45 protein-coding genes and 3 pseudogenes (2 of these 48 running past the window's edge) are annotated in these 57,671 nt (G+C 66.2%); 21 read left to right on the top strand and 27 right to left on the bottom strand.

All coding sequences use genetic code 11. From position 1 onward, the window contains the following. Window positions 1-975, bottom strand: the 5' portion of a protein-coding gene (locus ACZYZ7_RS07715; RefSeq protein WP_450069670.1) for an acyl-CoA dehydrogenase. Its footprint begins 861 nt before the window's first position; only the first 975 of its 1,836 coding nucleotides appear in the window; its start codon is at window positions 973-975; its stop codon lies beyond the left edge, outside the window. Between the two features lie 235 nt (window positions 976-1,210). Between ACZYZ7_RS07715 and ACZYZ7_RS07720 the strand changes: the two genes are divergently transcribed. Next, window positions 1,211-2,290 carry an NAD(P)H-dependent amine dehydrogenase family protein gene (locus tag ACZYZ7_RS07720; RefSeq protein ID WP_450069669.1) on the top strand — a complete coding sequence of 360 codons (1,080 nt, stop codon included), beginning with the start codon at window positions 1,211-1,213 and terminating at the stop codon, window positions 2,288-2,290. 71 nt (window positions 2,291-2,361) lie between these two features. Here ACZYZ7_RS07720 and ACZYZ7_RS07725 read toward each other — a convergent pair whose 3' ends face one another. Continuing rightward, a complete protein-coding gene (locus ACZYZ7_RS07725) occupies window positions 2,362-13,479 on the bottom strand; it encodes a type I polyketide synthase (protein ID WP_463740584.1) in 11,118 nt (3,705 codons plus the stop codon). Between the two features lie 231 nt (window positions 13,480-13,710). Between ACZYZ7_RS07725 and ACZYZ7_RS07730 the strand changes: the two genes are divergently transcribed. From ACZYZ7_RS07730 to ACZYZ7_RS07750, 5 genes and pseudogenes are all read left to right on the top strand, one after another. Continuing rightward, a complete protein-coding gene (locus tag ACZYZ7_RS07730) occupies window positions 13,711-15,132 on the top strand; it encodes a condensation domain-containing protein (protein ID WP_450069667.1) in 1,422 nt (473 codons plus the stop codon). A 48-nt stretch (window positions 15,133-15,180) separates the two neighbouring features. Then, entirely contained in the window at window positions 15,181-18,159 is a 2,979-nt protein-coding gene (locus ACZYZ7_RS07735) for an MMPL/RND family transporter (RefSeq protein ID WP_463740585.1), read from the top strand. 96 nt (window positions 18,160-18,255) lie between these two features. Beyond that, window positions 18,256-19,395: an acyltransferase PE gene (gene pe / locus ACZYZ7_RS07740; protein ID WP_135451630.1), complete on the top strand. Its 1,140-nt coding sequence runs from the start codon at window positions 18,256-18,258 to the stop codon at window positions 19,393-19,395. A 47-nt stretch (window positions 19,396-19,442) separates the two neighbouring features. After that, complete coding sequence (locus ACZYZ7_RS07745) at window positions 19,443-21,197, top strand: AMP-binding protein (protein WP_463740586.1); 1,755 nt, start codon at window positions 19,443-19,445, stop codon at window positions 21,195-21,197. Between the two features lie 151 nt (window positions 21,198-21,348). Beyond that, window positions 21,349-21,585, top strand: a pseudogene (locus ACZYZ7_RS07750) (SRPBCC family protein); the annotation flags it as partial. 70 nt (window positions 21,586-21,655) lie between these two features. On the opposite strand, the gene ACZYZ7_RS07755 reads toward ACZYZ7_RS07750, so the two are convergent. Continuing rightward, a complete protein-coding gene (locus tag ACZYZ7_RS07755; protein ID WP_450069664.1) occupies window positions 21,656-22,123 on the bottom strand; it encodes a hypothetical protein in 468 nt (155 codons plus the stop codon). Between the two features lie 201 nt (window positions 22,124-22,324). Here ACZYZ7_RS07755 and ACZYZ7_RS07760 point away from each other — a divergent pair. Both ACZYZ7_RS07760 and ACZYZ7_RS07765 read left to right on the top strand, forming a co-directional pair. Continuing rightward, a pseudogene (locus ACZYZ7_RS07760) lies at window positions 22,325-22,447 on the top strand (isopenicillin N synthase family oxygenase); the annotation flags it as partial. A gap of 40 nt (window positions 22,448-22,487) precedes the next feature. Continuing rightward, window positions 22,488-22,973, top strand: a complete 486-nt coding sequence (locus ACZYZ7_RS07765) for a flavin reductase family protein (protein ID WP_044514767.1) — start codon at window positions 22,488-22,490, stop codon at window positions 22,971-22,973. 24 nt (window positions 22,974-22,997) lie between these two features. Here the strand turns inward: ACZYZ7_RS07765 and ACZYZ7_RS07770 are convergent, their stop codons facing one another. The 5 genes from ACZYZ7_RS07770 to ACZYZ7_RS07790 all read right to left on the bottom strand — a co-directional run bounded on the left by ACZYZ7_RS07770 (window position 22,998) and on the right by ACZYZ7_RS07790 (window position 27,174). After that, a complete protein-coding gene (locus ACZYZ7_RS07770) occupies window positions 22,998-23,159 on the bottom strand; it encodes a hypothetical protein (protein WP_135451634.1) in 162 nt (53 codons plus the stop codon). Between the two features lie 122 nt (window positions 23,160-23,281). Continuing rightward, window positions 23,282-24,031: a succinate dehydrogenase/fumarate reductase iron-sulfur subunit gene (locus tag ACZYZ7_RS07775; protein ID WP_463740587.1), complete on the bottom strand. Its 750-nt coding sequence runs from the start codon at window positions 24,029-24,031 to the stop codon at window positions 23,282-23,284. 2 nt (window positions 24,032-24,033) lie between these two features. After that, the gene (locus ACZYZ7_RS07780; protein ID WP_463740588.1) at window positions 24,034-25,941 is read right to left on the bottom strand and encodes a fumarate reductase/succinate dehydrogenase flavoprotein subunit; all 1,908 of its coding nucleotides are present in this window, start codon (window positions 25,939-25,941) and stop codon (window positions 24,034-24,036) included. 62 nt (window positions 25,942-26,003) lie between these two features. Then, the gene (locus tag ACZYZ7_RS07785) at window positions 26,004-26,825 is read right to left on the bottom strand and encodes a hypothetical protein (RefSeq protein ID WP_463740589.1); all 822 of its coding nucleotides are present in this window, start codon (window positions 26,823-26,825) and stop codon (window positions 26,004-26,006) included. Window positions 26,826-26,877: 52 nt separating this feature from the next. Further along, complete coding sequence (locus ACZYZ7_RS07790) at window positions 26,878-27,174, bottom strand: hypothetical protein (RefSeq protein ID WP_135451638.1); 297 nt, start codon at window positions 27,172-27,174, stop codon at window positions 26,878-26,880. Between the two features lie 211 nt (window positions 27,175-27,385). Between ACZYZ7_RS07790 and ACZYZ7_RS07795 the strand changes: the two genes are divergently transcribed. Together ACZYZ7_RS07795 and ACZYZ7_RS07800 are read left to right on the top strand one after the other, a co-directional pair. Then, window positions 27,386-28,144 carry an isocitrate lyase/PEP mutase family protein gene (locus tag ACZYZ7_RS07795; RefSeq protein WP_463740590.1) on the top strand — a complete coding sequence of 253 codons (759 nt, stop codon included), beginning with the start codon at window positions 27,386-27,388 and terminating at the stop codon, window positions 28,142-28,144. A gap of 92 nt (window positions 28,145-28,236) precedes the next feature. Then, the gene (locus ACZYZ7_RS07800) at window positions 28,237-28,725 is read left to right on the top strand and encodes a hypothetical protein (protein ID WP_450069661.1); all 489 of its coding nucleotides are present in this window, start codon (window positions 28,237-28,239) and stop codon (window positions 28,723-28,725) included. Between the two features lie 56 nt (window positions 28,726-28,781). On the opposite strand, the gene ACZYZ7_RS07805 is transcribed toward ACZYZ7_RS07800, so the two are convergent. Continuing rightward, window positions 28,782-29,690 carry a DMT family transporter gene (locus tag ACZYZ7_RS07805; RefSeq protein WP_463740591.1) on the bottom strand — a complete coding sequence of 303 codons (909 nt, stop codon included), beginning with the start codon at window positions 29,688-29,690 and terminating at the stop codon, window positions 28,782-28,784. On the opposite strand from ACZYZ7_RS07805, the pseudogene ACZYZ7_RS07810 reads away from it, so the two are divergent. The 3 genes and pseudogenes from ACZYZ7_RS07810 (at window position 29,689) to nirD (ending at window position 34,165) form a co-directional block, all read left to right on the top strand. Then, window positions 29,689-31,108, top strand: a pseudogene (locus ACZYZ7_RS07810) (aminotransferase-like domain-containing protein). The gene ACZYZ7_RS07805 and the pseudogene ACZYZ7_RS07810 sit on opposite strands and share 2 nt — an antisense overlap. Before the next feature lie 115 nt (window positions 31,109-31,223). After that, window positions 31,224-33,797, top strand: a complete 2,574-nt coding sequence (gene nirB / locus ACZYZ7_RS07815) for a nitrite reductase large subunit NirB (RefSeq protein WP_135451642.1) — start codon at window positions 31,224-31,226, stop codon at window positions 33,795-33,797. Continuing rightward, window positions 33,794-34,165 (top strand): nitrite reductase small subunit NirD, encoded by a 372-nt coding sequence (nirD, locus tag ACZYZ7_RS07820; RefSeq protein WP_463740592.1) that lies wholly within the window; start codon window positions 33,794-33,796, stop codon window positions 34,163-34,165. Before nirB ends, nirD begins: the two co-directional genes overlap by 4 nt. On the opposite strand, the gene ACZYZ7_RS07825 is transcribed toward nirD, so the two are convergent. The 10 genes from ACZYZ7_RS07825 to ACZYZ7_RS07870 all read right to left on the bottom strand — a co-directional run bounded on the left by ACZYZ7_RS07825 (window position 34,150) and on the right by ACZYZ7_RS07870 (window position 43,701). Further along, window positions 34,150-34,401, bottom strand: coding sequence for a transcriptional repressor (locus ACZYZ7_RS07825; protein ID WP_090433722.1), 252 nt, complete (start codon window positions 34,399-34,401; stop codon window positions 34,150-34,152). The two genes, nirD and ACZYZ7_RS07825, sit on opposite strands and share 16 nt — an antisense overlap. A 672-nt stretch (window positions 34,402-35,073) precedes the next feature. After that, a complete protein-coding gene (locus ACZYZ7_RS07830) occupies window positions 35,074-35,769 on the bottom strand; it encodes a sirohydrochlorin chelatase (RefSeq protein WP_463740593.1) in 696 nt (231 codons plus the stop codon). Further along, window positions 35,766-36,917, bottom strand: a complete 1,152-nt coding sequence (locus ACZYZ7_RS07835) for a uroporphyrinogen-III synthase (protein ID WP_450069656.1) — start codon at window positions 36,915-36,917, stop codon at window positions 35,766-35,768. Before ACZYZ7_RS07835 ends, ACZYZ7_RS07830 begins: the two co-directional genes overlap by 4 nt. 34 nt (window positions 36,918-36,951) lie before the next feature. Further along, a complete protein-coding gene (locus ACZYZ7_RS07840) occupies window positions 36,952-38,379 on the bottom strand; it encodes a nitrate/nitrite transporter (protein WP_450069655.1) in 1,428 nt (475 codons plus the stop codon). Window positions 38,380-38,489: 110 nt separating this feature from the next. Continuing rightward, window positions 38,490-39,080 carry an aminoglycoside N-acetyltransferase AAC(2')-Ib gene (gene aac(2')-Ib / locus ACZYZ7_RS07845; protein WP_135451647.1) on the bottom strand — a complete coding sequence of 197 codons (591 nt, stop codon included), beginning with the start codon at window positions 39,078-39,080 and terminating at the stop codon, window positions 38,490-38,492. 159 nt (window positions 39,081-39,239) lie between these two features. Then, window positions 39,240-40,124: a 5-oxoprolinase/urea amidolyase family protein gene (locus ACZYZ7_RS07850; RefSeq protein ID WP_135451648.1), complete on the bottom strand. Its 885-nt coding sequence runs from the start codon at window positions 40,122-40,124 to the stop codon at window positions 39,240-39,242. A gap of 16 nt (window positions 40,125-40,140) precedes the next feature. Next, window positions 40,141-40,809, bottom strand: a complete 669-nt coding sequence (locus tag ACZYZ7_RS07855) for a 5-oxoprolinase subunit B family protein (RefSeq protein ID WP_450069654.1) — start codon at window positions 40,807-40,809, stop codon at window positions 40,141-40,143. A 74-nt stretch (window positions 40,810-40,883) separates the two neighbouring features. Further along, window positions 40,884-41,588, bottom strand: coding sequence for a queuosine precursor transporter (locus tag ACZYZ7_RS07860; RefSeq protein ID WP_450069653.1), 705 nt, complete (start codon window positions 41,586-41,588; stop codon window positions 40,884-40,886). 12 nt (window positions 41,589-41,600) lie between these two features. After that, the gene (locus ACZYZ7_RS07865) at window positions 41,601-42,551 is read right to left on the bottom strand and encodes an ABC transporter substrate-binding protein (RefSeq protein WP_450069652.1); all 951 of its coding nucleotides are present in this window, start codon (window positions 42,549-42,551) and stop codon (window positions 41,601-41,603) included. A gap of 16 nt (window positions 42,552-42,567) precedes the next feature. Next, window positions 42,568-43,701, bottom strand: coding sequence for a YeiH family protein (locus ACZYZ7_RS07870; protein WP_450069651.1), 1,134 nt, complete (start codon window positions 43,699-43,701; stop codon window positions 42,568-42,570). Between the two features lie 257 nt (window positions 43,702-43,958). Between ACZYZ7_RS07870 and ACZYZ7_RS07875 the strand changes: the two genes are divergently transcribed. Then, window positions 43,959-44,258 carry a hypothetical protein gene (locus ACZYZ7_RS07875; protein ID WP_450069650.1) on the top strand — a complete coding sequence of 100 codons (300 nt, stop codon included), beginning with the start codon at window positions 43,959-43,961 and terminating at the stop codon, window positions 44,256-44,258. Between the two features lie 38 nt (window positions 44,259-44,296). Further along, on the top strand, window positions 44,297-44,611 hold the full coding sequence (locus ACZYZ7_RS07880) for a heme-binding protein (RefSeq protein WP_450069649.1): 315 nt from the start codon (window positions 44,297-44,299) through the stop codon (window positions 44,609-44,611). 27 nt (window positions 44,612-44,638) lie between these two features. Here the strand turns inward: ACZYZ7_RS07880 and ACZYZ7_RS07885 are convergent, their stop codons facing one another. Next, window positions 44,639-45,241, bottom strand: a complete 603-nt coding sequence (locus tag ACZYZ7_RS07885) for a TetR/AcrR family transcriptional regulator (RefSeq protein ID WP_450069648.1) — start codon at window positions 45,239-45,241, stop codon at window positions 44,639-44,641. A gap of 89 nt (window positions 45,242-45,330) precedes the next feature. Here ACZYZ7_RS07885 and ACZYZ7_RS07890 point away from each other — a divergent pair, with 89 nt between their 5' ends. The 3 genes from ACZYZ7_RS07890 to ACZYZ7_RS07900 are packed head-to-tail and all read left to right on the top strand — an operon-like array spanning window position 45,331 to window position 48,523. After that, window positions 45,331-45,516, top strand: coding sequence for a hypothetical protein (locus tag ACZYZ7_RS07890; protein WP_450069647.1), 186 nt, complete (start codon window positions 45,331-45,333; stop codon window positions 45,514-45,516). A 23-nt stretch (window positions 45,517-45,539) separates the two neighbouring features. Next, window positions 45,540-47,165: an amidohydrolase gene (locus tag ACZYZ7_RS07895; RefSeq protein ID WP_450069646.1), complete on the top strand. Its 1,626-nt coding sequence runs from the start codon at window positions 45,540-45,542 to the stop codon at window positions 47,163-47,165. Between the two features lie 14 nt (window positions 47,166-47,179). Continuing rightward, complete coding sequence (locus ACZYZ7_RS07900; protein ID WP_450069645.1) at window positions 47,180-48,523, top strand: APC family permease; 1,344 nt, start codon at window positions 47,180-47,182, stop codon at window positions 48,521-48,523. 89 nt (window positions 48,524-48,612) lie between these two features. Here the strand turns inward: ACZYZ7_RS07900 and ACZYZ7_RS07905 are convergent, their stop codons facing one another. Next, window positions 48,613-49,032, bottom strand: coding sequence for an organic hydroperoxide resistance protein (locus ACZYZ7_RS07905; protein ID WP_135451656.1), 420 nt, complete (start codon window positions 49,030-49,032; stop codon window positions 48,613-48,615). A gap of 113 nt (window positions 49,033-49,145) precedes the next feature. On the opposite strand from ACZYZ7_RS07905, the gene ACZYZ7_RS07910 reads away from it, so the two are divergent. Continuing rightward, the gene (locus tag ACZYZ7_RS07910) at window positions 49,146-49,589 is read left to right on the top strand and encodes a MarR family winged helix-turn-helix transcriptional regulator (RefSeq protein ID WP_450069644.1); all 444 of its coding nucleotides are present in this window, start codon (window positions 49,146-49,148) and stop codon (window positions 49,587-49,589) included. 169 nt (window positions 49,590-49,758) lie between these two features. Here the strand turns inward: ACZYZ7_RS07910 and ACZYZ7_RS07915 are convergent, their stop codons facing one another. The 4 genes from ACZYZ7_RS07915 to ACZYZ7_RS07930 all read right to left on the bottom strand — a co-directional run bounded on the left by ACZYZ7_RS07915 (window position 49,759) and on the right by ACZYZ7_RS07930 (window position 55,382). Then, a complete protein-coding gene (locus ACZYZ7_RS07915; RefSeq protein WP_450069758.1) occupies window positions 49,759-50,784 on the bottom strand; it encodes an alcohol dehydrogenase catalytic domain-containing protein in 1,026 nt (341 codons plus the stop codon). Window positions 50,785-50,786: 2 nt separating this feature from the next. Beyond that, on the bottom strand, window positions 50,787-52,703 hold the full coding sequence (locus tag ACZYZ7_RS07920; RefSeq protein WP_450069643.1) for a flavin-containing monooxygenase: 1,917 nt from the start codon (window positions 52,701-52,703) through the stop codon (window positions 50,787-50,789). A gap of 100 nt (window positions 52,704-52,803) precedes the next feature. Further along, window positions 52,804-53,490 (bottom strand): DUF3159 domain-containing protein, encoded by a 687-nt coding sequence (locus tag ACZYZ7_RS07925; RefSeq protein ID WP_450069642.1) that lies wholly within the window; start codon window positions 53,488-53,490, stop codon window positions 52,804-52,806. Further along, on the bottom strand, window positions 53,487-55,382 hold the full coding sequence (locus tag ACZYZ7_RS07930; protein ID WP_450069641.1) for an alpha/beta hydrolase family protein: 1,896 nt from the start codon (window positions 55,380-55,382) through the stop codon (window positions 53,487-53,489). Before ACZYZ7_RS07930 ends, ACZYZ7_RS07925 begins: the two co-directional genes overlap by 4 nt. A gap of 64 nt (window positions 55,383-55,446) precedes the next feature. On the opposite strand from ACZYZ7_RS07930, the gene ACZYZ7_RS07935 reads away from it, so the two are divergent. After that, a complete protein-coding gene (locus ACZYZ7_RS07935) occupies window positions 55,447-56,193 on the top strand; it encodes a helix-turn-helix domain-containing protein (RefSeq protein ID WP_450069640.1) in 747 nt (248 codons plus the stop codon). A gap of 85 nt (window positions 56,194-56,278) precedes the next feature. Further along, window positions 56,279-56,986, top strand: a complete 708-nt coding sequence (locus tag ACZYZ7_RS07940; protein ID WP_450069639.1) for a GNAT family N-acetyltransferase — start codon at window positions 56,279-56,281, stop codon at window positions 56,984-56,986. Window positions 56,987-57,048: 62 nt separating this feature from the next. Here the strand turns inward: ACZYZ7_RS07940 and ACZYZ7_RS07945 are convergent, their stop codons facing one another. Both ACZYZ7_RS07945 and ACZYZ7_RS07950 read right to left on the bottom strand, forming a co-directional pair. Beyond that, window positions 57,049-57,387 carry a WhiB family transcriptional regulator gene (locus ACZYZ7_RS07945; protein ID WP_450069638.1) on the bottom strand — a complete coding sequence of 113 codons (339 nt, stop codon included), beginning with the start codon at window positions 57,385-57,387 and terminating at the stop codon, window positions 57,049-57,051. 65 nt (window positions 57,388-57,452) lie between these two features. Next, window positions 57,453-57,671: the 3' end of an NADP-dependent oxidoreductase gene (locus ACZYZ7_RS07950; protein WP_450069637.1), read on the bottom strand. 867 nt of this gene lie beyond the right edge of the window; only the last 219 of its 1,086 coding nucleotides appear in the window; its start codon lies beyond the right edge, outside the window — the gene reads right to left on this strand; it ends in the stop codon at window positions 57,453-57,455.

The raw sequence follows: 57,671 nt of genomic DNA on the forward strand, positions 1-57,671 counted from the left end.
CTCCTTGGCGTACTCCAGAGCGTTCAGGTAGCCGGTCGACAGGGTCGCGATGGCCTTGGTGCCCACCATCATTCGAGCCTGCTCGATGACGTCGAACATCTGCGCGATGCCGTTGTGCACCTCGCCGACCAGCCAGCCCACGGCGGGCTTGTCGTGCTGGCCGAAGGTCAGCTCACAGGTGGCCGAAGCCTTCAGGCCCATCTTGTGCTCGACGTTGGTGACGTACACACCGTTGCGCTCGCCCAGTTCTCCGGTCTCGAAGTCGAAGAGGAACTTCGGCACGAAGAACAGCGACAGACCCTTGGTGCCCGGGCCTGCGCCCTCGGGGCGGGCCAGCACCAGGTGGAAGATGTTCTCGAACAGGTCATCGGAATCGGCGGAGGTGATGAACCGCTTCACGCCGTCGATGTGCCAGGAGCCGTCCTCCTGCTTGACGGCCTTGGTGCGGCCGGCGCCGACATCCGAACCGGCGTCCGGCTCGGTGAGCACCATGGTGGAGCCCCAGCCCCGCTCGGCGGCCAGCACGGCCCACTTCTTCTGTTCTTCGGTGGCGTTGTCGTAGAAGATCTGCGCGAAGGCGGCACCACCGGCGTACATCCACACGGCCGGGTTGGCGCCGAGGATGTGCTCGTTGAGCGCCCACAGCAGCGCCTTGGGCGCGGGCATTCCGCCGAGTTCCTCGTAGAGGCCGAACTTGTCCCAGCCGCCATCGATGACCGCGCGTACGGACTTCTTGAAGGGCTCGGGCAGCGTGACGCTGTGAGTGTCCGGATGGAACACCGGCGGGTTGCGGTCAGTCCCGGCGAATGATTCGGCGACAGGTCCCTCGGCCAGTCGAGCCATTTCGCTGAGCATCTCGCGGGCGGTGTCGGCGTCCAGATCGCTGTAGTCGCCAGTCCCCAGGGCCTTGTCCAGGCCGAAGACGTCGAACAGGTTAAAGACCTGGTCACGGACATTGCTCTTGTAGTGGCTCACTTTTCCTCCTTGTGGAATGCCACCTGAGGTTGGGTACTTTGGATAAGTTACCCACCAGTAACTGCGGCCAACTATACCGTTCGGTAACTTCAACGCAAAGAGACTCTGAGCAATTTCTGGGGGCTAACCAACCCAGCGGTTGATCGACCTCTGTACCTTCGTGTCGAAATGCCTTGGACCAGCAGTTTTGTTGGATTGTGACGATCCTCACGAATATCACCATTAGGGTGGGCGGATGCGTCGAGTAGCGGTGTGGGGCACGGGGAACATGGGTGCGACGGCCATCAGATCGGCCACGGCATTCCCGGGGCTGGAATTGGCGGCAGTCATCACGTCATCTGAGGACAAGGCTGGTCGTGACGCTGCGACGTTCGCCAAGCTCGACGGCCTCACCGGTGTCAGCGCCACTACCGACATAGATGCGGCGCTGGCCCAGTGCGACGCCGTCGCCTATATGTCTTCCGGCGACATCCGCCCCGAGGAGGCGCTCGCCGAGATCGAGCGGTGCCTGCGTGCTGGCAAACAAGTTGTGACGCCGTCGCTGTATTCGCTGTACGACCCGGCCTCGGCCCCCGCGGAGTGGGTCGACCGGCTCACCGACGCCGCGGTGGCCGGTAACTCCGCACTCCTGGTCAGCGGCGTCGACCCGGGCTGGGGCAATGACGCCCTGGCGGTGATCGCGGCGGGACTGTGTACCCGGATCCGCACCATCCGGTGTCAGGAGATCTTCGACTACTCCACCTACAACCAGCCGCACTCGGTGCGGGTGCTGTGCGGTTTCGGCGGGTCCATGGACGAGACGCCGATGATGTTGCTGCCGTCCATCCCCACCATGGTGTGGGGCGGCAACGTCCGGCTCATCGGCCGCGGGCTGGGCCTGGAGATCGACGACATCACCGAGACGGTCGAACGACTGCCGCTGACCGAGACCGTCGACAACGTCATGGGCCGGTTCGAAGCCGGTACGCAGGGCGCGTTCCGGCTCCAGGTGATCGGATGGGCCGACGGGGTCGAGCGGGTCATCATCGAGCACATCACCCGTATCGACCCGGCCTGTGCGCCGGAGTGGCCGCAGCCGGACGAAGGCGTCGGTGATCACCGGGTGATCGTCGACGGCGATCCCCAGCTGAGCATCGTGGTGCGCGCCGACGTGCCGGGCGGCACCCGGGCCGACGGCGGCAACACCACTGCGGCCAACCGACTGCTCGGCGCGATCGACTGGCTGGCCACCCAGAAGCCCGGCATCTACGACGGCCTCGACGTGCCGTTGCACCCACCGCTCCCAGCCGAGGTCGAAGCCACCCGCTGGGTCTGAGCTTTTTCTGCCGAGCAGACGCAAAACTGCCCCTTTTCGTGTGAAAAGGGGCAGTTTTGCGTCTTGTCGCGCTAGGTGGTCTCGGCCGCCTCATCCTGCGGCCCCGGGTCGTCCGGTGCTTCCGCAGTTGACTCCTCGTGAGTCTCCCGCTGCGGCGCGGCCGGCGATTCCGTCGGTGACTCCGGCGATTCCGCGTCGGGCAGCTGACCGACGAGGTACTCGGCGAGTCCGCCGATCGTCGGATAGTCGAACACCGCGGTCGCGTTGAGCGTGAACTTGCCGCCGAACTGACTGTGCAGCCGGTTGCGGAGTTCGATCGCCATCAGCGAGTCCGTGCCGAGATCCAGGAACCGGCTGGTCGCGGCCGGCGGCGATGCCAGCCGCAGGAAGTTCTGCACTTCCTTCTGCAGGAACTCGGTCACGAACCCGGCCCGCTGCGGTACCGGGATCTCGAGCAGCTGCTTGAGCACCTCGCTGTCACCGACGACCTCGCCGACGGCACTCGGCAACACCAGGTCGAGGATCGGCGGCCGCTGACTGCCCAGCACCTTCGCGGCCCGCTGCCAGTTCGCCTTGATGACGGTGGCCTGGCCGGTGCCGTTGGCGATGACCTCGGCCAGGGCACTCAGCGCCGCCGAGGGCTCCAGCGGAATCAGGCCCTGTGCACTGATGTTGGCGGTCGCGGCTTCCGACGAGGCCATGCCGCCCTGGGCCCACGGGCCGAAGTTGACGCCGGTGGCCGGCAGGCCTTGCGCCCTTCGCTGCGCCACCAGGCCGTCGAGCAGCGCATTGGCGGTGGCGTAGTTGGACTGACCGGGTGAACCGAACAAGCTGGACACCGAGGAGGACACGATGAAGAAGTCCAGATCGTCGTCCTTCGTCAACCTGTCCAGGTGGCCGGCGCCGAACGCCTTGGGCGCCAACGTGGTCCGGAACCGTTCCAGGCTCTGCTGGCCCAGCAGTGCGTCATCGAGCACACCCGCGAGATGTGCCACACCGGCGAGCGGGGGCAATTCGGCGCGGATCCGGTCGAGGAGCTTGGCCACCTCGGACTCGTCGCCGACATCGGCGGCGAAGACGTGGATACGGGTCTTGTACCGCTCGGTGATCTCCTCGATCAACCGTTGAGCGTCCGCATCGGGCGCCCGGCGGCTGGTCAACACGATGTCACCGGCACCCAGCTGCGCCAGGTACGCAGCGGTGTGCAGACCGATCGCACCGAGCCCACCGGTGATCAGGTAGGTCCGATCCGGCCGCGGTGCAAGCGGATTCGGCATCTGGCAGACAATCTTGCCGATATGCCGGGCCTGCTGCATGCGCCGGAACGCCGTCCTGGCCTCCGTCAGCGGGTAGATCTCGGCGGGCAGTGGCGTCCACTGTCCCTTGGCCAATCCGTCCGACACCTCGGTCAGCAAGTCGCGAATGCGTTCGGGCTCTTGGAACATCACGGTGTCCAACGCGACGATCTCGTAGGCGATGTCGGGTCGGGCCTCGGCCATCTGCTCCGCAGTCCAGATATCGCGCTTGGCGATCTCGGCGAACCGGCCGTTCTTGGCGGTGGCCCGCACGGTCGCCTCGACGAACCCTTCACTCGTCAGGCTGTTGAGCACCACGTCCACGCCGGCACCGTCGGTATCCGCCAGGATCTGGTCGGCGAAATCGGTTGTACGCGAGTCATACACGTACTTGACACCGAGCTTGCGCACCGTCGCCCGCTTGAAGGTGCTCGCCGTCGCATAGACCTCGGCACCGCACTGCTGCGCCATCTGGATGGCCGCCAATCCCACGCCGCCACTGGCAGCGTGGATGAGCACCTTGTCGCCCGGCTTCAGTTGCGCCCAGTCGAACGCGAGCCGGACCGTCAGCGCCGCGGCGGGAATCGTCGCGGCCTCGACCGCGCTGACCCCGTCGGGGATCGGTGCCAGGAACTGCGCCGGCGCGTTGAACCGGCTGGCGAAGGCGCCCTGCATGGAGCCGTAGACCCGCTGGCCCACCTCGACGCCGGTGACTCCCTCACCCAATTGCGTGACGACACCGGCGAAGTCGCCACCGATCGGGCCGGGGTCACCCGGGTACAGGCCCAGCACGTTGAGCACGTCACGGAAGTTGAGACCTGCGGCCTCTACCCGCACCTGCACGTAGCCCTCGTCCGGCGCCGGCACTTCCTTCTCTGTGATCCGCAGGTTGTCGATCGCCCCGCGTTCGGTGGGCAGCAGGGCGTAGTCGCTCCCGCGCGGCACCGTGAGATGCCCGCTGCGCGACCACGGCAGCAACCGGGAGGCCAGCAGCTTGCCCTGCCGTACAGCGATTTCGGGCTCCTCGACCGGTGTGGCCAACAGATTCGCCAGCGCCTGCACGGCCTCGGGTGATCCGTCGGTATCGACCAGCTTGGCGCGCAGCGCCGGTTCCTCGTTGATCGTGGTGCGTCCGAATCCCCACAGCGCGGCCTGTACGGGATCGACCGGCTCACCCGATTCGGTGGCGACCGCCCGCTCGGTGACGATCCAGAGTCCGCCGGGCAATTTGATCTCCCCGCCCTGCACGGTGTGCACCGCGCCGAGCAGGTTGGCGATCTCGGTCTCGAGTCGAGCCTGGCTGTCAGCGCTCGACTCTTCGGGGCTCGGTGCGCCTGCGCGCCAGACGACACCGGAGAACGGCAAGCCGCGCTCCTTGGCCTCGGTCAGCACCTCTCCCAACTGCTGACCGGTGTTCCGATCGAAGGGGATGCAGCCCGGCACCTTGGCGGCAAGGTCGTCGAATCCTGCGATCAGCCAGGTGCCGGTTGCCGCCGCCTCGACTGTCTCGTTGTCAGATGCCGGTACCGGGACCTCGGCCCAGCCGAGGGTGTACAGCAGCCGGGTGGCGTCACCGCCGAGGCCGCGGAGCAGCGCCTCGCGAGGTGCCCGCTTGACCGTGAACTCCCGAATTCCGCCCAGGTAGCGGCCATCCCGATCGAGGTAATCGAGATCGAAGACCTGGGTTTCGCTGTCCAGTGCGCTCTCGTGCCACTTCGCGCGGCAGTAGAACCGCCGGGGCATCTTCTCCTTCAACGTCACCTGCCCGTACCGCAGCGGCAGGAACAGGTCGTTCACGCCCTGCTCGGCGGCGAGAAGTGCCGGGAACGCCGGGAAGGCGACACCGGTGCACAGGTCCATCAGCACCGGGTGCATCGGCTCTGTTCCGAGTTGTTCGGCGAGTTCTGCACCGACGAGGATGTCGCCGATCGCCTCGCCCTCGCCGAGCCACAGCGACTTCAGCGAACCGGACCAGTTCGGGCCCCACGACAGTTCCAGGTCGGAGAAGGTCTCGAACAGTTCCTGCGGACGCATCCGGTTCATGCGCTCGATCGCTTCGTCGACCGGGTCGTCCTCGGGCACCGGCGTCTCGGCCACGTCCTCGAGACCGCTCACCACCGTGCCTTCGGCATTCAGCGACCAGTCAGCGACCCGGTCCCCGTAGGGACGGCTGTGCACCTGGAACTTCCACCCGCCACCGTCGTCCAGCGGGTGCAACATCAGCTGCACCTCGCGAGAGCTCTTCTCGGGCAGGATGATCGGCTCGTAGAAGAACACGTCCTTTGCCCGCGCCGGCGTACCGACCGCGGCCAGTGCCATGGCCGCGTACGTCGCCCCGGGAACGACGACGGTGCCGTAGATGACGTGGTCGGCAAGCCACGGTTGGGATTTGACCGACAACCTGCTGGTGTACACGGAATCGCCAGAGGCCAGGTCTTTCCCACTGCCCAGAATTCCGGATTCCATGGCACCGTCCATGCCAGAGCCGACGATGCCGCTTCCCTTGGGCCAGAAGCGCCGACGCTGGAACGGGTAGGTCGGCAATTCGAGTCGGCGACGGGGCCGGCGATGCAGCGCGGTGAAATCGGGCCGGTGACCGCCGACGTAGGCCGAGGCCAGCGCATCGGCGATCTGGCGCCGGTCGGCAACGCCCTTGCGCATCGAGACGATTGCGCGCGGCGCAGGCAGGTGCTCCGGCCAGACCTGGACCGCAGCCCCGGTCAGCACCGGCTGCGGACCGATCTCCATCAACACCGAGCAACCCAGTGCCGCCACGGTGCGCACGCTCTCGGCGAACTGCACCGGTTGGCGTGAGTGTCGGCGCCAGTACTTCGCATCGAGCGGGGTCTGGGCCGTGAGCACGCTGCCGGTGCGGTTGCAGACCAGCGGCAATGTCGGGGTGGCGAACTGCAACTGCGCTGCGTACGACTCGAACTCATCGAGTACGGGGTCGAGCAGTTCCGAGTGGAAGGCGTGGCTGGTCTGCAGCCAGGTGCAGCGGACCCCCTCGTCACCGAACTTCTCGACGATCTGCTCGAGATCCTCACCCGGACCCGACAGCACGGTATTGGGTCCGTTGTAGGCGCCGACCGACACCCGCGGGAACTCGCCGGCAATCTGCTCGACGTGCTTGGGGTCGGCGAACACCGCCACCATCCGTCCGCCTTCGGGGAGGCTGCCGAACAGCCGGCCGCGCTCGGCCATGAGCCGCGCACCGTCCTCGAGGCTGAATACTCCGGCCACGCATGCCGCTGCGTACTGGCCGACGCTGTGCCCGAGCACCACATCGGGCTCGATGCCCCACGACTGCCACAGCCGCGCCAGGCCCATCTCGACTGCGAAGATCGCCGGTTGGGCAAAGGACGTGTGCCGCAACGTCTCTCCGGCCTTGCCGCCCGTTTCGCGATCGGTGGCGAAAATGACCTCGAGCAGCGGGCTCGGCAGGATGTCCTTGACCGCGTCTGCGCAGCGTTTCACGGTTTCCGCGAAGACCGGTTCGGAGTCGAACAGTTCACGGGCCATTCCCGGGTACTGGCTGCCCTGGCCGGTGAACAACCACGCCGTCGTCGGGTGGTTCAAGTGCTCGCCGCGTACGACACCGGGCCGCGTGCGATTCTCGGCCAGATCCTCCAGGTATATGCGCGCATCGTCGATCGAATCCACCACCAGTGCGGCGCGGTGCTCGAAGTGTGAACGGCCCGTGCCTGCGGTGAGGCACACGTCGGCGAGGTCGGCCTCCGGATGGGCGGCCAACCAGGTTCCGTAACGCTGCGCCAGCGCGACCACCGCTTCCGGTGACCGCCCGGACAGCGCCAGCACATTCACCTGCTCGGTCTGAGCTTCCGGCGCGACGCCTTCGGCAAGATCCCCGTCGGCGAGGTCGTCGCCGGCCGGTGCCGGTGCCGCTTGCGCTGGCGCCTCCTCGACCAGCACATGGGCGTTCGTGCCGGTGAAGCCGAAGGAGCTCACGCCGGCGCGTCGCGGCCTGCCGTTGGTCAGCCACGGAATCGCCTTGTCCACGACCTGCACCGGCAGCGAGTCCCACGGGATGTGCGGGGACGGATTGTCGAAATGCAGGCTCTGCGGCAGTGTTTCGTGCTGCAGAGACAACACGACCTTGATCAGACCCGCTGCCCCCGATGCCGATTCGGTGTGGCCGATGTTGGTTTTCACCGACCCCATCAACAGTGGCCGGTCCGAGTCGCGTGATCCGCCGTAGGCGGCCGCGGCTGCCTGCACCTCGATCGGATCACCCAGCGGAGTGCCCGTTCCGTGCGCCTCCAGGTAGTCGACATCCCCGCCGGACAGCCCGGCGCGAGCCAGTACGGACCCGATGAGCCGTTGCTGCGCACCACCATTGGGCACGGTCAAACCGCTCGAAGCGCCGTCCTGGTTCACCCCGCTGCTCGGAATGATCGCGCAGATCCGATCGCCGTCGCGTTGCGCGTCGCTCAATCTCTTGAGGACGAGAATTCCGCAGCCTTCGCTGCGCACGTAGCCGTCCGCTGAGGCGTCGAACGTCTTGCACCGCCCCACCGGGGAAAGCATCCTGGCGCGGGATGCGGCGACGACGGTCACCGGAGAAAGCAGGACGTTCACGCCGCCGGCCAACGCCATGTCGCAATCACCCGAGTGCAGTGCCTGGCAGGCCTGATGGACGGCCACCAGCGCCGAGCTGCAGGCGGTGTCGATCGCCACCGCGGGTCCCTCGAGCCCCAGCGAGAAGGCGACGCGACCGGAAATGGCGTTGAGTGCGTTGCCGGTGATGAAGTGCGGCTCGATCTTGTCGATGGATTCCGACGACAGCAGGTGTGCGTACTCGTTGGCCGCCACACCCACGAAGATGCCGGTTCGGCTGCCGCGCAACGTCGCCGGCGCGTACCCGGCCCGTTCCAGGCCCTCCCAGACCGTTTCGAGCATCAGCCGCTGCTGCGGCTCGATCCAGACGGCCTCACGCGGGGAGATGCCGAAGAACTCGGGGTCGAATCCGTCTATGCCGTCGAGGAATCCGCCGAATCGCGTGTAGGTCTTGCCCGGAGCATCCGGATCCGGGTCGAAGAACTCGTCGATGTCGAACCGGTCTTCCGGGACTTCCCGGATCGCATCGACACCGCCGGACAGGACGTCCCAGAAAGCCTCCGGGTCGGGCGCACCGGGGAAGCGGCACGACACCGCGACGATCGCGATCGGATCGTCGGTGCGCGTCGTCGCCGCTGCCGGTTGCGGAGCGGGCTTGGGCTGCTCACTGAGTCCGAGCACGTCGCCGAGCAGGTAGTCGGCCACGTCGGAGATCCGGGGGTAGTCCATCACCAGGGTGATGGGGATCTCCGCCCCCACTCCCTGTTCCATGCGGCGGCGCAGTTCGACGGCCATCAGCGAATCCATGCCGAGGTCGAAGAACCCGGCGTCCTCACGGATCTCCGCGGCGTCCACGCGCGTCACCTCTGCCACGGCGTCACGCAGGTAATCCGTCAGCAGCTTCTTACGCTGCTGCACAGGGGCATTCGTGAGCTGCTCGACCAGTTTGGTCTTCCCGGACGCGGTGGCCGGCGACGCCACTCCCGTCAGTTGGGCGGGCAACTCACGTTCCAACTCGGACAGGAACGCCCGTCGGCCCGCCTGCTGATAGAGCGGCAGGAAGCGGGCCCAGTCGATACGGGCTATCACTCCTTGGGCGGGGCCGTGCGCCGAAGCGGCTGCCACGACATCGGCCAGACCGGCCAGCGCATCGGACGGCGACAATGTCTTGATCCCGCGCTGCTCCAGCCGGGCACGGGAGTCCGCGTCGGCCATACCCGCCGACCAGGGACCGAAGTTGACGCTGGTGCCGGCGATGCCCTGATCGCGCAGGCGCCAGGCCAGCCCATCCAGGAAAGCGTTCGCCGCGCTGTAGGCGGTCTGACCGAAACCGCCCCAGACCGAGGCGATCGAGGAGGTGCTGATGAAGAAGTCGAGCTTCTCGTCAGCTGCTGCCTCGCTCAAATGCCAGGCACCCCAGACTTTCCCGGCGAAGACCCGATCCACTTCAGCGTCATCGAGCTCACTCAGCGGAGTGGTACCGATCTCGCCCGCGGCGTGCACGATGCCGGCCAGCGGTGGCAGCTCGGCCCGCACACCGGCCAGAAGGCGGGCGACGTCATGTGCGTCGGCGACATCGGCCGTGGCGACCCGGATCTCACAGCCGTGCTGGTCGCGCAGCGTATCGATGCGCTTTTGTGCGGTGTCGCCGGGCTGGCGCCGGCTGGTCAGCACCAGTTGCTTGGCGCCGTGCGCGGCCAGGTACCCGGCGATTTCGAGCCCGATGGAGCCGAGCCCTCCGGTCACCAGATACGTTGCGTCAGCGCGCAGTTCCAGCGGTTTGCCGCTCGGCAGGTCCTCCGGCCGAACCAGCCGGGGAACGTAGACCTCGTGACCCCGCAGCGCGACCTGGTCTTCCTTGACGGCCGATTCGGCTGCCGTGGTGATCCGGTTGAGCAGCCCGGACCATTCGCCGGTCGTCCCCTCGGAGAGATCGGCCAGACCGCCCCACACCTGAGGAAGCTCGAGGGCCGCGGCGCGGCCGAATCCCCACAGGGCACTCTGCTCCGGCGTCACGGTGTCCGCCTCGGTGACGTGTTGTGCCCCGCGGGTGACGAGCCAGATTGGTGCCCTCAGGTCAGCGGCGACCGCGGCGCGGAAGAGCCGCCGAGTTCCGGCCAGGACCTGGTGTTGCATCCGCAGCAGTGATCGCATCGAGGGGGTGGCGCCGGAGTCAAGCGCGGCGACGTGCACGATGCGCAGCGTCGAATCGCCCGTTGCCGCGGCGCGCAACGTCGCTGCGAGTTGCACCTCGTCCGCATCGGACGCAGGCAATCCGAAGAACCGATACTGCTGCCCACGCGCGGTGAGGGTGTCCACCAGAGGCTTGACGGCGTCGGACTCGTCGCCGATGAGGATCCAGGAACTCTCTCCGGTTTCGGAACCGGAGAGGGGGGTAACCGCCTTTTCCCATCGGAACTCGTAACGGTCGTCCGCGATGGACTGCGTCGAGCGCTGTTGGTTGTGTTGCGCCGCAAGCTTGGTCAGTACCGCGAGCGTCTGATCGTCGCCGCCGGCGCCGTCGAGCAGGGCTGCGAGTTCCTCGATCCGGCCGTCCTCGAGCAGCCGGACCGCCTGGGTGCGGGCGGCCACGTGCTGCTGCTGGTTGGGCTCGTCACGATTGTCGCGGTACCAGTACTGGCGGTGCTCGAACGGGTAGGTCGGAAGGTCCAGCTTCTGCGCGTGGGCCTGCCGTAAGGCGCCGAAGTCGGGCAGGTGGCCCAGCACGTAGGCATCGGCGACGGCTTCGTTGATCTGCCGGTGGTCGGCGGTGTTCCGCCGCAGCGAGGTGATCACCCGAGGTGCGGTGGCCGGGTCGGGCCAGGCGCCCAGGGCCGTCGCGGTGAGCACCGGACGCGGGCCGACCTCGAGCAGCACCTTGCAGTTCAGATCGGCGAGGGTGCGCACGCTCTTGGCGAACTCCACCGGTTGGCGCGCGTGACGACGCCAGTAGGCGCCGTCCATCTTGACGCTCCGGCCCAGGGCTGCGCCGGTGCGGTTGTCGATCAGAATCCGTTGTGGTGCTTTGAAAGTGAACCGGTTCGCGTACGCCTCGAACTCGTCGAGGATCGGTTCCAGCAGTGCCGAGTGGAATGCGTGGCTGGTTTCCAGCCAGTCACACCGCACGCCGTCGGCCGTCAAACGCGCCACGGCCTTCTCCAGGTCCGCTGCAGGTCCGGACAGCACGGTGTTGGCGCCGTTGTATGCGGCGACCGAGAGCGCGGGGTACTCGTCGGTGAGGCTCTCGACCCGCTCGGCTGCGGTGAACACCGCCGCCATCCGGCCGCCCGCGGGCAGACTGCCGAAGAGCCGGCCACGTTCGGCCATGAGCCGCATGCCGTCGTCGAGGCTGAACACGCCCGCGACGCACGCGGCCGAGTACTGGCCGACGCTGTGACCCAGCACCACGTCCGGTTCGAAGCCCCACGACTGCCAGAGCTGGGCCAAGCCCATCTCCAGGGCGAACAGCGCGGGCTGGGCGTAGGAGGTCTGCCGCAGCGTCTCCTCGCCATCCGGGCTGTCGAGGTCGAAAATCACGTCCAGCAGCGGCTTTTCGAGGACGTCGGCGACTGCGGCCGCGCACCGGTTCAGGGTCTCGGCGAACACCGGTTCGGTGTCGTACAGCTCGCGCGCCATGCCGGGGTACTGGCTGCCCTGGCCGGTGAAGAGCCAGGCCGTCTTCGGGGTGTCGTGGGATTCCCCGCGAACCAGACCGGGGGCCGGGCGGTCGTCCGCGAGCGCGCCGAGCAGTTCGACAGCGGATTCCCTGGAGTTGACCACCAACGCGGCGCGGTGCTCCAGGTGCGCGCGCCCCACGCCGGCGGTGAGACACACGTCCGCCAACGTGGCCTCCGGATGTGCGCCCAACCAGTTGCGGTATTCGCCGGCGACCTGCACCAACGCTTCCGGTGTCCGTGCGGACACCGGAAGGATGCTGAACCGCTTGCTCTCAGACTGCGCAGTTCGGCCCGGCTCTGCCGCCGGCCGCGCCGTTGGTTCGGGAGCTTCTTCGAGGATGACGTGCGCGTTGGTCCCGGCGAACCCGAATGAGCTGACGCCCGCGATGCGCGGTTCGCCGTTGCGTTCCCAGGGGGTGGCTTCCTTGACCACTTCCACCGCCAGCCGGTCCCACGGAATGTGGGGCGACGGGTTCTCGAAGTGGAGGTGCTTGGGCAAGGTCTCGTTCTCGAGCGACAGGATGACCTTGATGACGCCCGCGATGCCCGCGGCCGCTTCCAGGTGACCGATGTTCGTCTTTGCCGAGCCGATCAACAGCGGCCGGTCGGGTTCGCGTCCGGCGCCGAGCACCGCGCCTGCGGCCTGCGCCTCGATCGGGTCGCCCAGTGAAGTCCCGGTGCCGTGTGCTTCCAGGTAGCCGACTTCGCTGGGTCGGAGGCCGGAGCGTTTCAGAGCGTCGGTGATAACCCGTTGCTGCGCCACACCATTCGGCACGGTCAACCCGCCGGATGCGCCGTCCTGGTTGATTGCGCTGCCGCGGATAACGGCCCGAATCCGGTCGCCGTCACGGATCGCGTCGTCAAGACGCTTGATGACGATGACGCCGCAGCCCTCGCCGCGCACATAGCCGTCCGCCGCGGCGTCGAATGTCTTGCAGCGGCCGTCGGGGGCGAGCATGTGAGCGCTGGAGAACGTGATCATCGTGGCCGGTGTGAGCAGCACATTCGCGCCGCCGGCCAGGGCGAGGTCGCACTCTCCCAGGCGCAGCGCCTGGCACGCCTGGTGGATCGCCACCAGCGACGAGCTGCACGCCGTGTCGACGGCGACCGAGGGACCCTGCAGTCCCAACCGGTAGCTGATCCGGCCCGCGGCCGCGGCGTTCGACGTACCGATGGCCATGTAGGCCTCGATCTCGGGGTAAGTCAGCTCGTCAGAGGCCATTCCGAGGTAGTCGTGGGTGGCCAAACCCACGAAGACGCCGGTGTTGGTTTCAGCCAAAGCTGTTGGCGCAGTGCCTGAATGCTCCACCGCGCGCCATGCCGTTTCGAGCAGGAGCCGATGTTGGGGGTCCATCAACCGTACCTCGCGGGTGGACATGCCGAAGAACGGCGCGTCGAACCCGGTCACGTCGTCGACGAAACCCGCACGACGGGTCACCACCTTGCCGGGAACGCCTGGTTCCGGGTCGAAGAATTCGTCGGCGTCCCACCGGTCTTCGGGTATCTCTGACACCGCGTCGCGTCCCTCGCGCAGCACCTCCCAGAACGCATCGGCGTCCGGTGCGCCTGGAAAGCGCGCCGCGTAGCCGACGATGGCAAAGCGAGGGTTCTTGTCGATCGGATGTTCAGCGGTTCCCATGGCCGTTGTCCTCCTAGCGTCGGCGGTCACTCAATGACTACGCCCGACATTTGTCGCACGCGAAAATTGTCCACCCCCCGACGGCACTAGAGCACTATTACACGTGAACCTGTGACGCGTGGGGCGCAGCTTGTGCCGTGAGGCGCAGGAGTGGTTGCCAGCGGGTGTGGGGGTATGTTGGGCAACCACGGGTGATCACGGCCACAGCCGGCCAAACGGGAGGGCGACGCTTTGCGCATCGGGAAGATAACTGTTGGCGCACTTGAGGAATGGACGTTGAGTTCGGGATCGGTCACGTCCTGGCATCCGACGGCTGCGGCTCAGGAAACGGCGGATCGGGCACCTGTCAGCTCGGTGCCAGTTAGCTACATGCAGAGTCAACATCTTCGGAACTACAGCGAGCGGAAGGCTGCCGGCCTGAACTTCTCCCGGCAGATCATCGCCAGCTGTGAGGTGGCGGGCCAATGTGACATCTCGGCCATGGACCACGCGGTCAACACCTACCTGCGTAGGCACGACACATTCCGCAGCTGGTTCGAAAAGGCCGATGACGGCAAATTTGTTAGGCGAACGATCGAAAAGCCGGACGATATCGAGTTCGTTCCGGTCGATCAGGGCACCATGACCGTCGACGAAATACACGCCCATGTCGTGGCCATCCCCAATCCCTTGGAATGGGGCTGTTTCACTTTCGGCATAATCCAGAACGAAGACCACTTCACTTTCTTCGCGGCCATGGATCACGTGCACGGAGATGCCACGTTGATCGGCACGACGATGATGGAAGCTAATGGCATGTATTCCGCGATGAGCGGAAGCGGTCACGCTCTCCAGTTGCCCGAACCCGGTAGCTTCGACGACTTCTGTGTCCGCGAACGGGAATACACGTCGGCGTTGACCCTCGAGTCGCCAGGGGTGCAGGCGTGGATCGACTTCGCCGAGAACAACAGCGACGGATTTCCGGAATTCCCACTGCCACTGGGCAATCCGGACAAGTCGACCAGCAGTGCCTGGAGCTCCATGGTCCTGATGGACACGGCGCAGACGGAACGCTTCGACGCGGCCTGCGCGGCGGCGGGAGCACGCTTCGTCGGTGGCCTGTTCGCCTGTCTGGGCCTGGTCGAGCATGAGTTCACCGGCGCACTGACGTATTACGGACTCACCCCGAGAGATTCCCGCACGGCCGGCGACAATTTCAACACGCAGGGTTGGTTTACCGGTTTGATCCCGATTGTCGTGCCGGTCGCGGCGACCTCTTTCAGCGACGCGGCCGGCGCCGCACAGGCTTCTTTCGATTCGGGCCTGGACATGGCGAGAGTGCCGTATTATCGCGTGCTCGAGTTGGCGCCTTGGTTGAATTGGCCGCAGCCGAACTTTCCGGTGTCGAATTTCCTCCACGGTGGTGCCGCACCGCTCAACGCGATCCTCGCCGCAGGCGATTTGGGCCTCGCGAACAACATCGGGATGTACCCGGACAATCGGTTCTCGTACCAATTGACGATCTACATCTTCAGGTACGGGGAGGGCACGGTCATGGCGATCATGCATCCGGACAATCCCGTTGCCGAGAAGTCGGTTACGCGGTACATGGAGGCGATGAAGTCGGTGTCTTCGAGGGTTGCTGACAGCGGGCACTGGGGGCGCGTCGCGTAGCGGCGAGCGGAGCGATGGCCATGGAAGCGGCGCGAGGGTGAGGGCGACATGCGACGGCTAGCCGATTTCGTAGTGCGATGGCCCTGGGCGGTGATCGGGATCTGGGCGGCGCTGCTCGTCGCTCTGCCGTTGGCATGTCCGTCGCTGAGCGACATGGCCCAGAAGCATCCGCTCGCCATCCTGCCCAGTGATGCGCCGTCGAGTGTCACCGCTCAGAAGATGACCGAGGCCTTTCACGAGTCGGGCAACAACGACCTGCTGTTGGTGGCCCTGATCAATGAGAATGGGCTGGGTCCCTCGGACGAGGCGACCTATCGCAAGCTGGTGGACGCCCTGCGCGACGACGTCACAGACGTCGAAAGCGTCCAGGATTTTGTCGGCACTCCACAATTGCGACAATTCTTGACCAGCAAGGACAAGACCACCTGGGTGTTGCCGGTGGGCCTGGTCGGTGAGTTGGGCACACCGCGGGCGATGGACTCGTTCAAGCGGGTTTCCGAGATCGTCAAACTCAGCACGGCCGGCAGCCCGCTGCAGGTGCACCTCACCGGTCCCGCGGCCACCGCCGCCGACCTCACCGTGGCCGGTGAGAACGATCGGCTCCCGATCGAGCTCGCGATCGCCGTGCTGGTCCTGGCGGTGTTGTTGCTGGTCTACCGCAGTCCGGTCACGATGCTGCTGCCGTTGGTGACGATCGGGTCGTCCCTGCTGATCGCCCAGGCGCTGGTGGCGGGTTTCTCCGAGCTGACGGGTACCGGTGTCTCGAACCAGTCCGTCGTGTTCCTGAGCGCGATCATGGCGGGCGCCGGCACGGATTACGCGGTCTTCCTGATCAGCCGCTATCACGACTATCTGCGCCTGGACAACGACTTCGATCAGGCGGTCCGGGCCGCGATGTTGTCGATCGGGAAGGTGATCACCGCATCCGCAGCGACAGTGGGACTCACCTTCCTGCTGCTGAGCTTCACCAAAATGGGAGTGTTCAAGACGGTCGGAGTGTCGGCGGCGATCGGTATCGGCGTCGCGTACCTGGCCGGACTTACGCTGCTGCCGGCAATCCTGGTGCTGGTCGGACCGCGCGGGTGGGTGAAACCGCGGCGCGAACTCACCGCCCGGTTCTGGCGGCGTTCGGGAATCCGCATCGTGCGCCGGCCGGTGCCGCATCTCGTCGCCAGTCTTCTCGTGTTGGCGTTGCTGGCCGGCACCGCGATCTTTGCCAAGTACAACTATGACGATCGCAAGGTCGTGGCGGCATCGGCGCCGAGTTCGATCGGGTACGCCGCGGTCGAACGTCATTTCCCGATCAGTCAGTCGATTCCCGAATACATTCTCATCCAGTCGCCACATGACCTGCGCACCCCGAGAGCATTGGCGGACCTGGAGCAGATGGCTTCGCGCGTCGCCCAATTGCCCGACGTCGGTCTGGTCAGCGGCATCTCCCGTCCCTTGGGCGAGGTGCCCGCGGAATTCCGGGCCACATTCCAGGCCGGCATCGTCGGTACCCGGTTGGCCGACGGCTCCACCCAGATCGATCAGCGTTCCGGCGATCTCAACCGACTGGCATCCGGGGCCAACACGCTGGCCGACAGCCTCGCCGACGTACGCACTCAGATCAACCAGATCGCGCCCAGCCTGCAGGGCCTGGTCGACACGTTCTCCTCGGTGCGAACCGAGTACGGCGGCGACAAGCTGGTGAAGGACGTCGAAACCACGGCCAAGCTGGTGCAGAGCGTCAATGCGCTCTCCAACGCCATGGGGTACAACGTGTCCGCCGTCAAGAACATCTTCGGCTGGATCGATCCGGTCCTGGCGGCGCTGCAGAACAATGCGGTCTGCGATGCCAACCCGTCCTGCGCCGACACCCGCATCCAGTTCCAGCGGCTCGTCGACGCGAACAAGGACGGCAGCCTCGACCAGATCAACGATCTCGCTCATCAGCTGAACGGCGCGGGCGACGACAAGCAATCGCTCAACTCCACGGTCACCAAGCTGAATGCGGCGCTCGCCAGCGTCAACAAGGCGGTCAAGGCCATGGGGCTGAACAAGCCCGGCGGTCCGCAGTCGGGCTTGAAGGATCTGCAGCAAGGCGCCAACCGCCTGGCCGGCGGGAGCCGGGACGTGGCAGGCGGCGTCGATGAACTGGTCAAGCAGATCAAGGTGATCTCTGCCGGGTTGAACCAGGCTTCGTCGTTCCTGCTGACGATGCGCAACGACGCTGCAGATCCGGCACAGGCGGGGTTCAACATTCCGTCCGAGGTGCTGAATCTTCCGGAGTTCAAAAAAGCCTCGGCAGCGTACGTTTCGCCGGACGGCCGGTCGGTGCGGTATCTGGTCCAGACCAAGCTCAACCCGTTCAGCTCCGAGGCGATGGATCAGGTCAATCAGATCCAGGACGTCGCCCGTGGGGCCCAGCCGAACACCACGCTGTCAGACGCCTCGATAACGATGGGCGGATTCCCGGCCGCACTACGGGATACACGTGACTACTACCAGCAGGACATCCGGTTCATCATGACCGCGACCCTCATCGTGGTGCTGCTGATCCTGATGTTGCTGTTGCGTTCGATCGTCGCACCCTTGTACCTCGTCGGGTCCGTGGTGATCTCGTACTTCGCGGCACTCGGCATCAGCGTCCTGGTGTTCCAGGCACTCCTGGGCCAGCAATTGCATTGGAGCGTGCCCCCATTGGCGTTCGTGGTGCTGATCGCGGTGGGTGCCGACTACAACATGCTCCTGGTGTCGCGACTGCGCGACGAGTCTCCGCACAGCACCCGGTATGGGGTCATCCGTACCCTGAGTTCTACCGGAGGCGTGATCACCGCAGCGGGTCTGATCTTCGCCGCTTCGGTTGCCGGTCTGATGTTCTCCACCATCGGCATGGTGGTCCAGGGCGGTTTCGTGATCGGTGTGGGCATCTTGCTGGACACCTTCGTGGTGCGCACCATCACGGTGCCCGCCGTCGCTGCCCTGATCGGTAAGGCGAACTGGTGGCCGTCCCGAGCAGCCGGCGGACGGCAGCGCACATGAGGTGCAATTTCGGAAGTTGCGCAGGTAAGGACGGGTGAGCGCGCACGGGTGATGTGTGTGAAACTACGAAACGAAGCGGGGCGATCAGGAGTGGAGATGAAGAAACTCCTTGCAGGACTTGCGGTGCTGGTGACGACAACCGTCACAGGATCCCTCGGTGTCCTCGGGAGCGCGTCGGCCGATGACACGTCGCCGCCCGGGCCGCCGACGCCCGGCGGCCCGACCTCTGGGACGTCAAACCCCGGAACCGCGTACGCCCTGGGTGGGGCTCACGTCCTCGGGATTCCCTATGACGAGTACATCCGTATGACGGGTGAGCAGTGGTTCCCCGGCATGAAGCGGGTGAAGGTCGACTACCCGGCGGGACAGGTTCAGGGCCACACCCTGGAACGTCTCTTTCCCGGTATCGGCCCGATCGGGGAACAGATCTATCCCGGCCTGGGCCTCGACGGTCCCAGCATCGGCGAGTCGGTCGACGAGGGAGAGGGAAACCTCGACGCGGCCATCCGCAACGGTGGCAAAGGGACAGCGATGGGATTGTCCGAGGGAGCCCTCGTGCTCAACGCCGTGAAGGCGCGACTGGCCAATGATCCGACCGCTCCGCCGCCGGATCAGCTGAGCTTCGCGACGTTCGGTGACCCGATTGCCAAGCATCCCTTCGGTGAGAGCTTCCTGACCCAGAACTTTCCCGTCGGGAGCGTCGTGCCGTTCATGGACTACCGCATACCGGCTCCCGTGGAGAGCCAGTACCACACCGACCAGTTCATCTCCGCCTACGACAGCATCGCCGATTGGCCGGACCGGCCCGACAACTGGATGAGCGTGATCAACGCGATCGCCGGTTTGGCTACCGGTCACACCGCGATCGCGTTCACCAATCCGAGCAACGTTCCGGCACAGAACATCAGGACGACGGTCAACTCCAAGGGTGCGACGACGACGACGTACCTGGTCCCCGAGGAGCACCTCCCGCTGGTGTTGCCGTTCAAGTACCTCGGATACGACAAGAACACGCTCAATGAGCTGGACCGGGTCTTGCTGCCTATGGTGGACGCGGGCTATTCGCGAAATGACGATCCGGCGACCGCTCCGGTCACGGTGGACCCGGTGCACGGTTTCGACCCCGCGGAAGTCACCGCACCTGCGAACCAGGCGACCTTCGGCGGCGGCACCGATCCGATGTCGGAACTGGCGAACGCTGCGTTGTCGGTGCTGAACCCGCAGGGCGCGGGCTGACGGCGCCTCCCGAGCCGATCGAATCGACTAGTAACGGACGTGATGTGATGCCCAGCCCCCAGTCATCAATTCTCTCGATGCTGCATGGACGTGCCAGTCTGCGGCCCAACGACGTTGCCTTCACCTTCACCGATTACGCCGCCGATCCGGCGGGCGTGGTCGAGACGCTGACGTGGTCGCAACTGTCGCGCCGGACGATGAGCGTGGCGCGCGAGATTCGCCTTCACGGGTCGGTCGGTGACCGTGCGGTGATTCTGGCCCCGCAGGGCCTCGAGTACATCCTGGCGTTCCTGGGTTCGATGCAGGCCGGGTTGGTGGCGGTTCCGCTTCCCCTGCCTCATCGCGGCTCAAGCCATGAGCGCGTGAGTGCGGTGTTCGTCGATACGAGGCCTTCGGTGGTCCTGACGACGTCCGCGGTCGCCGAGGATGTCGGCGACTACGTCGATCAGTCACGTATGAGCACCGCGCCGAAGATCGTTGTGGTCGATTCGCTGAACCTGGACGCCGACCATGGAACAGATGGATTGGGCAGTGGCACAGCTGAATTCCCCGCCACGGCGTATCTGCAGTACAGCTCGGGTTCGACCCGGCTGCCTACCGGGGTGATGATCTCGCACCGCAACCTTCAGTCGAATTTCGAGCAGTTGATGCGCGGTTTGTTCGCGGATGCGAACGTCAAGACCTCGACTGATATGACCATCGTTTCGTGGCTGCCCTTCTACCACGACATGGGTTTGGTACTCGGTGTCTGCGCACCCATACTCGGCGGCTACTCCGCGGCCCTGACGAGCCCGGTGGCTTTCCTGGAGAAGCCGGCCAGATGGGTCCGAGCGCTCGCTGAGAATCCGGGTGCCTTTTCTGCGGCGCCCAACTTCGCCTTCGACCTGGCCGCCCGCAAGACGAAAGACGCGGACCTTGCCGGGCTCGACCTCGGCGGGGTGCGGGGCATCATCAACGGCGCCGAGCGCGTCGAACCGGCCAGCCTGGAACGTTTCACAGATCGGTTCGCCCACTTCAACTTTCGCGATCACATGCTGCGACCGTCATACGGACTGGCCGAGGCAACCGTGTTCGTGGCCACCGGCACGTGGAGTGAGGCGTCGGAGCCCGCTCACTTCGACGTCGATGAACTGTCCGCGGGCCGGGTCCGGCGGTGTGCGGCCGGAACCGGTTCTGCGCTGGTCAACTACAAGCTGCCGCAGTCACCCGTGGTGCGCATCGTCGACGCCGATACGAACACGGAATGCCCGCAGGACGTGGTCGGCGAGATCTGGGTCCACGGCGACAATGTCGCGGCCGGTTACTGGAGCAGGCCACCGGAAGAGCAGCAGTGCTTCGGCGCCGCGCTCGCCGACCCGACTGCCGGCACGCCTGACGGACCTTGGTTGAAAACCGGTGATCTGGGCTTCGTCTCCGAGGGAGAGCTGTTCGTCGTCGGGCGCATCAAGGATCTGCTGATCATCCGCGGGCGCAATCACTACCCCGAGGACATCGAGGCGACGGTCCAACAGATCACCGGTGGTCGGGTCGCGGCGATTTCGGTGCCGGTGAACAGTACCGAGAAGCTGGTGACCGTGATCGAGGTCAAGAAGCGGGGAGAGTCCACGATAGAGGCGGTGCACTGGCTCAAGGAGATCAAGAGCGATGTCACCTCCGCGATATCCAATGCGCACGGGTTGAATGTCGGGGATCTCGTCCTCGTGTCTCCGGGGTCGATACCCACGACGACGAGCGGCAAGGTCCGGCGCGCCGCCTGCGTCGAGCAGTACCGGCAGGACGAGTTCACGCGCCTGGACGCCTGAGCGGACCCGGTACCGCTGTGCGATACCGCGCGAGATTGCAAAGTAGTGCACTACCTAGTTCGGCCCACCGCGACGCTACCGGCAACTTACTGGCCGGGCGCCGGGTTGTGTTCACCGCGATCGCGACCCTGGCCGCCGCGCGCCGCTCGGTGACGAGCCGAAGAGCTTCGCCTTTGTCGACGGGTTCGCCGACCTGGACTTCAACCCGAACCCCGCACTATCGGTGTTCACCAATGTCTTCACCTTCGCCGAGCACAACGGCGGTACTCGTGCGACCTGCGTGAGCACCTACGAGTCCGCTGAGGCTTTGTAGCAGGTGCTGGACATGGGTGTGGTCGAGGGCGCGTCGTCGGCGATCAACCGGAACGACGACCTCGTCGCCGCCTGAATTCCCTCCCCGACCGGTGCGGCGAGGGACCGTGATCCGGGAGTTCGCCGCTCCGCGGGGGCGACGACGGCTACCGGGATGCGAGATGCTGTTCGAGAAGGTCGAGATTCTCGCCGTGGTCGTCGCCCACCTTGGCCAGCAGGCCGGTGGCCACCAGCAGCCAGGACAGCAGCTGCGCACCCGGCCGCCCGGCGAGCGCCGGGCGGAAGCGGATGGCCTCGGTCACGATGTGGCCGCCATCCGCGGATTCCATGGTGAGAAGCACGTTCTGTCGAATGCCCCGCTGCTTGCCGGTGAACTCGAACACCTTGCCCGGCACGTGCCGTGTGATGGTCCACCGAACGACGTCGTGGTCGCATTCCTCGCCGTGCTTGCTCTCCCAGCTGTGACCGGCGGCCATCGTGAAGTTCGGCCCGAGTACGGTCTCTGTCTTGTGCTCCTCGTACTGTTGCGTCTCCGCGGGGTGCGTGAGTGCGTGCCAGATGAGGTCGGGGTCGCCTTCCAGCCGCCGCCAGTTGGTGAAGGATGCGTAGCCCATGACTGCTCCCGATGGTCGTGGCCCGGTCACGACGGGAGTCGGCCAGGGCGAGGTTGTCATGGGAGAGAGTAGCTTTCGGAGGGCAACGCGCGTGTGTACCCGGTCGGCACCCGACCGTGAGCCGCACAGCGTGTCTCGTCGTGTTGCCGGTCTCCACGATGTCGCGGGACGTCGCGACGCTCATCGAGACGATGGTCTCGTCGTCCCCATGCCCGGGGCGTGAGCGCCGAACCGTCCAACGACCGCATCTATTCGGTGTACGGACGTAATGCGTGGAAGAGCCGGGTGCGAGCGCACCCGGACGTGGCCGCCGCTCATGGCTAGCTGTGACACGCTGAAGGTTAAATGTGAAGATGGAGGTGTTATGAGTGCAACAGAACTGAGCCCGACGTCGCTGCGTGAAGCGTTCGGCCACTTTCCGTCCGGTGTCATCGCGATTGCTGCCGAGGTAGAGGGCACCTTGGTCGGCTTGGCTGCCAGCACCTTCGTGCCGGTGTCGCTCGACCCGCCGCTGGTGTCGTTCTGCGTGCAGAACTCTTCGACCACCTGGCCCAAGCTCAAGGATCTGCCGTCGCTGGGGATCAGCGTGCTCGGCGAATCCCATGACGAGGCGGCCCGCACCTTGGCGGCCAAGACGGGGGACCGGTTCGCCGGGCTGGAGACCGAGTCACGCGAATCCGGCGCGGTGTTCATCCACGGAACCAGCGTGTGGCTGGAGAGCGCCATCGAGCAACTCGTCGAGGCCGGCGATCACACCATCGTGGTGCTGCGTGTCAGCGACATCACGGTCAATGCCGATGTGGCGCCAATCGTGTTCCACCGCAGCACGTTCCGCAAGCTCGGCGCCTGACCTCCGAGCCTCGGGCCGGCCGGCTCAGGGCCGTGCGGCGAGTTCGTCGCGATATTTGGCGATGCGCTGTTCGATCTCGCCGGCATCGCCCGGCCGGCCCTCTTTACGGGCCAACTCGGCCCGGATCGACAGTTCCCGGATCGCGGTCCGGATCTCGTTGATGCTGTGAGTCTGTCCCATGCTCATGGAGCTGCCTTTCGACGCTGATTGGCTGCTTTTCCTGAGCCTACGCGCCGAAGCGACGACGAGTCTGCGCTCAGATCGCATATTTGTTCCGGATCGCGATCTGAACGCAGACTCGAGGACGATTAGCGCCTGAACAGCTTGTTGCCCAACCACACGATCGGGTCATACTTGCGGTCCGCCACCCGTTCCTTCATCGGGATCAGCGCGTTGTCGGTGATCTTGATGTTTTCCGGGCACACCTCGGTGCAGCACTTGGTGATGTTGCAGTAGCCGAGGCCGAACTCTTCCTGAGCCATGTCCTTGCGGTCCAGGACGTCGAGCGGGTGCATGTCCAACTCGGCGATCCGCATGTGGAACCGCGGCCCGGCGAACGCCTCCTTGTTCTCCTCGTGGTCACGCACCACGTGGCAGACGTTCTGGCACAGGAAGCACTCGATGCATTTGCGGAATTCCTGGCTGCGCTCGACGTCCACTTGCTGCATCCGGTACTCGCCGGGCTGCAGCTCCTTAGGCGGCGTGAATGACGGGATCTGGCGGGCCTTTTCGTAGTTGAACGACACATCGGTCACCAGGTCGCGCATCACCGGGAAGGCGCGCAGCGGCGTGATGGTCACCGTCTCGGACGGGTCGAAGGTCGACATCCGGGTCATGCACATCAGCCGCGGGCGGCCGTTGATCTCCGCCGAACAGGATCCGCACTTGCCGGCCTTGCAGTTCCACCGCACCGCCAGATCGCCGGCCTGGGTGGCCTGCAGCCGGTGGATGATGTCGAGCACCACCTCGCCGTCGTTCACCTCGACGGTGTAGTCCTGAAGCTCGCCGCCGGCCTCATCGCCGCGCCAGACCCGCAGGTTCGCGTTATACGCACTCATGCTCAGCCCTTCCGATCGGGGTGCTCGGCCAGTTCTTGCTCGGTGTAATACTTTTCGAGTTCGGACAGCTCGAACGTGGCCAGCAGGTCCTCCCTCATCGGCAGCTGCGACTCGGGCGTCACCGTCACGTCCGGCACCACCTGGTCGTCGCCGACCGCGCGGCACACCAGCAGGGTGTTGCGCCAGTTGGCATCCATGTCCGGATAGTCGTCGCGGGTGTGCCCGCCGCGGCTTTCGGTCCGGGCCAGCGCGGCCTTGGCCACGCACTCGCTGACCAGCAGCATGTTGCGCATGTCGATGGCCAGGTGCCAGCCCGGGTTGAAGACGCGACCGCCCTCCACGTTGACGTTGTGCACGCGGGTGCGGAGCTCGGCGAGCTTGGCCAGCGCCTCCTCGATCTCGTCGGCCTTGCGGATGATGCCGACCAGGTCGTTCATGCACTGTTGCAGCTCGGCGTGCAGCGTGTACGGATTCTCCGGATTCGCGTGAGATTCGAACGGCGCCAAGGCCAGTTCGGTGGCCTCGATGAGTGCGGCCTCTGAAACCTTGGGCCGTTCCGGCAGCGAGGCCACGTAGTCCGCCGCGCCGAGACCGGCACGGCGGCCGAACACCAGCAGATCCGAAAGTGAGTTGCCGCCAAGGCGATTCGAGCCGTGCATACCGCCCGAGCACTCGCCCGCCGCGAACAGGCCGGGTGTGGTCGCCCCACCGGTGTCGGGATCGACCTCGATGCCGCCCATCACGTAGTGACAGGTGGGGCCGACTTCCATCTCGTCTTTGGTGATGTCGACCTCGGCCAGCTCCATGAACTGGTGGTACATCGACGGCAGCCGCCGCTTGATCTCCTCGGTCGGCATGCGCGAGGCGATGTCGAGGTACACGCCGCCGTGCGGCGAGCCGCGGCCCGCCTTCACCTCGGAGTTGATGGCGCGGGCCACCTCGTCGCGGGGCAGCAGGTCAGGGGTGCGCCGCGCGGAGTCGTTGTCCTTGAGCCACTGGTCGGCTTCTTCCTCGGTCTCGGCGTACTGGCCCTTGAACACCGCGGGGATGTAGTCGAACATGAACCGCTTGCCCTCGGAGTTCTTGAGCACTCCGCCGTCACCACGGACACCCTCGGTGACCAAGATGCCCTTCACCGACAGCGGCCAGACCATGCCAGTGGGGTGGAACTGGATGAACTCCATGTTGATCAGGCCCGACCCGGCGCGCAGGGCCAGGGCATGGCCGTCGCCGGTGTACTCCCACGAGTTCGACGACACCTTGAACGACTTGCCGATACCGCCGGTGGCCAGCACGATCGCGGGGGCTTCGAACAGCACGAAGTTGCCGGTCTCGCGGTAGTACCCGAAGGCGCCGGCAATCCGGTCGCCGTCTTTGATCAGGTCGGTGATGGAGCACTCGTGGAAGACCTTGATCCGGGCCTCGTAATCGCCGAGTTCCCTCTTGTCCTCCTGCTGTAGCGACACGATCTTCTGCTGCAGGGTGCGGATGATCTCCAGGCCGGTGCGGTCACCGACGTGGGCCAGCCGCGGGTAGGTGTGCCCGCCGAAGTTGCGCTGGCTGATCCGGCCGTCCTTGGTCCGGTCGAACAGGGCCCCATAGGTTTCCAGCTCCCAGACCCGGTCGGGGGCTTCCTGCGCGTGCAGTTCGGCCATCCGCCAGTTGTTGAGGAACTTGCCGCCGCGCATGGTGTCACCGAAGTGAACCTGCCAGGAGTCCTTGGTGTTGACGTTGCGCATGGCTGCCGCGCAGCCGCCCTCGGCCATCACGGTGTGGGCCTTGCCGAACAACGACTTGGTCACCACCGCCACCCGCAGGCCGCGTTCGCGGGCCTCGATCACCGCGCGCAGACCCGCTCCGCCGGCACCGATCACGACGACGTCGTAAGTGTGCCGTTCCAACTCGCCCATGAAAATCCCCACTCGCCTTTCGCGTGTATGTACTTGTCGGCCAACGAATTCAGTTGGCCGACTCAGCCGATGAACCTGAGATCGGAGATGGTGCCGCTGGCCACCAACATGATGTAGAAGTCGGTGAGGACCAGGGTGCCCAGCGTGATCCAGGCGAAGAGCATGTGGCGGGTGTTGAGCTTGCTCACCTGTGTCCACATCCAGTAGCGCACAGGGTGTTTGGAGAAGTGCTTGAGCCGGCCGCCGGTGACATGCCGGCAGGAGTGGCAGGACACCGTGTAGACCCACAGCAGGATGACGTTGCCGGTCAGGATGATGTTGCCCAGGCCGAACCCGAAGCCGGACGGCGAATGGAACGCGGTGATCGCGTCGTAGGTGTTGACCAGGGAGATGAGCACCGCGGCGTAGAAGAAGTACCGGTGCAGGTTCTGCATGATCAGCGGAAGACGGGTTTCCCCAGTGTATTTCGCGTGCGGTTCGGCCACCGCGCAGGCGGTCGGCGACTGCCACACCGACCGGTAGTACGCCTTGCGGTAGTAGTAACAGGTCAGCCGGAAGGCCAACAGGAACGGCAGTGAGATGAACGCCATCGGAATGAACCACGGCAGCTCGCCGACCCATTGACCGAAGTGGCTCGATCCGGGCGCGCAGGCCGTGCTGACGCACGGCGAATAGAAGGGCGTCAGGTAGTGGTAGTCCTCTACCCAGTACGCGCTTCCCCAGAACGCCCGGACCGTCGCATAGACGACGAACGTCGCGAGCCCCAGATTGGTCAATAGTGGTGCCTGCCACCACCGGTCGGTCCGTAGGGTGCGTTGGGGGATCTGCGCTCGTGTAGGCGAGAAGACCCCGGTCGCGCGACGGTCAGCGGTGGGTGCGCTCACGGTTCCCTTTCTGGGGTTCAGTTGTTTCGTCGGGCGTCAAACGCCCGTGAGCTCAGCGGTATCCGCCGAGACCCTCGTCAGCGACGTCCTGCCAGAACTCGCTTCCGTATTGGGTGTCGGGGATGCCGATTTTCTCGCGGGCCTGTTGTTGGCGTGTTACGCCGTGACGCATCTCCAACTCTTCGGCGTCGATGTCCAACCGCTCGATATCGTTGAGGATCCGCTCGGCGTCGTTCATCACGCGGCGCATGGCAGGGGAATCCCCGTACTTCGACGCCAACGTGGTGACACAGCGACGCATGTCGCCGATCAGGTTGTGCAGTTCAGAGAACTCGGTGGTGGTGGACAAGTGACCTCCTCGGGCTGAAGGTGTCAGGGCTCACAGTACGACAACCAATGCTAGTCACATCACGATCCAGACGTGATGCGCATCACGTCAGAGGGGGTGTTGCGGACCGCTCGCAATGAGCCGCCCGAACCCGGGTCGTAGTGTTGGTTGCACCGGCTTCGCGCCTGGCCGAAGGACATCTGAGCAGGACATCTGAGCACCTGGAGGATCTATGAGTGAGACCACTTTGCGGGAGCGGGCGGCGACATTACTGGCGCTGCACCAACCCGGCAACCCCGTTGTGTTGCCCACTGTGTGGGATGCCTGGTCGGCGCGACTGGCGGTGGGCGAGGGCTTCTCTGCGCTCACCGTGGGTAGCCATCCGCTGGCCGATTCCATCGGTAAGGCCGACGGCGAGGTGATGTCGTTCGACGACCTGCTGACCCGGGTGCGGCAAATCACCGACGCGGTCGACGTGCCTGTCTCGGTGGACATCGAGTCCGGTTACGGCGAGCGTCCGGAGCGGCTGATCGAGGGTCTGCTCGACGTCGGGGCGGTCGGGCTCAACATCGAGGACACCGTGCACAAGGAGGGCAAGCGACTGCGCAGTTCGGCCGAGCACGCCGAGCTGGTGGGTCAGCTACGCGCGGCTGCGGACGCCGCGGGCGTGCATGTGGTGATCAACGCCCGTACCGACCTGTTCCTGCGCAACGACGGAGATGACGCCGACCGGGTTGATCGCGCGATCGCGCGGCTGTCCGAGGCCGCCGCTGCCGGTGCCGACTCGCTGTTCCCGCCGGGGCTGCGTGATCCGGAAGCGTTGGCGCGCTTGGTGTCTGAGGTGCCGCTGCCGGTCAGTGTGACCGTTCCGCCCGATACCGCCGAGCTAGCCGAACTGACGGCCGCCGGCGTCGGGCGCATCACCTTCGGTCCGTTCCTGCAGGCCGTACTGAGTGCGCGGGCCAAAGAGGTGCTCGGCCGCTGGCGGTAGCCGCCAGCGATTTGTGCAAACTGCCGCTTCTCGGCGTGCGATCTGTGCCAATAATGACGCACTGATACGTCGAGCAGGCAGGATGCATTGCGATGGATTGGCGCACAAGGCGCGTGGTGACGTTGGCGGCGGCGGGCGGGGTGGTGCTCAGCGGGATCGGCGCCCCGCCGGCCAGTGCTTCGTCGTTCTCGCCGTTCTCGAATCAGATCCGGAACTGTGATTTCGTCGCGGCACTGTTCCTCGACGGAATGGGGTCGGGTTCCGGCTCGGGATGGGCCGATGTCAGCAGCGACGGCTCGAATGTGAGTGCGCAGGTGCACATGCAGTCGGCCCGGCCCGACACCGACTATCAGGTCAGGCTCATCCAGCTGCCCCGCGCGTCGGTCGCCACGTGCAATCCGGGCGATCCGGGGGTGTCCGGGGGTGTGCTGCACACCGATGCCGGCGGTACCGCGACCATCAACGTGTCAGGGCCGTCCATGGACAAGGCGAACGCGGCCTGGGTGGTCGTCGAGGGACCGCCTGCGCCGGGACGCAGCCGTGGTGACGTCTACACCTCGGACTTCCTGGCGAAGTTCTGAGTTGCCCGAAAGCCGGTGGAATCCAACGGGTTCCACCGGCTTTCGGCGTCGTCGACTCACCGGAGGCGGATGCGCACGGCCAGGGCGGCGCACCCGATGACCGCGGCACCGCCGAGCACCGTCGACCACGTCAGCCGCTCGTGCAGTAGCAGTGCCGCCCAGCCGATGGTCATCACCGGCTGGATCAACTGCACCTGGCTCACCTGGGTCATCGGTCCGATGGCCAGGCCGCGGTACCAGGCGAAGAAGCCCAGGTACATGCTGACCGCCGCCAGGTAGCCGAACGCGGCCCACTGCACCGGCGTCGCATTCGGCGGCTGCTGTACGACGGCCAGCACCGTCAGGGTCAGCATCACCGGTGCTGCGACCACCAGCGCCCAGGACACCGTCTGCCAGGCACCTAGTTCCCTGGCCAGCAATCCGCCCTCGGCGTACCCGATCGCAGCCGCGAGAACCGCGCCGAACAGCAGTAGGTCCGGCCAGCCCAGATGACCGAATCCGGCGCCGTGGACCATGGCGAACACCACCGCGGCCAGCGCTCCGGCTGCGGCCAACGCCCAGAACGCGGCCGGCGGACGTTCGTGGCCGCGCAACACCGCGCACACCGCGGTGGCGGCCGGCAGCAATGCCACCACGATGGCGCCGTGGCTGGCGGGAACCACCGTGAGCGCGTAGGAGGTCAGTAGCGGGAAGCCCGCCACGACACCGGCTGCCACGACGGCCAGCCGGGCCCATTGCCGGGCCGAGGGCAGTGCCTGCCGGGTCAGGGCGAGTGCGGCCACCGCGATGGCGGCGGCGACGACGGCGCGCCCGGCGCCGATGAACAGCGGGGACAGTCCGCCGGTAGCCACCTTGGTGAACACGATGGTGAACGAGAACGCCGTGACGCCCAGCAGGCCCCACCACAACCCCGGGTGGGATAGCGCCGTCGAGTTATTCCGAGTAGCGCTACTCTGTATCAACATGGATAACGATAGCACTGAGCGGATCGTGTCCGGCCTGCGAAAGTGGATCGCCACCGCGCCGCCCGGCGCGCAGCTACCGTCCAACCGGGCCCTGGTGGCTGACTATGCGGCCAGCCCGGTGACGGTCGCCAAGGCCATGCGCACGCTGCGCAGCCTGGGGTTGGTGGAGAGCCGGCCGGGGGTCGGGACGTTTGTGCGGGCGGTACCCAGTGCGCGTCTGCCCGACTATGGCTGGCAGACCGCGGCGCTGCGGTCGCCACAGGCGCGGATCCCCGCACTGTCGACGCCGCTGCGCGGCGTCGCGCCTGACGTGATCGCGCTGCACGCCGGTTATCCCGTCCGCGAACTGCTTCCTCAACGGCTGGTCCGTACCGCACTCGCGCGAGCCGCCCGCGGGGACACCGCGCTCAGCGTGGCGCCGGCACCCGGCCGGCCCGACCTGCAGGCCTGGTTCGCCCAGGAACTGGCCGAGGCGTACGGCGCCGGCGTCACCGCGCCGACGGCTCGTGAGGTGATCGTGCTGCCTGGGAGTCAGAGCGGTCTGAGCTCGATCTTCCGCGCACTGGTCGGGTTCGGTCAGCCGATGTTGATCGAGTCGCCCAGCTACTGGGGGGCCATCCTGGCCGCGGCCCAGTGCGGCGTGCGGCGTGCGGCTGGTGCCCGTGCCCAGCGGGCCGCGGGGGCCTGAGCCCGAAGAGCTGTCGCGAGCCTTCGACGAGACCGGCGCCCGGGTGTTCTACGCGCAGCCCAACTACGCCAATCCGACCGGTGCCCAATGGGATCCAGAACTCGCGAGCCAGATTCTGGAGGTGGTTCGCAGCCACGGTGCATTCCTGGTCGAGGACGATTGGGCCCACGATTTCGGCATCGAGAGCACCTCCAGGCCGGTGGCGGCTTCCGACGACGCCGGACACGTCATCTATCTGCGGTCGCTGACCAAGAGCGTGTCACCGTCGATCCGGGTGGGGGCGATGGTGGCCAGAGGTCCTGCGCGGGACCGGATTCTGGCCGACCGTGGTGCGGAATCGATGTACGTCAGCGGGTTGTTGCAGGCCGCGGCACTCGACGTGGTCACCCAGCCGGCCTGGCGTACCCATCTGCGCGACCTGCGTCAGCAGTTGCAGGCCCGGCGTGACCTCTTGATCGCCTCCTTGGCCGAGCATGCCCCGGGCGCGCAGTTGGAACACGTGCCACGTGGCGGGCTGCATCTGTGGCTGCGACTCCCCGACGCGATCAACCTGCAGCGGCTGGTCCGCGACTGCGAGGCTGATTCCGTGTTGGTCGCGGCGGGCAACGAGTGGTTTCCCGCCGAGCCGTCCGGGCCGTACCTGCGACTCAACTATTCCGGGCCCGATCCGCAACGTTTTGCCGAGGCCGCCCGGGTCATCGGCCGGGCGCTGGCCCGCCAGCTGGGTTAGCTGGACCTCACGGCCGCGCGTCCTCACATGTGCGTCGCGCGGACCGTGAGCACACCGTGACGGGCGCGTCACACAGGGCGACAATTCGGCAACTTCGGGTTCCTAACCTCGCCATATGTCGTCAACACAGAACGTCGTGGTCGTCGGACACGGCATGGTGGGCCACCGCTTCGTCGAGGCGCTGCGGTCGCGTGACGCCGCGGGCACCTGGCGGGTCACCGTCCTGTCGGAGGAAGCTGACGCCGCCTATGACCGGGTCGGCCTGACCGGGTACACCGAGCACTGGGACCGGGCCAAGCTGGCGCTGCCGGGTAATGACTACACCGGTGACGACCGGGTCGATCTGCGTCTGGGATGTGCGGTCGCCGAGATCGACCGGGAAGCCCGCACGGTGCGCACCGCCACCGGCGAAACCTTCGACTACGACGCGCTGGTGTTGGCCACCGGGTCGTACGCCTTCGTGCCGCCGGTGCCGGGACGTGACCTGCCGGGTGTACACGTCTACCGCACGCTGGATGACCTCGACGCGATCCGCGCCAGTGCGCAGAACGCGCTGGACTCGAAGTCCCCGGTCGGTGTGGTGATCGGCGGCGGTCTGCTGGGCTTGGAAGCGGCCAATGCGCTGCGGCAGTTCGGCTTACGGACGCATGTCCTGGAGATGTCGCCGCACCTGATGTCGGCCCAGCTCGACGAGGCCGGCGGCACGCTGCTGAACCGGATGATGCGGGGCCTGGGTATCGAGGTGCACACCGCGGTCGGCACCGAGAGCATTCAGCCGGTGCAGCGGCACAAGCCGCTGCGCAAGTCCGACGTCGACGACTCGATGCGGATATCGCTCAACGACGGCAGCGCGATCGACGCCGGACTGGTCGTCTTCGCCGCCGGTGTGCGGCCGCGCGACGAGTTGGCCCGCGCCGCCGGCCTGGACATGGCGCAGCGCGGTGGTGTCCTCGCCGACCTGTCCTGTGTCACAAGCGATCCCAGCATCTATGCGATCGGCGAGGTGGCGGCCATCGAGGGCCGCTGCTACGGCCTGGTCGCGCCGGGTTACACCACGGCTGAGGTGGTGGCCGACCGACTGCTCGGCGGTGAGGCCGAGTTCCCCGGCGCCGACATGTCGACCAAACTCAAACTGCTCGGCGTCGACGTCGCCAGTTTCGGTGATGCGAAAGGGAATACGCCGAACTGCCTGGAGGTCGTGGTCAACGACCCGGTCAAGCAGACATACGCGAAGCTGGTGCTTTCCGATGACGCCAAGACGCTGCTCGGCGGCATCCTGGTCGGAGACGCATCGGCCTACGGTGTGTTGCGGCCCATGGTCGCCAGCGAACTTCCCGGAGACCCGCTGGCGTTGATCGCTCCGGTCGGAGACACTGACGGACCCGCGCTGGGCGTGGCCGCACTGCCCGACATCGCGCAGATCTGTTCGTGCAACAACGTCACCAAGGGCGATCTGAAGGAAGCCATCTGCGGCGGTTGCGACGACGTGCCCAGCCTGAAGAAGTGCACGCTGGCGGGCACGTCGTGCGGGTCGTGTGTGCCGCTGCTCAAACAGCTGCTGGAGGTCGAGGGTGTCGAGCAGTCCAAGGCATTGTGCGAGCACTTCAGCCAGTCGCGGGCCGAACTCTTCGAGATCATCGGCGCCACCGAGATCCGTACCTTCTCCGGCCTGATCGAGAAGTTCGGGACAGGAAAGGGTTGCGACATCTGCAAACCCACGGTCGCGTCGATCCTGGCCTCCACCAGCTCCGATCATGTGCTCGACGGTGAGCAGGCCTCGCTCCAGGACTCCAACGACCACTTCCTGGCCAACATCCAGAAGAACGGCAGCTACTCGGTGGTGCCGCGGTCGCCCGGTGGTGAGATCACCCCTGAGCAGTTGATCCTGATCGGCGAGATCGCAAGGGATTTCGACCTGTACACCAAGATCACCGGTGGCCAGCGGATCGACATGTTCGGCGCCCGGGTGGAACAGCTACCGCAGATCTGGGCGCGCCTGGTCGAGGGTGGCATGGAGTCCGGGCACGCCTACGGCAAGTCGCTGCGCACCGTGAAGAGCTGCGTCGGCAGCACGTGGTGCCGTTACGGCCAACAGGATTCGGTGAACATGGCCGTCGAGATCGAGAAGCGGTACCGGGGCTTGCGTTCACCGCACAAGATCAAGATGGCCGTCTCGGGTTGTGCGCGTGAATGCGCCGAGGCGCAGAGCAAGGATGTCGGCGTCATCGCCACCGAACAGGGCTGGAACCTCTACGTATGCGGTAACGGCGGCATGTCTCCGCGGCACGCCCAGTTGCTGGCAGGCGATCTCGATGACGAGACCCTCGTCCGCTACATCGACCGCTTCCTGATGTTCTACATCCGCACCGCCGACCGGCTGCAGCGCACCGCGCCGTGGCTGGAGGCGATGGATGGCGGACTCGACCACTTGCGCGATGTCGTGTGCAACGACTCCCTCGGTCTGGCAGCCGAATTCGAGGCGGCCATGGAGCGCCATGTCGCCGGCTACGCGTGTGAGTGGAAGGGCGTGCTGGAGGACCCGGAGAAGCTGTCGCGTTTCGTGTCGTTCGTCAACGCACCCGACGTGGACGACCCCACCATCACGTTCACCGAGCGCGGCGGTCGCAAGGTGCCGGGGGCAACCGACATCGGGATGCCGAAGGTCCGCGGATTTCAGGAGGCGAAATGACACTGCTCGACGACCACAAAGACGTTCACGCCGCGACGCCTGGGGAATGGACGACGGCCTGCCGGTATGACTTCCTGATGCCGTGCCGCGGCGTCGCGGTACTGCTGCCCGACGGCTCGCAGGCGGCACTGTTCCGCCTCGACGACGGGTCACTGCACGCGGTGGGCAACATCGATCCGTTCTCCGGTGCCGCCGTGCTCTCGCGCGGGATCGTAGGTGATCGCGCCAGCCGGGCGGCCGTGCAGTCGCCGATCAAGAAGCAGGCCTTCGCGCTCGATGACGGTAGTTGTCTCGACGACGACACGGTGTCGATCCCGGTCTACCGGACCCGGATCACTCCGGGCGGGTTCGTTCAGATCTCCGCCTGATCGGTCGCCCGGCTCCAGTGCGCGTCGCGCCCCTGGAGCTTGCGGCGCTCCACTGCGCCGCGGCGCTCCAGCACCGTCAGATTGCGGTACACAGACTCGATTACGACCGGTGCGCGGAAGTGCTGGTGCATGTCGTCACGTAGCTGGGCAGTGGTCATCGGCCGTGACGTGCGTTCCAGAGCGTTGAGCAGGTGCTGACGCAGACGTTCGGCCGGGACCCGGTCACCGGGTCGCACTGCCGTGCGCGTCGTCTCGACGGGCTGCGCCCGCCGGTGTTGTCACCTGCACCTTTGCCTGTACTCCTGCCGAATCGCCCGATGAATCGCGATAACGATAGCTGAGTTTTCGACCCGGATCTGACGCGGCGATCCGCTGGCAAACGGTCAGAGGCTCGTTACTCAGGCAAACACCTGGACAGAGGTGGTTTCGCAGGGAAATTTGCCAGATTTGCACGGTCCGGAATGTCTCCAAAGCTGTGGTGCGCATCTCTCTGGCTAACTAGAATGGTTCGCTGGGTGTGTTTAAACTCCCTCTCAAGGAAGCGTCGTCAGAGGGGCTGACAAGGGATGTTTGCGCGTTCGGTAATGAATTTGGTGGGGGCGGCCGCGATGCTGGGCGCACTCGGGGCAACGTTCATGCCCCTGGCCTTGAATGCCGTGGACCGTGCCGGTCAACCCATCCCGTGCGGTAACGGAGCGCAGCCGGATTACAGCGTCGCCGCCCAACAGGACCGGCTCAACCTGGACCAGTACACGCTCGCCGGACCGGGATTCATGGCCAGTGATTACGTCGAGCAATGTTCGGCGATGGTCAGTACGCGGCGATCGGCGTTCTTCTCGGTGGCGGGCGCCGGTGGCGCACTCCTGCTCGTGGGATGTGCCGGGCCACTGATCGCCCGGTCGCTCCGCTCACGCGGCGGCCGGCAGGCTCAGTACCCCGGCACGGCGGAACCGGTTGGCAATCAGCCGAACCATGCCGGGGTGGGTGCCGAGCGGTTCGCCCACGAGGTCGGCGCCGGATTCACGCAGCCGGTCCTGGAACAGCCCGTCGGCGAGCAGGTAGGACGCCACAGCTATGCGGCGATGGCCGCGGCTGCGCTGCGCGGCGACGGCTTCGGCAACGCTCGGCGCCCCGGTGGCGGCGAAGGCCAGTTCTACGCGGTCGCCGGTCACGGCTGACAGCAGTGCGGCGGTGCGCCGAAGGTCGGACTGGGCGCTTCGGTCCGAAGTTCCGGCGGCCGCGAGGATCACCGAATCGCCTGGCCGCCATCCTGATTCGATGAGCCGATCGGCGAGAACCCGCACGGTTCCCTGGCAGGGTCCCAGCGGCTGGGTGACTGTCACGGACGGGTGCTCACTGGCCGCCACGTGGTCGGGCACGTCGACCCGGACGTGGTATCCGGCAGCCAGGAATGCGGGCACCACCACTGCCGGGCAGTCCATGGGTAGCGATGCGAGAACTTCGCTTGGCGTCGGGCCCACCACGTCGACGAATGAGACGTGCACGGGCCGGCCGAGCATGTCGGACACCCGCGCGGCGAGATCGCCGATCATCGCGACACCGCCCGGCTTGCGGGTTCCGTGGGCGACCAGGACCAGGCTCATCGCGCCCGGGCCATCTCGGTTTCGTCGACGGCCAGCCGGTAACCCCGTTTGACGACCGTCGACACGATGTTCTTGTCTCCCAAGGCAGTACGAAGCCTCAGCACCGCGGTCTCGACGGCGTGGGTGTCGGTGCCGGTGCCCGGCAGTGCGCTGAGCAGATCGAACCGCGACACCACCGCGCCCGGGTGGTGCGCCAGTGCGCGGATGGTCGCCATCCCGGCCGGGGACAGCGACTTGACCGTGCCGTCGACCAGAACACAGGTGCCCCGGATCTCGAGCGTGTGCCCGGCCACCCGGACGGTCCGCGCCTGCAGCAGCGGCAGCTCGTCGGTGATGTGACGGGCCAAGGCGCCCAACCGCATCCGTTCCGGTGCCGAGGTCGGAACCCCGAGCCGGACCAGTGGTCGCGCGGTGACCGGGCCGACGCACATGGCGTGGACGTCGGTGCGCAGCGCGGCCAGTACCCGGTCGGCAATGTCCATCTCGGTGGCGCGCATGAGCACCGAGGCCACCGCCATCGCCGAGGTGAAACTGACTGCGTCGAACCGTCGTTCGGCGATTCCGGCGACCATCTGGTCGAACTCGCCGTCCCGTGGCGCGGGGTGCCAGCGGTAGACCCGGATCGGCACCACCTCGGCGCCGCCGGCCCGCAACTCATCGAGAAACTCGGGGAACGGGTCCCATTCGTCGGTGGCCCCGTGTAGCTGCACCGCGATGCGTTGCCTGTCGACGCCCTGTTCGATGAGGTAGCGCAACACCTCCCGGGAGGATTCCGATTCCGGTGACCATTCCTCGGGCAGGCCCGCTGCACGCAACGCCCCCGTGGCTTTCGGGCCACGGGAGACGATGCGGGCGTTGCTCAGGGCGTCGGTGAGCTCGGTGGCCAGGCCCCAGCCGTCGGCGGCGGCGAACCAGCCGCGGAAGCCGATCCCGGTGGTCGCCACCACGATGTCCGGCGGCACGTCGATCAGCGACGCGGTGTGGGCGCGCAGCTCATCGTCGTCGGGCAGCGGAACCATCGTGATGGCGGCCGCGCTGGTCACCGTCGCGCCGCGCCTGGTCAGCAGCGCGCTCAGCTCGTCGGCACGTCGGGCGGAGGTCACCGCCACACGAAACCCTGTGAGCGGTGCCCAGTCGGGCTCGTTCATGGATCCAGTGAAGGCAGCTTGTGTTTCCAAGTGATTACCCGGCCATTGCCGAGGCGTGTCGGTCTGCCGGGGCCGTTGGGACGGCCGTAGCAGCGGGCCGCCGGACGTAGCGGAACCAGGTGCATGCCGAGGTCAGCACGTAGAACGCCAGGAAGATGCAGAACGCCGCGGTGGCTGACCCACTGGACAGGTAGGACTGGCGAAGGGCCAGGTTGATACCCACACCGCCGAGGGCACCGATGGCACCGGCGAATCCGATCAGTGCGCCCGACATGGACAGCGACCACCGCTGCCGCTCGTCTTCGCTGACCTGCAGGGAGTGGCTGCGGGCCTCGAAGATCGACGGGATCATCTTGTAGACCGAGCCGTTGCCCAGGCCGCTGAGCAGGAACAGGGCGATGAAGCCGATGACGTAGCCGGTCATCATCAGGCTGTTGGGAGCGTGCGGCGTGTGACCTCCGTTGTCGGGGCTGAACATGCTGATCGCGACCAGCATTCCGGCCGCCAGGATCATGCCGCCGAACACCGCCAGGGTGACCCGGCCGCCACCGATCCGGTCCGCCAGCTTGCCGCCGTACACCCGGGACAGCGAACCGAGCAGCGGGCCGATGAAGGCGATCTGCGCGGCGTGCAGCGAGGCCTGGGCAGCGGTCTGGCCGCCTGCGGCGAAGTTGATCTGCAGCACCTGGCCGAAGGCGAACGCGAAGCCGATGAAGGATCCGAAGGTGCCGATGTAGAGCAGCGAGATCATCCAGGTATCACGTTCTGCCAGAATGGCTTTCATCGCCCCCAGATCGATCTTGTGCTGCTCGAGGTTGTCCATGTAGAGGGCCGCGCCGATGCCGGCCGCGGCCAGCGCTACCAGGTAGACGGCGCACACCCAGTACGGGGCGCGGTTGCCCGCGGTGGCGATCACCAGCAGGCCGACCAACTGGATCATCGGTACACCGATGTTGCCGCCGCCGGCATTGAGCCCCAGTGCCCAGCCTTTGAGCCGCTGCGGGAAGAAGGCATTGATGTTGGTCATGGAGGAGGCGAAATTGCCGCCGCCGAAACCGGCGAGGGCCGCGCACAGCAGGTAGGGCCACAGTGGCAGTCCCGGATTCGCCAGCAACACCATCGTTCCGACGGTGGGGATCAGCAGGACGAAGGCTGAGAACACCGTCCAGTTGCGGCCGCCGAAGGTGGCGGTGGCCAGCGTGTAGGGGATGCGCAGGCAGCCGCCGACCAGGGTGGCGGTGGCGCCCAGCAGGAACTTGTCACCGGCCGAGAAGCCGTACACAGCCTCGGGCATGAACAGGACCATGACCGACCAGATGGACCAGATGGAGAAGCCGACGTGTTCGGCGAACACCGACCAGATCAGATTTCGTCGCGCGATGTATTTGTTTCCGGCTTCCCAGGCCAGCGTGTCCTCGGGATCCCAATTGGTGATGCGGTTCGACTTCAGCAGAATGGGCATGGCGCAAAAGTAGGAAGCGTTTATTGCGGAGGCGCTCCCCGCGGTGACCCGGTCGTGAAATTCCGCTCACCCGCTCACCTACATGGATGTGAGCCTGTGCTTTCTGGTGGTTACCAGACGTCCCCGTCGCGCCAGTCGCAGGTGATCTCCGCGGTGGTGTCGAGCTCCATGCCGGCGGGCAGGTCGATCGGCAGCACGAACAGCGACCGGTCGTCCTCGGGTGTGCGCGTCACACCGGCAGGCTTCAGCACCGAGGTCGGGCCCTGCCAGGGCACCCAGCCGCGGGCGATGTAGATGTCCGTGGCGGTCGCCGACGAGCTGAGTGCGCCGAGTTGGTAGGCGCCGCGCAGCACCTGTTCGACGGCGTCCATGACGGCGGTGGCCAGGCCCTGGCCTCGCCAATCCTCGCGTACCGCCACGGCTTCCACGTAGCCGCAGCGCAACGGGATGTCCCGGTAGATCAGGCGCCGCTGCACCACGGCGGCGTGCGCGATCAGCGCACCGTGATGGCAGATGAACGCGTGCATGCCGCCGAGCGAGTGCTCCCAGTCGGCGTCGGTGAAGTCGCCCTCGAACGCCTCGATGACCATGCGCCGGGCGCCCTCGCGGGTCTCGTGGTCGAGATCGGAGGTATGGACCAGACGCGCGGTGTGCAGGATTCCGCCTCGGACGGACGGCGCGCTGACATCCTGGAAGGCCACACCCATGTTCTACCAGCGCTGCGCGCCGGTGTCTCTACGTTGCCGGCCGTCCAGCGCATAGGCCGCGCTCCCCGGGCGCCGTTTTCCACACCTGGGTCGTTGATCGCCGGCGGATCGCAACCCTGACGTAGAAAATGACGACGGGCATGGTCCAGACGACTATCCCTCGAACGGCCGGCGGGGGTGCACCCAGTGCAGCCGTACGGTCTGGCCCGGCCGGACCTGGCCCAGCTTGTCGATGTCTTCGTCGGTCACCACACCGATCACCGGGTAGCCGCCCGTGACCGGGTGGTCGGGCCCGAGGATCACCGGAAAACCGTTGGGCGGTATCTGGATTGCTCCGCGGGTTGCGCCCTCGCTGGGCAGTTGCCGTTCCGGCCAGCGGTAATCCAGCGGCATGCCGACCAGCCGCATCCCTACCCGGTCGCTATGGGTGGTCACCAGCCAGTTGGTCCGGATCAGCACGTCGGGGTCGACGAACCAATCGTCGCGCGGGCCGGGCACCACATTGAGTTCCAGCACGTCGCCGGAGATCGAGGCGACCGGGGCCTGGTCCGTCTCGGGCAGGTCGGCGGTGTGCGCACCGACCGGCAGGACGTCGCCGGGCCGCAGCGGTGCCGGGCCGATCGCCGACATCACGTCGTAGCTCCGCGAACCAAGGACCGGTTCCACGGCAATGCCGCCGCGTACCGCCAGGTAGCTGCGTAGCCCCGAGTGTGGGGCGCCCAGTGAGATCACCTCGCCGTCGCGCACGCGGTGAATGCTGTTGGTGCCGAACGGGATTCCATTGACCGCCGGGTCCGTGTCGGCGCCGGTGACCGCGATGGAGACATCGCCGCCGACAACCCGGGCGGAGAATCCGCCGAACATCACCTCGATGGTGGCGTGTTCACCCGGATTGGCCACCAGGCGGTTGGCCAGCGTGTGGGACCGGCGGTCGGCGGCACCGGAGCGGGTGACGCCGAGGTGGGCCATTCCAGGGCGGCCGAGGTCCTCGACTAGTGCCAGCGGTCCGGTGCGCAGTACTTCCAACGTTGTGGTCATGGTCTGCTCCTCGCGGCTAGCCGATGGCCCGGAACTGCACCCACGTACCGGGGGTGAGCAGTGCGGGTTGGTCCCGATGTACGTCGAACATCACCGCATCGGTGCGTCCGATCAACTGCCAGCCGCCGGGCGACTGCCGTGGGTAGATGCCGCTGAACTCGCCGGCCAGTCCCACCGCCCCGGCCGGGACACTGGTGCGGGGCTCGGCCCGGCGTGGCACATGTAGTCGCTCGTCGCCCCCGACGAGGTAGGCGAATCCGGGAGCGAAGCCCATGAATCCGACCTGCCACGGGGCGCCGGTGTGTGCCGCGATCACCTGCGCCGGGGTCAGCCCGGTCAGTGTCGCGACCTCGTGCAGGTCGGCGCCGTCGTAGACCACGTCGATGGTCACGTCCGCCTGCCCGGCAGGGCGGATGGGTGCCGCGCCGGGTTGCAGCCGCAGCTTGCCCAGCCGTTGCCGGGTGGGCGCCTGGTAGCGAGGATCGGCGAGCTTGATCAAGATCGTGCGTGACGCCGGCACGATATCGAGCACACCGAGCAGTTGGGCCGCCGTGAGCGTGGCGGTCCACGCCAAAACATCCGCCGTGCTGTCGAACTCGAGCAGCAGAGCCTGATCGCCATAGTCGCGGGCGGTGCCTGGGTTCAGGCTCGGTCCCGCGTCCATCACCTCTGATGTCACACTCATGACCTGAAGCTACCCGTCGGTAGCTAAGAAAGCTCCGGCTCTATGAACCTTGCCAGAGGTGCCTTATCGAAGCCTCACACGGCGGCCTGATATGTGGGCTCGCGGTGCTTGATGGCGGCGATCACGCGGTAGGTGATCGGCAGCATGACCACCTCGACCGCGGTCTTGTAGATCCAGCCCAGCGCCGTGTAGGTGACGAAGTCGCCGAAGGTGCTGATGCCGATCGCGCTGGCCGCGATGCCGCAGAAGACCAGGGTGTCGCCGAGCTGGCCGGCGAAGGTGGATCCGACCAGGCGGGCCCACAGGTGCTTCTCCTTGGTGCGTTGCTTGATGGCGACCACGACCCAGGCATTGATGGTCTGCCCGACGATGAACCCGGCCAGGCCCGCGATGATCAACTGGGTGTAGGCGTGGACGATGTTCTCGAAGTGTTCCTGATTCGTGTAGAAGTCCGCCGCGGGCAGGTAGATGGTGATCCAGAATGCCAGTGCAGCAAGGATATTCATCGAGAATCCGAGGAATATGGCGCGGCGGGCGGCCTTGAATCCGTACACCTCGGAGAGCACGTCGCCGATCACGTAGGTGAGCGGGAAGACGATGAAACCGCCGTCGGTGATGATCGACCAGTTGCCGATGATCGGCCCGAAAGCGACGCCTTTGGTGGCGGTGACGTTCGAGACGATCACCAGGGCCGTGAAGACTGCGACGAGCACCGGATAGTAGGCCGAGCCGACGATGGCGGTACCACGGTGCGCGGAGTGTTCCTGGGTGCTTGTCACCCGGTCATCTTGTCAGGTCAGCGCCCGGTTGAGCAGGAGCGGCAGCTGATCGGCCACCACCGGGTAGGACAGCGGCGAGGCGAACGCGATCGCGCCGGCCAGGTCTTTTGGGGTGAAAACGTGCCGTTTGCGGGTGGTGGCCCGCAGGCCGGCGATGGTCGGGTCGGCCAGTAGGGCGTCGCGCTCCTGATCACTCTCGGTGGTCCAGATCAGTACGTCGGCGGCGTCGAGCACCGAGGCGATGTCCGAGCGCGGGATCAGCTCCGGTGTCGGGGGCACGGCGAAGCCCATCTGGGTGAGAAATTCAGTTCGCCATCCCGTCTGGGTTTGCACACCGTCGCGGAACAAGGTGCCGGCCAGCAGCATGGCCTTCTTGCCGGCAAATCGCGGGTTGTTGGTGGCCACCGCCTTGAACTTGTCGTCCGCTCCGGCGATCAGGCCGGTCATCGCGTCGTTCTGGAAGAGCGCCTGCCCGATGAGGGTGGCCTGGTCGCGCCATGGTTCGAAGAACGCGTCGGGTCCGGACTGAGCGATCGTCGGGGCGATCTCGGAGAGCTTGGCGTAGGTGTCGGCGTCGAGCCCGGCGTTGGTGGCCACGATCAGGTCCGGTTTGAGGGCTGCGATCTCGTCGACCTGGATGCCGTCGTTCAGGCCGAGGACGGTGGGCTGGGCGCCCCCGAGTTTCGGTTGCGCCCAGGGCCACACCGCGAATGGCTCGCCTCCGAACCATTCGGTCGTCGCGACCGGGACGACGCCGAGCGCCAGCAGGTCGTCCTGTTCGGTGAATCCCGCGCTGACCACCCGTTGTGGTGGTCCTGGGACGTTGGTGTCGCCGAACAGGTGGCGGACGGTCACCGAACCGTCTTTCGCGATTTCGCCAGGCTTCTGCGTGCTACATGCGGCGACCAGGGTCATCGCAGCGCTGACCGTGAGAAACCCTCGCCGCGACCAGGTTGTCGGCACTTAGCCAGGGTAACGGCTACCCCGTGCCGAAGCTGCCGAACAAGCCGCCGAACAGGAGGGAGGCCAACCCGAGCGCCACCATGATGTTGACCACGGTGGCCGCCGCGAACAGCACGACGGGCCGCCATCCGGCCTCCTTGAGGCCGCGCAGTGAGAACTCCAGCCCGATCGCCACGAAAGCGAAGATCAGGAACCAGGTCCGCAGGTCGTTCACTGTTGCGATCGCGGCCTTACCGTCGGCCACGAACTGCAGATACAGCGTGCCGATAACCGAGGCGGCGATGAAGCCGAGCACGAATTTGGGGAAGCGATCCCAGAATTCGCGCAGCGACGGACGTGCCACAGTTGCGTCCGGGTCGCCCGATTGCCGCTCGACCTTCAGGGCGAAGTACGCGGTGAGCGCGATGGCGACGATGCCGATCAACGCGTTCTGGGTGGTCTTGACGATCGTGGCGATCTGCAACGCGTGCTCACCGGCGATCGTGCCCGCGGCGGCCACGGCGGCGGTGGTGTCGATGTTGCCGCCGATCCAGGCTCCCGCGACCGCGTCGGACAGGCCGAACACATCGGCGAGCCAAGGCAGCAGGAAGATCGAGGGGAGGGCGAACACGATGACGAGCGACGCGGCGTAGGCCAGTTGCTCCTTCCGGGCCTGCACCGCCCCGGCCGCCGCGATGGCCGCGCTCACCCCGCAGATGGAGACCGCTGAGGCCAGCAACGCCCGTAGTTTGTCGTCGAGGCCGAGTCGCCCGCCCAGCCACCAGGTGAACCCGAAGACGATCGAAATCAGCAGCAGGGCTTGGATGATCGCCGGTCCCGCGGCGGTGGCGAGCACCTTGAGGTTGATCGACGCGCCCAGCAGGACCAGGCCGGCCTTGATGAAGAACTCGGTGCGAAAGCCTTGCGACAGAGCGTCGCGCAGCGCGAACTTGGCCAGGATTGCGTTGCCGATCAGGCCGAGAGCGATTGCGTAGAACGGAAATTCGACTGATTTCGCGATCTTGGCCAACCCTGTTCCAGACGCCCAGTGGGGTACCTGGGTCTCCAGGAATCGGGTCGCCGCGCCCAGTGCGATGACCACGAGCACACCGGCGACGGCGTAGCCGATCTTCGATGTGCGCTGCTGCGAGCGTTCTTTGGTGCTGGTCATGGGATCACGCTGCCGGGGATGGCGCCGACGAGCACGAGGGTCAGTAGGGTGAGGCCGACGATCACGGCCAGCCAGTCTTCGTTCACGCGCGTGAGGTTAGGTGGGCTCGAATCTGGCGGGGAGCCTTGCAATCTGTGCGAGCACAACCGGTTACGAACGAGGTGCGCCCCGGCATGGGACCGGATATTGTCGATAGCGCGTATTTGGGCGTCCCCGGGATTTATTCTCGGCTCACGGGGACCTACTGAGGAGTGGTCATGCGGAGCATGTGGCGTCCAGTGTTACTCGGACTGGCCGGTTTGACCGTACCCATCACCATCTCCATCAACACGGCCCCTCCCGCCGCCGCGGAATGTATCGATGCCGGCGGTTCCACGGTGTGTGCGCAGGGCAGTGTCCGGGGTGGGGGACCCACGCCGCCGAAGGCGGGCCCCTACTACCCGTATTACTGCGCCAACGACTGGTACTGCGCCGGCGGGGGCTTAGAAATCAACATCGACCCCCGCCCACCCGACAACGGCGGTGGTGGCGGCGGCTGGCGGCCGGGGCGTCCATGAGCCTCAGCTCAGTTATCCGAGTCGACTTAGGAGCCACCATGTTCACCCGTGTGATCGCCACCGGCGCAATCGGCCTGTCGCTCTTGGCCGTTGGCGCGCCTATCGCTGCCGCAGATGAGCCGAACTGCACCGCTGCCGACCTGGCCGGCGTGATGGCCGGCGTCCGCGCGGCCAGCGCGGCCTACCTGTTCACCCATCCCGACGTCAACGACTTCTTCACCAGCCTCAAGGGGCAGTCGAACGACCAGATGGCTGATTCGGTGCAGGCTTACCTCGAGGACAAGCCGCAGATCCGGGCCGAACTGCAGGGCATCCGGCAACCGGCGACTGATTTCCACAACCGCTGCGGGTAGCCCGCAACCCTAGGCGGCCGGGACTGATCAGGGCAGAACCAACCCGCGCAGAAGCACCGCCAGTCCGTACTCGAATGCGTCGTCGGCCCGCGCGGGCCGGGATGCGCCGGTGGCCAGCGCGGCGGTCAGCTCCGGACCGACTTGGGCCCCGGACTCCCACGGTCTGTCGGGGGCGGTCAGGTCGAGGGCAGAGCCCAGCACGTAGTTGTCGACCAGGGTGATGGTCCGCAGCGTGTCGGTGGGGCTGTAGCCGGCGCGGGTCAGGGTGACGGCCAGTGCGTTGTACATCGTGAGCGCCTGGCTGCTGTTGACGGCATGGGCCGTGAGCAGGGGAATCAGTCGCGGGTAGCGGGCGAAGCTGCTGCGGTACGAGCGCATGATGTCGGCCAGGATCTCGGCCCACGGCCGATCGGCGTCGAGGTCTGGCAACTCCACTTCCGACATCGCCCGTTCGCGGAGCAGTTCGACGATCTGCTCGCGCCCGGACACGTGGTTGTACAGCGATGACGGGCTGACCTTGAGTCTGCGGGCCAGTTCGGGGATGGTAAATCCCCCCGTCGTGTTGACGAGATCCATTGCCGCACTGGCGATCCGGTCCAATGACAGGATCGGTATCGATGGACGTCCCATGGCCTGTTCCCCCTCAATTTCATCTCACCGCTTTACAAAGGGTGGTCTGGGTCACAGAATAAACGAATTCCATTCGCTTTAGGAGTGACATGACCACGCTCAGTGCGACCGCCCGCGCACCTTTGTCGTGCCGTGTGGCCGTACGGCCGCCGCCCGCGTGGGTGGGGTTGGTGTGGCGCCACTGGCGCTCTGACCTCGATGGACTCGCCAAAGAGCTCCGCGACGACCGTGCCGTCGATGGCGGTGCGACCGCGGTGCTTCTGCCCGAAAAATAGGACCGAGGAAATAGGACCAGTTTGTGACTTCATTCTCCGTGCCCGACAAGGCTGCGACGCTCTTCCACGGCGGTGCGATCTGGACACCCACGGCGACCACCGATGCGCTGCTGGTCGCCGATGGAGTGGTGCAGGCAGTGGGTGACGACGCGTTGGCGTCGGCGGCCGATCGGAAGATCGACCTGGAGGGCGGCTTCCTGATGCCGTCGTTCGGTGACGGCCATGCACATCCGCTGTTCGGCGGTTTGGAGTCCGCGGGCCCCGCGGTCCGGCCCTGCCGGTCGGTCGACGAAATTGTATCGGCGGTAAAAGAATTCGCAGACGCGAATCCCGATCAGGAGTGGATTGTCGGCGCTTCGTACGACGGTAGCCTTGCCCCCGACGGCTTGTTCGACGCGCGATGGCTCGACGCCGCCGTCCCGGACCGGCCCGTGGTGTTGCGCGCCTGGGACTACCACACCTTCTGGGTCAATTCGGTTGCGTTGCAACGCGCCGGCATCACTGCGGACTCTCCAGAACCGATACTCGGTGAGATTCCGCGCCGTGAGGACGGCTCGCCGCTGGGCACGTTGCGCGAATGGGGCGCCACCGACCTGATCACCGCGGTCATGCCGGCCCGTGACGAGGCCGTCGGGGTCGCGGCATTGGGCACGGCCGCCGACTACTACCTGGCGCGCGGCGTGACGTGGGTTCAGGACGCCTGGGTAGAGCCGGCAGAGCTGGACACCTACCTCGCAGCCGTCCGGCAGGGCGCCCTGCGGATGCGATTCAACCTGGCGTTCTACGCCGACCCGCGCCACTTCGATACTCAGGTAACGCAATACGCCGCGGCCAGGGACCGGGTCCAGGCGGCGGGCTCACCGCTGCTGACCGCGCAGACCGTGAAGTTCTTCGCCGACGGCGTGGTGGAGAACGAGACCGGTGCGCTGCTGGAACCGTACTGCTCGGGACTGCACTCCCACGGCATGCAGTTGTGGGAGGGCAACGCGCTGGCGGAGGCGGCCAAGAGGGTCGATGACCTGGGTCTGCAGATCCACATCCACGCCATCGGCGATGCCGCGGTCCGACAGGCGCTGGATGCCATCGAATACGTTGCGCGGCACAATGGTCCGCGGGACCGGCGGCCGGTGATCGCCCATGCTCAGCTGGTGGACGACGCCGACCTGGGCCGCTTCGCCGAGCTGGGCGTCATCCCCAACATGCAGCCGCTGTGGGCGCAGATGGATGCCCTGATGACGGTGCTCACGATTCCCCGGCTGGGATCGCAGCGGGCAGATCGGCAGTACCGGATGCGCACACTGGAGAGTTCGGGTGCGGCGCTGGCGTTCGGATCGGACTGGCCGGTGTCCTCGGGTGCGCCGCTGGACGGTGTTGCCGTCGCGGTCTCGCGGTGCACGTCCGAGGGGGAACCGGCGGGCGGTTGGACCCCGGAAGAGGTCCTTCCGATCGAGCACGCGCTGTCGTCGTACACCACTGCCGTGGCGTATCAGGCTTTCGCGGAAGAGAATTGGGGCCGCATCGTTCCCGGCTCGAGTGCTGATCTGGTGTGGCTGGACCGCGATCCGAGGTACCTCCCACCATCCGAGCTTCCGGCGCTGAAGGTGCGCGCCACGTATCTGCAGGGCACGCAGGTCTATTCGGCCGAGTAATGAGAGGAACTGGCATGTCCGATGTGGCTGAAGCGACCGAGGGGCGGCTGCGCCGTGCTCTGGGGCTGCCGTCGTTGGTGCTGTTCGGTCTGGTGTACATGGTGCCGCTCACGGTGTTCACCACCTACGGCATCGTCACCCAGACCACCGGCGGCAGGTTGTCGGTCGCCTATCTGGTGACGCTGGCGGCCATGGTGTTCACCGCCCGGTCGTACGCGATGATGGCGGTCGCCTACCCGGTCGCTGGATCGGCATACACCTACTCGCAGAAGTCATTCGGCGCCCCGGTCGGTTTTCTCGCCGGGTGGTCGCTTCTGCTGGATTACCTGTTCCTGCCGATGATCAACTACCTGGTGATCGGGATCTATCTGCACGCCGCACTGCCCGCGATCCCGTCCTGGGTGTTCGTCGTGCTGTCCATCGCGGTCGTGACGGTGCTGAATGTCGTCGGCATCGTGTCGGTGGCCCGGGCGAACTTCGTCATCATCGCGGTGCAGGCGATCTTCATCGTGACGTTCCTGGTGCTGGCCACCTCCAAGGTGTTGAGCCTGGGCGCGCTCGATCTGATGGCACCGATCCACGGTGACGGGAGCACGACCGGATTCAGCCCGGTGCTGGCCGGCGCGGCGATCCTGTGCCTGTCGTTCCTGGGCTTCGACGCGGTTTCGACGCTGTCAGAGGAGGCAAAGGAACCCAGACGATCTGTGCCGCAGGCGATCATGATCGCAACGCTGGTGTCGGGCGTGATCTTCGTCGTGCTGTCTTATCTCGGGCAGCTGGTGTTCCCCTCCAACCAGTTCGCCGATGTCGAGTCCGGATCCCTGGACTTGATGCTGACCGCGGGCGGGCAGTTCCTGCAGACCTTCTTCACCGCGGCCTATGTCGCCGGTGCGCTCGGATCCGCCATCACGTCGCAGGCCTCGGTGGCCCGAATCCTGTATGCGATGGGACGCGACGGCATCCTGCCGCGCCCGGTCTTCGGTTTCGTCTCGCCGCGGTTCGCCACCCCGGTGTACGCGATCCTGGCGGTGTCGGTCGTATCGCTACTGGCGACCGTCATCTCCCTGGCCACGCTGGCCTCGCTGATCAGTTTTGGTGCGCTGGTGGCATTCTCGGTGGTCAACCTGTCGGTCATCAAGCATTACTTCGTCGACCGGCAGGAACGCGATGGCCTCCAGGTGATCAGCAAGCTCGTCCTGCCACTGATCGGTTTCCTGCTGACCGTGTGGCTGTGGACGAGTTTGTCCGGGATGACGCTGATCGTCGGGTTGTGCTGGTTGGCAGTGGGATTCGTGTGGCTGGCCGGGGTTACCCGTGGTTTCCGGCGGCCGACGCCGGTGCTGGACATGAAGGAGTAGCTGTTCGGTTTGGTTCGCCGAGTGGCCACTTGTGGCACGCCATGCCGCAAAAGGCGTGTCACAAGTGGCCAGTCGTTGAGCTACTGGGGTCAGGCCACGCTGATGGTGACGTCGATGTTGCCGCGGGTCGCCTTCGAGTAGGGGCAGACCTGGTGCGCGTCATCGGCGATGGCCTGGGCGACCTCTCGATCGACGCCCGGGATGGTGACGTTGAGCCGGGCCCGCAGTGAGAACGCCCCGTCGGTGTTGAGCAGGTCTACCTCCGCGTCCACCGCGGTCTCGGCGGGCAGCTTCACGTTGTGCTTGCCCGCGGTCAAGCCCATGGCGCTCAGGAAGCACGCCGACCAGCCGGCCGCGAACAACTGCTCGGGGTTGGTGCCGGTGCCGGTGCCGCCCGGCGGGGTGAGCTGGATGTCGAGGTTGCCGTCGGAGCTGTAGGACTCGCCCTGCCGCCCGCCGGTGGTGTGGGTCTGTGCGGTGTAGAGGACGTTGTCGGTCTCAGTGGTCACTGCGGTTCTCCTTCGTGTGGATGGGCCGATGCAATCGGATGCGTTAGAGATGAACGCCGGATGCTCCACATTCCATCCCATCCGATTGAATCGGATCCGATATAATTTTGGGCATGGCACCCGAGACTCCGCAGCTCTCCGATTTCCTGTGCTTTGCCGTCTACTCGGCCAACCTCGCGTACGGCAAGGCCTACAAGCCGATCCTGGATGCCAGGGGCATCACCTACACGCAGTACATCGCGATCGTCGCGCTCTCGGAGCAGGACCACCAGACCGTGGGCAGCCTGGGCGAGAAGCTGTTCCTGGAGTCCAACACGTTGACGCCCATCCTGAAGAAGCTCGAGGCGCTGGGATACGTGACACGGCAACGTGATCCCAGCGACGAGCGTCAGGTGATCGTCAGCCTCACCGATGCCGGTCGCGAACTCCGCGCGCAGGCTTTCGAGATGGATCTCGTGGCGGCGACCGGTCTGTCATTGGACGAACTCAAGACCATGCAGCGTGCCGTGTCCACGCTCCGGGACAACCTCCGTAAGTACCTTCAGGACAGCGTCTGACAGCTGTGCTCCTCGGGCACGACCAACACCGGAGTCGTGGAATGCGCGACGACGGCGGCGGCCACGCTGGGGCCGAGAGGCCGACTGTGGCGTTCCTGCACGCGTTTGCCACGGTTTTCGTGCATACGTGCCACGCTCGCGGCCGGTGATGGCTGACCAACCGCTGCCGCTACGGCTTGAGCTGCACCTTCAGATCTTCACCCGAGCGGGAGAACGCCTTGGCATAGCCCTCGGCGGCGTCGTCCAGCGACATCGTGGTGGTGAAGATCCCGTCGACGTTGAGCCGGCCTGCCTGCAGCAGCGGGATCAGCTCCGGCCAGGTCTGCTGCACCGGTGCGGTGGTCAGCCGGATGGTCAGGCTGCGCAGGAGGCAGCCCAGCGCGGGCATCGGGTACGGCTGCAGATCGTGCACGCCGACGATGGACACCGTGCCGCCGGCACGGACCGCGTCGATGGCGTCGTTGATCGAGGCGTCCATGCCCACCGCGTCGATGACGGAGTCCACGCCGAGCCCACCGGTGGCCTCCCGGATCGCCTGCGCCGAGGGCGGGGCGAACGTGATCGCACCCGAAGCCGCCGCACGGTCGCGCCTGGCCTCCACCGGGTCGACGGCGAAGACCTTTGCCGCACCGAGGGTGATGGCGCTGCGCAGGGCGCACATGCCGACCGCGCCCAGACCGATCACCGCGACCGATCCACCCATGGGGATGTCGGCGCGTTTGGCCGCCGCCCAGCCGGTGGCCAGGTTGTCGGTCAGCAACAGGGCCTGTTCGGTGGTGATGCCCTCCGGCATCTTCAGTAGCTGGAAGTTCGCGGCCGGCACTGCGAGAAGTTCGGCCTGGGCGCCGCCGAGGAACCCGGTGCCGAAGATCTGCGGGCCCTGCACGCAGCGGATCGGGTCGTGGGTCGCGCAGCCGCTGCAGTGCCCGCATCCGGCCACCGAGGACACCAGCACCCGGTCACCCACCGCGAATCCGGTGACGTCCGGCCCGATTTCGACGATCGTGCCGACCGCCTCATGTCCGACGGACACCGGGTCGGCGATGGGGTAATGGCCTTCCAGGAAGTGCAGGTCCGATCCGCAGATCGAGGCGGACTCGACCTTGACGATGGCCCCGTCGGGACCGGGCAGGACCGGGTCCGGCCGGGTCTCGACGTGGATCTTCCCGGCGCTGTCGACGACGACCGCACGCATACTCATGCCTCCTGCACTGTGAAGTCTGACCAGATGGGTTCGTTGACGGCAGAGCGGTATTCGCTCAGCCGCCACGGGCTGACGGTGTGGATCTCCCCGTCGGCATTCTTGAAGTACGAGTGTTTGACCGAGGGCTGCGCCCACACGGTTTGGCGGATCGCCTCCTGGGAGCGGCGGTGCCATTCCTTCGTCGGTTCGGGCAGCGGTTCCATGGTCTGCAGGCCCTCGGTGATGAGGTGCTCCAGGCACTTGTTGATGTACCGCATCTGCAGTTCGGAGTTGAGGATCAGGCTGCCACCGTGCGCGAGGTGTGTACCCGGGCCGTAGGTCATGAAGAAGTTGGGGAAGCCGGGCACCGTGATGCCGCGGTAGGCGTACGGACGCTGACCCCACACGTCGTGCAGGTCGACCCCGTCGCGGCCGGTGATGGCCATCGGGAACAGCACGTCGGTGGCACGAAAACCGGTGGCGTACACGATGATATCGACGTCGTGGGTCTGGCCGTCGGCCATGACGATCCCGGTCGGGGTGATGCGTTCGATCGGGGTGCGGATCAGGTCCACGTTGTCGCGTTTGAGGGTGCCTAACCAGCTGCCGTTGTCCTGCAGCGTGCGCTTGCCGGTGGCCGGGTAGTCGGGCAGCGCCTTGGCCAGCAGTTCGGGGTCGTCGCCGACCTGGGTGGTGATCCAGTCGGTGAACATGATGCGGGCGATGGCGTTGATCTCGCTGACCGCGTTGCCCTGGTCGTCGTAGTCCGGGTCCACCCGTGCGGCGTCCAGGCCCTTGTCGGCCCCGGGCCACAGCAGCAGGAAGCGGTACCACCGGCCGTAATACGGCAGGTGCTCCATTGCCCAGCGCACCCCGTCCGCGACGGGCTCGTGGTACATCGGGTTGGGGAACATCCACTGCGCGGTGCGCTGGAAGACCGTGAGGTGCTCGACCTTGTCGGCGATGGCCGGGGCGATCTGGAAGCCGCTGGCGCCGGCCCCGATCAGGGCGACCCGCTTGCCGGTGACGTCGACGTCGTGGTCCCACGCCGCGGAGTGAAAGGCCGGTCCCGCAAAGGTTTCCGCGCCGGGGAAGTCGGGGATCTGGGGCCGGTTGAGCTGGCCGACGGCGGTGATGACGGCGTTGGCCCGCAGCGTCTCGGTGCCGGCCGCCGAGCGCACCGTGACGTTCCACATCTTGCCGTCCCACACGGCCGAGACCACCTCGGTGTTCCACCGGATGTGGGGCTCCAGGTGGTGGCGGTCCACCACGTCGCGGAAGTACTGGCGCAGTTCGGGCTGCTCGGCGAAGAAGTGATCCCAGTGGTTGCTGGGTTCGAAGCTGTAACAGTAGAAGTGGTTGGCCACGTCGACGCGGGCGCCGGGATAGCTGTTCTCCCACCAGGTTCCGCCCGGGCCGGCGTTCTTCTCCACGATCGTGAAGTCGATGTCGGCCTGCTTGAGGCGGACCCCGGCCAGCACGCCGGACTCTCCGCAGCCGATCACGACGACGCGGAAACCGTCGGTGTTCTCCAGCGTGGCCGGCCGACGCGGATCGACACCCTCGAGGTCGAGTTCCTCCAGCATCAGCGGCAGGTTGTCGTCGTCGACCGGCTCGCAGGCGGCCCAGTCCAGCATCTCCCTGACCAGCTCGGCGGACAGCGGGGCGGGGACCGGGCAGCCGCGGTCGCGGTAGTCGGCGACCACCGGCAATGCGATCTCACGGACCCGCGCCTTGTCCTCCTCGCTCATGAAGCCCTGGACCTCGTTGAGGAACAGTCCGGCCTGTTTGAACTCGCGGATGTAGCGCGGGTCGCCGGTGATGTGCACGAGCGAGAGCAGCAGCGTCGGGATGCTGACCTGCTCTAACGCCACCGCGATGTCGGCATCGGGCGTGGTGAACGGCTGGCCGACGTGGAAACTCCGGGTCACGCGCCGTTACGCTACGCGCCGTAGCGTTATGTGACAAGGGGTGGTTCTCGGTGGTTTGTTAGGTCCTCAATTTCCGTGTCGGAATTCTCAACTTGACGCCTCAGGGGCGAGCGGCGGGCTCGGGCGAGCCGCTCGCATCGGTCCCGGTGCTGTGCCGGTCGATATCTGGGTCGATCCGCCGGTTCGCGCGGCGGACCGCCCAATAAACCACCACAGATACCGCGCCGAGCAGTGGATATCCCATGGCGATCCGGGCAATCGCCAGCCAGCCGGTGAAACCACCGTCGTAAAGCCATTGCTGCACAACGAATCGCGCGGAGAACAACGTCACGAATGCCAGCGTGGCGACGTCGAACGCGCGCAGCGCGACGGTATCGGAACGCCATGACGGATCGGGCCCGGCGCTACGCAGCAGGTTCCACATCACTCCGACCAAGGGGCGCCGCACCAACAGGGATACGGAGAACACGGCCGCCATCACCAGGCTGAGCCAGATTCCGGGCAGGAAGTAGTCTTCGGCGGACCCGGTGTAGTAGGCGATCAGCGCGGCTACCACGACCCCGAGCAGCCCCGATACCGCCGGCTGGATGGGCTGCTTACGCAACAGGCGGAGCACGATCAGACCGGCGCTCGCGCCGACGGATATCACGACCGCCGCGTCCAGGCCTGCGATCGCGTTCACGATGACGTAGGCAAACGTGGGCAGGCTGGCGTACACCAGCCCGGACACCCCGCCCATGCGTTCGAGCAACGTCGGTGAATGTCCTTCCACCAGTTCGTCAGTCACGCTCGCCTTCCATCACCGAGGTGCGCGCCCAGGAAGCGGTCGACGGTCTTGAACATGTCGATCACATTGCCCGGATTGACGAATCCGTGCCCTTCGTCGTCTTTGACCATGTACTCCACGTCGGCACCTCGCGCCCGAAGAGCCTCGACGAGGTTGTCCGATTCGGCCTGCACTACGCGCACGTCGTTGGCGCCCTGGATGACGAGCAGTGGGGTGCGGATCTGATCGACCTTCGTGATCGGGGAGCGGGCCAGCATGTCGGCCTCCTGCTCGGGATCGTCCGGATTGCCGACGAACAGGTGCCAATTGTTGGCCAGGTGCGGTCGCGCGATCACGGGCAGGGTCCGCATGAAGTTGGACAGATCGGAGATGCCGACGTAGTCGATGGCCGCGGCGAAGACGTGCGGGGTGAACGTGACGCCGACCAGGGTGGCGTAGCCGCCGTAGGAGCCGCCGAAAATAGCTACCCGTTCGGGGTCGGCGTAGCCCTGATCTACAGCCCAGTCCACCCCGTCGATCAGGTCGTCGTGCATCTTGCCGGCGAACTCGCCGACGGCGGCCTTGGTGAAGGACTTGCCGTAGCCCGCCGAGCCGCGAAAGTTGACCTGCAGCACCGCGTATCCGCGGTTGGCGAGCAATTGGACGGCCGGGATGAACATCCAGCTGTCGCGTACCCACGGTCCGCCGTGCACCAGCAGCACCGTCGGTAGGTTCTTCGGCTCCACGCCGACGGGCAGTGTGAGGTACCCGTGCAGCGTCAGCCCGTCACGGGAGCGGATGGTCACCGGCTTCATCGGTGCCATGTCCTCGGCCCTGAGATGCGGATGCGATCCGAACAGCAGCCGACTTTCGCCGGTGCCGTGGTCGTAGAAGTAGGTGAGGCCCGGTTCGCGGTCGTGGGTGAAGTTGACCACCCAGCGCTGGCCGCTGAGATCGGAGCTGACCGCGTTCAGGTCACCGTCGGACAGCTTCTCGAGGTTCTCCAGGACGGCGGCGAACTGGGGGTCGAGCGCCTGAATCACCTGCCGCTCACCGAGATACCGGACGCCGATCAGATCGCGGCTGTGCCGGTCGAGGATCAAGGGCTGTGGCATCTCCCGGTAGACGCAGGCCCGAGGGTCGACGTCGTAGGCGGGATGGCTGTCCACATGTGTCTGCTCGCCGGTGATCACGTCCACCCGCACGATCCGGGTGCGGTCGGTGCCGTCGTTGGAGCCGATCCAGATCCCGGTGCCGTCGGCAGTGACGGTGATGGGGAACAGGCCCATGGTGTAGTCCGCACCGTCGAACGTGACGATGGACCGCAATGTCCGCGTGCTCGTCTCCCATTGCAGCAGTTCGACGTCACCTTCGGAAGTCAGTGCGGTGGCGAATAATTTGCCGCTGTGGCTGGTGGGCCAGCCGGACACCGTGCCCGGGTTCTCGGCTACGAGGGTGAGTTCACCGGTGGCGATGTCCATCTCGTAGACGTCCACCAGTGTGGGCGTGCGCTTGTTGGAGTACACCATCGCCTTGCCGGGGTCGGCGAGGAGTTCGAATACTGACATCGCCCCGGGGAATGGGGTGAGGTCGACGGCGGGCTCGCTGGGGTTCTGCGGGTCGGCCCGGAAGATGTGCCAGTTTTCGTCGCCGCCGGTGTCCTGGAGGTAGAGCAGCCAGCGCGAGTCCTCGGTCCACTCGAAATTCAGGATGCTGCGAGTCTCGTCGGCGCTCACCCGCACCGCGTCGGTGCCGAACTCCGCGTGGGAGTCCACGGCGGCGATCCAGACATTGAGGCGGTCTTTCCACGGCGCCAGGTACGCGACACGGGTGCCGTCCGGTGAGATCGCGGCCTGCGCTCGGGCAGGCGGCTTGAAAAAGTCGTCGACAGATATGAGCTCAGGTGATGGCATGACTGCATCGCACACCCGGACGTAACGGCATAGTCAAGCTGACGACATCACGAAGAATGGGGCTATGGCCTGGAGTACACGTGAAATCGCCGACCTCGCGGGCACCAGCCTGCGGGCGGTGCGGCACTACCACGACGTCGGTCTGCTTCCCGAGCCCGAGCGCCGGGCCAACGGCTACAAGCAGTACGGTGTTGCGCATCTCGTCCGGCTGGTGCGCATAAAACGGCTCACCGATCTCGGGTTCTCACTTCCTCAGATCGCCGCGATGGGCGATTCCGACGATCACCCCGAGCAGGCCCTACGCAACCTCGACGCCGAACTCGCCGCCACCATGGAGCGGCTGCAGCGTGCCCGTGACGAAGTCGGCCGGCTGCTGGAACAGTCGGCGCCGACCGATCTTCCGGCCGATTTCGTTCCTGCTGCCGCGGTCGCCGAGATGACCGACGCCGACCGCTCAATGGTCGTCGTGCTGAGCCGGGTTCTGGGCCCACAGGGTTTGCGGGTCCATGCGGACCTGATCAAAGACACAACCAACGATCCCGTGGCCTCCGAATTCGACGACCTCCCCGCCGACGCCGATGACACGACGCGCCTGGATCTCGCCGCACGCCTCGCCCCCTACATCTGGGCGATAACGCAGGCTCACCCTGGACTGCTCGACTCCCGGTCTGACGCCCCGCGCGGAGCACGGTTCGCCGACCGGGCGATCGATGCCGCAATGGCGGAGCTATACAACCCGGCGCAACTGGACGTCCTACAACGGGCCGCAGATATCCTCCGTACCAGCCGAATACAGTTGGAGGAGAGCTGAAGTCGGCTCGCGCAAGACACCTTCCTTGGCTCTGACCGGCGTTATTCCTTGGACAGGCCGCCTAATTCGTGGATAGTTTTTGGCGGTGTCAGACGAGAGTGCTGAGTTGAATGCTCTGGTTGCCGAGATCGAGGTGATTTGGGGCTCCCGTAGTGTGGGCGCCGAGCCGATGCCTTCTGCGGTGATCGCCCGCGCCGGTAGAGACTGGCGCATTCAAGTCTCTCCCACCCTTCCGCCAGGCGCTGAACAAGCAGTGCGGGCAGCGGCGGCGGATCTGGGCGACGGCCCCTTCTCATCGCTGTTGGACAGATTGCATTCTGCGTTGGTGCCCGTGGGCGGCCCGCACAGCTGGGAAGTCAGCGTGTGCTACGACTGTTCCCGGCCGGTTGGCATCGCGGCGCCGGCCGGGGTCCGTTTGATCAGCACCCGTGGCACCGATGCGTACCGGTTGCGGATTGCGGCGGACTGGGGCGCGAAGGCTGACTGGGAACGGTTGCTGGATAACGGGTTTCCTTGGGCAGCGGCAACCGATGGCGATCAGGTGTTGGCTGTCTGTGAGACGGCACGATGGTCTATGAAAGGTGCTGAGGCGGGCGTGTGGACGATGCCCGGCATGCGGGGGCGTGGTCTGGCAGCGTCAGTGGTTGCCGCATGGGCGACTCAATGCGCGCAACGAGTTCCACGCCTCTACTACAGCACTTCTATGGACAACCTGTCCTCACAGCGGGTTGCCGAACGTCTGGGACTACCACGCATCGGCGAACTCTGGAGCCTGACACCCGACCTCGGTTGACCGTGAAAGACACCGCGAGTCGGCGTCGCCGCGATCGCTGAGTGCGATCGCCGTGCGGGCGATCAGCTGCGGTCGACGTGCAGCCCTCGGCCGCGAGGGCGCATGTTGGCACCCAATAGAACGTCCGTACGTTCGTCCTCTGACATTCCGCCCCAGATACCGAAACCTTCGCGAGATGCCAGCGCAAAATCGAGACAGTCGCGTTTCACCGAGCAACTCGTGCAGATCTGCTTGGCCAGTAGATTCCGATGCCGCCGGGCATCGCCCCGTTCGCCGTCCGGATGGAAGAACGTATCGGGGTCGGCGCTCCGGCAGTTCGCAGATTCTTGCCAATGCTCAGTGATGACACGCTGCGAGCGAGCGGGCGTGTTCGTGAGGTCGATTGCTCTGTATCCGTTCACAAGAACTCCTCAGGAGCGTGCGTGCCGCCGACAGTCCGGGCCGGGAATGCCGGCGAGCACCACTGTTAGAAGTTCCCTCCGGTGGGCTCGGCGATCTGCAGGATCTGCTTGCCGAAGTTCTTGCCGTCGAACAGGCGATTGAGGGCGCCGACGGCGTCGTCGACAGTGCCCTTCTGGACGTCCTCTGCCCAGACGATGTCCCCGGCGCGGATCCATGCGGTGAGTCGATCGGCAGCTTCGTCGAACCGGTCCAGGAAGTCGGTGACGATGAACCCCGCCATGCT

The sequence above is a fragment of the Mycobacterium sp. IDUB_17 genome (assembly GCF_055419465.1).

Coding starts and splice junctions, on each gene's coding strand:
- ACZYZ7_RS07720 (WP_450069669.1), top strand. CDS start 1,211: ATGCGTCGAGTAGCGGTGTGGGGCACGGGGAACATGGGTGCGACGGCC.
- ACZYZ7_RS07725 (WP_463740584.1), bottom strand. CDS start 13,479: ATGGGAACCGCTGAACATCCGATCGACAAGAACCCTCGCTTTGCCATC.
- ACZYZ7_RS07735 (WP_463740585.1), top strand. CDS start 15,181: ATGCGACGGCTAGCCGATTTCGTAGTGCGATGGCCCTGGGCGGTGATC.
- pe (WP_135451630.1), top strand. CDS start 18,256: ATGAAGAAACTCCTTGCAGGACTTGCGGTGCTGGTGACGACAACCGTC.
- ACZYZ7_RS07745 (WP_463740586.1), top strand. CDS start 19,443: ATGCCCAGCCCCCAGTCATCAATTCTCTCGATGCTGCATGGACGTGCC.
- ACZYZ7_RS07755 (WP_450069664.1), bottom strand. CDS start 22,123: ATGGGCTACGCATCCTTCACCAACTGGCGGCGGCTGGAAGGCGACCCC.
- ACZYZ7_RS07765 (WP_044514767.1), top strand. CDS start 22,488: ATGAGTGCAACAGAACTGAGCCCGACGTCGCTGCGTGAAGCGTTCGGC.
- ACZYZ7_RS07770 (WP_135451634.1), bottom strand. CDS start 23,159: ATGAGCATGGGACAGACTCACAGCATCAACGAGATCCGGACCGCGATC.
- ACZYZ7_RS07775 (WP_463740587.1), bottom strand. CDS start 24,031: ATGAGTGCGTATAACGCGAACCTGCGGGTCTGGCGCGGCGATGAGGCC.
- ACZYZ7_RS07780 (WP_463740588.1), bottom strand. CDS start 25,941: ATGGGCGAGTTGGAACGGCACACTTACGACGTCGTCGTGATCGGTGCC.
- ACZYZ7_RS07795 (WP_463740590.1), top strand. CDS start 27,386: ATGAGTGAGACCACTTTGCGGGAGCGGGCGGCGACATTACTGGCGCTG.
- ACZYZ7_RS07800 (WP_450069661.1), top strand. CDS start 28,237: ATGGATTGGCGCACAAGGCGCGTGGTGACGTTGGCGGCGGCGGGCGGG.
- ACZYZ7_RS07805 (WP_463740591.1), bottom strand. CDS start 29,690: ATGTTGATACAGAGTAGCGCTACTCGGAATAACTCGACGGCGCTATCC.
- nirB (WP_135451642.1), top strand. CDS start 31,224: ATGTCGTCAACACAGAACGTCGTGGTCGTCGGACACGGCATGGTGGGC.
- nirD (WP_463740592.1), top strand. CDS start 33,794: ATGACACTGCTCGACGACCACAAAGACGTTCACGCCGCGACGCCTGGG.
- ACZYZ7_RS07830 (WP_463740593.1), bottom strand. CDS start 35,769: ATGAGCCTGGTCCTGGTCGCCCACGGAACCCGCAAGCCGGGCGGTGTC.
- ACZYZ7_RS07835 (WP_450069656.1), bottom strand. CDS start 36,917: ATGAACGAGCCCGACTGGGCACCGCTCACAGGGTTTCGTGTGGCGGTG.
- ACZYZ7_RS07840 (WP_450069655.1), bottom strand. CDS start 38,379: ATGCCCATTCTGCTGAAGTCGAACCGCATCACCAATTGGGATCCCGAG.
- ACZYZ7_RS07850 (WP_135451648.1), bottom strand. CDS start 40,124: ATGACCACAACGTTGGAAGTACTGCGCACCGGACCGCTGGCACTAGTC.
- ACZYZ7_RS07855 (WP_450069654.1), bottom strand. CDS start 40,809: ATGAGTGTGACATCAGAGGTGATGGACGCGGGACCGAGCCTGAACCCA.
- ACZYZ7_RS07870 (WP_450069651.1), bottom strand. CDS start 43,701: ATGACCAGCACCAAAGAACGCTCGCAGCAGCGCACATCGAAGATCGGC.
- ACZYZ7_RS07875 (WP_450069650.1), top strand. CDS start 43,959: ATGCGGAGCATGTGGCGTCCAGTGTTACTCGGACTGGCCGGTTTGACC.
- ACZYZ7_RS07880 (WP_450069649.1), top strand. CDS start 44,297: ATGTTCACCCGTGTGATCGCCACCGGCGCAATCGGCCTGTCGCTCTTG.
- ACZYZ7_RS07885 (WP_450069648.1), bottom strand. CDS start 45,241: ATGGGACGTCCATCGATACCGATCCTGTCATTGGACCGGATCGCCAGT.
- ACZYZ7_RS07890 (WP_450069647.1), top strand. CDS start 45,331: ATGACCACGCTCAGTGCGACCGCCCGCGCACCTTTGTCGTGCCGTGTG.
- ACZYZ7_RS07900 (WP_450069645.1), top strand. CDS start 47,180: ATGTCCGATGTGGCTGAAGCGACCGAGGGGCGGCTGCGCCGTGCTCTG.
- ACZYZ7_RS07910 (WP_450069644.1), top strand. CDS start 49,146: ATGGCACCCGAGACTCCGCAGCTCTCCGATTTCCTGTGCTTTGCCGTC.
- ACZYZ7_RS07915 (WP_450069758.1), bottom strand. CDS start 50,784: ATGCGTGCGGTCGTCGTCGACAGCGCCGGGAAGATCCACGTCGAGACC.
- ACZYZ7_RS07930 (WP_450069641.1), bottom strand. CDS start 55,382: ATGCCATCACCTGAGCTCATATCTGTCGACGACTTTTTCAAGCCGCCT.
- ACZYZ7_RS07935 (WP_450069640.1), top strand. CDS start 55,447: ATGGCCTGGAGTACACGTGAAATCGCCGACCTCGCGGGCACCAGCCTG.